Annotated in this window: 52 protein-coding genes and 2 tRNA genes; 23 read left to right on the top strand and 31 right to left on the bottom strand. The window is 61.2% G+C overall.

Annotated features, from left to right (window positions below; translation table 11 throughout):
• Positions 1-126 precede the first annotated feature (126 nt).
• Both QMX97_RS12490 and QMX97_RS12495 read right to left on the bottom strand, forming a co-directional pair.
• Complete coding sequence (locus tag QMX97_RS12490; RefSeq protein ID WP_083221491.1) at positions 127-405, bottom strand: hypothetical protein; 279 nt, start codon at positions 403-405, stop codon at positions 127-129.
• A 71-nt stretch (positions 406-476) separates the two neighbouring features.
• The gene (locus QMX97_RS12495; protein ID WP_213553331.1) at positions 477-818 is read right to left on the bottom strand and encodes an antibiotic biosynthesis monooxygenase family protein; all 342 of its coding nucleotides are present in this window, start codon (positions 816-818) and stop codon (positions 477-479) included.
• A 327-nt stretch (positions 819-1,145) separates the two neighbouring features.
• Here QMX97_RS12495 and QMX97_RS12500 point away from each other — a divergent pair, with 327 nt between their 5' ends.
• Positions 1,146-2,075 carry an AraC family transcriptional regulator gene (locus tag QMX97_RS12500; protein WP_282397026.1) on the top strand — a complete coding sequence of 310 codons (930 nt, stop codon included), beginning with the start codon at positions 1,146-1,148 and terminating at the stop codon, positions 2,073-2,075.
• A gap of 88 nt (positions 2,076-2,163) precedes the next feature.
• On the opposite strand, the gene QMX97_RS12505 is transcribed toward QMX97_RS12500, so the two are convergent.
• The 4 genes from QMX97_RS12505 to edd all read right to left on the bottom strand — a co-directional run bounded on the left by QMX97_RS12505 (position 2,164) and on the right by edd (position 7,289).
• Positions 2,164-3,633, bottom strand: a complete 1,470-nt coding sequence (locus tag QMX97_RS12505; RefSeq protein WP_065908763.1) for an ATP-binding protein — start codon at positions 3,631-3,633, stop codon at positions 2,164-2,166.
• Complete coding sequence (locus QMX97_RS12510; RefSeq protein WP_024077192.1) at positions 3,623-4,357, bottom strand: response regulator transcription factor; 735 nt, start codon at positions 4,355-4,357, stop codon at positions 3,623-3,625. The genes QMX97_RS12505 and QMX97_RS12510 overlap by 11 nt, the downstream gene beginning before the upstream one ends.
• A gap of 152 nt (positions 4,358-4,509) precedes the next feature.
• Complete coding sequence (locus QMX97_RS12515) at positions 4,510-5,466, bottom strand: glucokinase (protein WP_065908761.1); 957 nt, start codon at positions 5,464-5,466, stop codon at positions 4,510-4,512.
• Positions 5,463-7,289, bottom strand: coding sequence for a phosphogluconate dehydratase (gene edd, locus QMX97_RS12520; RefSeq protein ID WP_282397027.1), 1,827 nt, complete (start codon positions 7,287-7,289; stop codon positions 5,463-5,465). Before edd ends, QMX97_RS12515 begins: the two co-directional genes overlap by 4 nt.
• A gap of 221 nt (positions 7,290-7,510) precedes the next feature.
• Here edd and gap point away from each other — a divergent pair, with 221 nt between their 5' ends.
• The 7 genes from gap (at position 7,511) to QMX97_RS12555 (ending at position 16,552) form a co-directional block, all read left to right on the top strand.
• A complete protein-coding gene (gap, locus tag QMX97_RS12525) occupies positions 7,511-8,512 on the top strand; it encodes a type I glyceraldehyde-3-phosphate dehydrogenase (protein WP_106802722.1) in 1,002 nt (333 codons plus the stop codon).
• A 257-nt stretch (positions 8,513-8,769) separates the two neighbouring features.
• The gene (locus tag QMX97_RS12530; RefSeq protein ID WP_065908756.1) at positions 8,770-9,288 is read left to right on the top strand and encodes a sigma-70 family RNA polymerase sigma factor; all 519 of its coding nucleotides are present in this window, start codon (positions 8,770-8,772) and stop codon (positions 9,286-9,288) included.
• A 74-nt stretch (positions 9,289-9,362) separates the two neighbouring features.
• Positions 9,363-10,331 carry a FecR domain-containing protein gene (locus QMX97_RS12535; protein WP_065908754.1) on the top strand — a complete coding sequence of 323 codons (969 nt, stop codon included), beginning with the start codon at positions 9,363-9,365 and terminating at the stop codon, positions 10,329-10,331.
• 117 nt (positions 10,332-10,448) lie between these two features.
• The gene (locus QMX97_RS12540) at positions 10,449-13,013 is read left to right on the top strand and encodes a TonB-dependent receptor (protein ID WP_282397028.1); all 2,565 of its coding nucleotides are present in this window, start codon (positions 10,449-10,451) and stop codon (positions 13,011-13,013) included.
• Between the two features lie 135 nt (positions 13,014-13,148).
• The gene (locus tag QMX97_RS12545; protein WP_065908750.1) at positions 13,149-13,757 is read left to right on the top strand and encodes a biliverdin-producing heme oxygenase; all 609 of its coding nucleotides are present in this window, start codon (positions 13,149-13,151) and stop codon (positions 13,755-13,757) included.
• A gap of 115 nt (positions 13,758-13,872) precedes the next feature.
• The gene (locus tag QMX97_RS12550; protein ID WP_065908749.1) at positions 13,873-14,274 is read left to right on the top strand and encodes a YbaN family protein; all 402 of its coding nucleotides are present in this window, start codon (positions 13,873-13,875) and stop codon (positions 14,272-14,274) included.
• Positions 14,275-14,413: 139 nt separating this feature from the next.
• Positions 14,414-16,552: a methyl-accepting chemotaxis protein gene (locus QMX97_RS12555; RefSeq protein ID WP_282397029.1), complete on the top strand. Its 2,139-nt coding sequence runs from the start codon at positions 14,414-14,416 to the stop codon at positions 16,550-16,552.
• Between the two features lie 135 nt (positions 16,553-16,687).
• Here the strand turns inward: QMX97_RS12555 and QMX97_RS12560 are convergent, their stop codons facing one another.
• Positions 16,688-17,251, bottom strand: a complete 564-nt coding sequence (locus QMX97_RS12560; RefSeq protein ID WP_201145812.1) for an NAD(P)H nitroreductase — start codon at positions 17,249-17,251, stop codon at positions 16,688-16,690.
• 139 nt (positions 17,252-17,390) lie between these two features.
• On the opposite strand from QMX97_RS12560, the gene QMX97_RS12565 reads away from it, so the two are divergent.
• Genes QMX97_RS12565 through QMX97_RS12575 form a run of 3 tightly spaced genes read left to right on the top strand, consistent with a single transcriptional unit; the run spans position 17,391 to position 21,026 of the window.
• Positions 17,391-18,830 carry a di-heme oxidoredictase family protein gene (locus tag QMX97_RS12565; RefSeq protein WP_282397030.1) on the top strand — a complete coding sequence of 480 codons (1,440 nt, stop codon included), beginning with the start codon at positions 17,391-17,393 and terminating at the stop codon, positions 18,828-18,830.
• 31 nt (positions 18,831-18,861) lie between these two features.
• Positions 18,862-19,926, top strand: coding sequence for an imelysin family protein (locus tag QMX97_RS12570; protein WP_065908742.1), 1,065 nt, complete (start codon positions 18,862-18,864; stop codon positions 19,924-19,926).
• Between the two features lie 2 nt (positions 19,927-19,928).
• Entirely contained in the window at positions 19,929-21,026 is a 1,098-nt protein-coding gene (locus QMX97_RS12575) for a DUF1513 domain-containing protein (protein ID WP_282397035.1), read from the top strand.
• Between the two features lie 54 nt (positions 21,027-21,080).
• On the opposite strand, the gene QMX97_RS12580 is transcribed toward QMX97_RS12575, so the two are convergent.
• From QMX97_RS12580 to colR, 5 genes are all read right to left on the bottom strand, one after another.
• On the bottom strand, positions 21,081-21,308 hold the full coding sequence (locus tag QMX97_RS12580) for a hypothetical protein (RefSeq protein WP_065908738.1): 228 nt from the start codon (positions 21,306-21,308) through the stop codon (positions 21,081-21,083).
• Entirely contained in the window at positions 21,305-22,024 is a 720-nt protein-coding gene (locus tag QMX97_RS12585) for a lipopolysaccharide kinase InaA family protein (RefSeq protein WP_282397031.1), read from the bottom strand. The genes QMX97_RS12580 and QMX97_RS12585 overlap by 4 nt, the downstream gene beginning before the upstream one ends.
• A gap of 4 nt (positions 22,025-22,028) precedes the next feature.
• Positions 22,029-22,709, bottom strand: coding sequence for a class I SAM-dependent methyltransferase (locus QMX97_RS12590; protein WP_282397032.1), 681 nt, complete (start codon positions 22,707-22,709; stop codon positions 22,029-22,031).
• A gap of 188 nt (positions 22,710-22,897) precedes the next feature.
• The gene (locus tag QMX97_RS12595) at positions 22,898-24,178 is read right to left on the bottom strand and encodes a HAMP domain-containing sensor histidine kinase (RefSeq protein ID WP_065908733.1); all 1,281 of its coding nucleotides are present in this window, start codon (positions 24,176-24,178) and stop codon (positions 22,898-22,900) included.
• A complete protein-coding gene (gene colR / locus QMX97_RS12600) occupies positions 24,168-24,851 on the bottom strand; it encodes a two-component system response regulator ColR (protein ID WP_003175870.1) in 684 nt (227 codons plus the stop codon). The genes QMX97_RS12595 and colR overlap by 11 nt, the downstream gene beginning before the upstream one ends.
• A gap of 201 nt (positions 24,852-25,052) precedes the next feature.
• On the opposite strand from colR, the gene QMX97_RS12605 reads away from it, so the two are divergent.
• Complete coding sequence (locus QMX97_RS12605; protein WP_282397033.1) at positions 25,053-27,002, top strand: LTA synthase family protein; 1,950 nt, start codon at positions 25,053-25,055, stop codon at positions 27,000-27,002.
• Between the two features lie 168 nt (positions 27,003-27,170).
• Here QMX97_RS12605 and groL read toward each other — a convergent pair whose 3' ends face one another.
• The 5 genes from groL to QMX97_RS12630 form a co-directional block, all read right to left on the bottom strand.
• A complete protein-coding gene (gene groL, locus QMX97_RS12610; protein WP_034109202.1) occupies positions 27,171-28,817 on the bottom strand; it encodes a chaperonin GroEL in 1,647 nt (548 codons plus the stop codon).
• Between the two features lie 50 nt (positions 28,818-28,867).
• Entirely contained in the window at positions 28,868-29,164 is a 297-nt protein-coding gene (locus tag QMX97_RS12615) for a co-chaperone GroES (protein ID WP_003175874.1), read from the bottom strand.
• Positions 29,165-29,412: 248 nt separating this feature from the next.
• Positions 29,413-29,889, bottom strand: a complete 477-nt coding sequence (locus QMX97_RS12620; protein WP_016971150.1) for an FxsA family protein — start codon at positions 29,887-29,889, stop codon at positions 29,413-29,415.
• Positions 29,890-29,955: 66 nt separating this feature from the next.
• Entirely contained in the window at positions 29,956-30,687 is a 732-nt protein-coding gene (locus QMX97_RS12625) for a HugZ family protein (RefSeq protein WP_065908730.1), read from the bottom strand.
• Positions 30,688-30,791: 104 nt separating this feature from the next.
• Positions 30,792-31,799, bottom strand: coding sequence for a DUF481 domain-containing protein (locus QMX97_RS12630; RefSeq protein WP_065908728.1), 1,008 nt, complete (start codon positions 31,797-31,799; stop codon positions 30,792-30,794).
• A 153-nt stretch (positions 31,800-31,952) separates the two neighbouring features.
• Between QMX97_RS12630 and QMX97_RS12635 the strand changes: the two genes are divergently transcribed.
• The 4 genes from QMX97_RS12635 (at position 31,953) to QMX97_RS12650 (ending at position 36,780) form a co-directional block, all read left to right on the top strand.
• A complete protein-coding gene (locus tag QMX97_RS12635; RefSeq protein WP_065908727.1) occupies positions 31,953-32,306 on the top strand; it encodes an MGMT family protein in 354 nt (117 codons plus the stop codon).
• A gap of 43 nt (positions 32,307-32,349) precedes the next feature.
• A complete protein-coding gene (locus tag QMX97_RS12640) occupies positions 32,350-33,882 on the top strand; it encodes an AmpG family muropeptide MFS transporter (RefSeq protein ID WP_065908726.1) in 1,533 nt (510 codons plus the stop codon).
• Between the two features lie 208 nt (positions 33,883-34,090).
• Complete coding sequence (locus QMX97_RS12645) at positions 34,091-35,806, top strand: proline--tRNA ligase (RefSeq protein WP_106802712.1); 1,716 nt, start codon at positions 34,091-34,093, stop codon at positions 35,804-35,806.
• 20 nt (positions 35,807-35,826) lie between these two features.
• Complete coding sequence (locus tag QMX97_RS12650) at positions 35,827-36,780, top strand: hypothetical protein (protein ID WP_065908724.1); 954 nt, start codon at positions 35,827-35,829, stop codon at positions 36,778-36,780.
• Positions 36,781-36,822: 42 nt separating this feature from the next.
• Here the strand turns inward: QMX97_RS12650 and dinB are convergent, their stop codons facing one another.
• Positions 36,823-37,884 carry a DNA polymerase IV gene (gene dinB / locus QMX97_RS12655; RefSeq protein ID WP_065908723.1) on the bottom strand — a complete coding sequence of 354 codons (1,062 nt, stop codon included), beginning with the start codon at positions 37,882-37,884 and terminating at the stop codon, positions 36,823-36,825.
• A gap of 279 nt (positions 37,885-38,163) precedes the next feature.
• On the opposite strand from dinB, the gene QMX97_RS12660 reads away from it, so the two are divergent.
• The 4 genes from QMX97_RS12660 (at position 38,164) to QMX97_RS12675 (ending at position 42,767) form a co-directional block, all read left to right on the top strand.
• Positions 38,164-38,240: transfer RNA gene (locus QMX97_RS12660), tRNA-Met, on the top strand.
• Between the two features lie 243 nt (positions 38,241-38,483).
• Positions 38,484-38,560, top strand: a tRNA-Met gene (locus QMX97_RS12665).
• Positions 38,561-38,838: 278 nt separating this feature from the next.
• Positions 38,839-41,481 (top strand): bifunctional lysylphosphatidylglycerol flippase/synthetase MprF, encoded by a 2,643-nt coding sequence (mprF, locus tag QMX97_RS12670; protein ID WP_065908721.1) that lies wholly within the window; start codon positions 38,839-38,841, stop codon positions 41,479-41,481.
• Positions 41,481-42,767, top strand: a complete 1,287-nt coding sequence (locus tag QMX97_RS12675; protein ID WP_120449768.1) for an AcvB/VirJ family lysyl-phosphatidylglycerol hydrolase — start codon at positions 41,481-41,483, stop codon at positions 42,765-42,767. The genes mprF and QMX97_RS12675 overlap by 1 nt, the downstream gene beginning before the upstream one ends.
• Before the next feature lie 149 nt (positions 42,768-42,916).
• Here the strand turns inward: QMX97_RS12675 and recJ are convergent, their stop codons facing one another.
• Positions 42,917-44,626, bottom strand: a complete 1,710-nt coding sequence (recJ, locus tag QMX97_RS12680) for a single-stranded-DNA-specific exonuclease RecJ (RefSeq protein WP_065908717.1) — start codon at positions 44,624-44,626, stop codon at positions 42,917-42,919.
• A 221-nt stretch (positions 44,627-44,847) separates the two neighbouring features.
• Entirely contained in the window at positions 44,848-45,390 is a 543-nt protein-coding gene (locus QMX97_RS12685; protein ID WP_065908711.1) for a YaeQ family protein, read from the bottom strand.
• A gap of 148 nt (positions 45,391-45,538) precedes the next feature.
• On the opposite strand from QMX97_RS12685, the gene QMX97_RS12690 reads away from it, so the two are divergent.
• Both QMX97_RS12690 and QMX97_RS12695 read left to right on the top strand, forming a co-directional pair.
• On the top strand, positions 45,539-46,738 hold the full coding sequence (locus QMX97_RS12690) for a CaiB/BaiF CoA-transferase family protein (protein ID WP_065908710.1): 1,200 nt from the start codon (positions 45,539-45,541) through the stop codon (positions 46,736-46,738).
• Positions 46,738-47,622: a TIGR02285 family protein gene (locus QMX97_RS12695; protein WP_282397034.1), complete on the top strand. Its 885-nt coding sequence runs from the start codon at positions 46,738-46,740 to the stop codon at positions 47,620-47,622. The genes QMX97_RS12690 and QMX97_RS12695 overlap by 1 nt, the downstream gene beginning before the upstream one ends.
• A gap of 171 nt (positions 47,623-47,793) precedes the next feature.
• Here the strand turns inward: QMX97_RS12695 and QMX97_RS12700 are convergent, their stop codons facing one another.
• On the bottom strand, positions 47,794-48,078 hold the full coding sequence (locus QMX97_RS12700; RefSeq protein WP_065908708.1) for a DUF3509 domain-containing protein: 285 nt from the start codon (positions 48,076-48,078) through the stop codon (positions 47,794-47,796).
• 312 nt (positions 48,079-48,390) lie between these two features.
• On the opposite strand from QMX97_RS12700, the gene QMX97_RS12705 reads away from it, so the two are divergent.
• Entirely contained in the window at positions 48,391-48,612 is a 222-nt protein-coding gene (locus QMX97_RS12705; RefSeq protein ID WP_106802707.1) for a hypothetical protein, read from the top strand.
• A gap of 81 nt (positions 48,613-48,693) precedes the next feature.
• On the opposite strand, the gene thrC is transcribed toward QMX97_RS12705, so the two are convergent.
• From thrC to ffh, 10 genes are all read right to left on the bottom strand, one after another.
• On the bottom strand, positions 48,694-50,103 hold the full coding sequence (gene thrC / locus QMX97_RS12710) for a threonine synthase (RefSeq protein ID WP_213553350.1): 1,410 nt from the start codon (positions 50,101-50,103) through the stop codon (positions 48,694-48,696).
• Positions 50,104-50,206: 103 nt separating this feature from the next.
• Positions 50,207-51,511 carry a homoserine dehydrogenase gene (locus tag QMX97_RS12715; RefSeq protein WP_106802705.1) on the bottom strand — a complete coding sequence of 435 codons (1,305 nt, stop codon included), beginning with the start codon at positions 51,509-51,511 and terminating at the stop codon, positions 50,207-50,209.
• 129 nt (positions 51,512-51,640) lie between these two features.
• On the bottom strand, positions 51,641-52,372 hold the full coding sequence (locus tag QMX97_RS12720; RefSeq protein WP_064053737.1) for a thioredoxin fold domain-containing protein: 732 nt from the start codon (positions 52,370-52,372) through the stop codon (positions 51,641-51,643).
• 141 nt (positions 52,373-52,513) lie between these two features.
• Positions 52,514-53,410 carry a site-specific tyrosine recombinase XerD gene (gene xerD / locus QMX97_RS12725; RefSeq protein ID WP_065908700.1) on the bottom strand — a complete coding sequence of 299 codons (897 nt, stop codon included), beginning with the start codon at positions 53,408-53,410 and terminating at the stop codon, positions 52,514-52,516.
• 144 nt (positions 53,411-53,554) lie between these two features.
• Entirely contained in the window at positions 53,555-53,968 is a 414-nt protein-coding gene (locus QMX97_RS12730) for an acyl-CoA thioesterase (RefSeq protein WP_003193963.1), read from the bottom strand.
• Positions 53,969-54,049: 81 nt separating this feature from the next.
• Positions 54,050-54,400, bottom strand: coding sequence for a 50S ribosomal protein L19 (rplS, locus tag QMX97_RS12735; protein ID WP_003175895.1), 351 nt, complete (start codon positions 54,398-54,400; stop codon positions 54,050-54,052).
• A 45-nt stretch (positions 54,401-54,445) separates the two neighbouring features.
• Entirely contained in the window at positions 54,446-55,219 is a 774-nt protein-coding gene (gene trmD, locus QMX97_RS12740; protein ID WP_177343966.1) for a tRNA (guanosine(37)-N1)-methyltransferase TrmD, read from the bottom strand.
• Positions 55,201-55,737: a ribosome maturation factor RimM gene (rimM, locus tag QMX97_RS12745; RefSeq protein WP_003175898.1), complete on the bottom strand. Its 537-nt coding sequence runs from the start codon at positions 55,735-55,737 to the stop codon at positions 55,201-55,203. Before rimM ends, trmD begins: the two co-directional genes overlap by 19 nt.
• Positions 55,738-55,742: 5 nt before the next feature.
• Positions 55,743-55,994: a 30S ribosomal protein S16 gene (gene rpsP, locus QMX97_RS12750; protein ID WP_016971935.1), complete on the bottom strand. Its 252-nt coding sequence runs from the start codon at positions 55,992-55,994 to the stop codon at positions 55,743-55,745.
• Between the two features lie 251 nt (positions 55,995-56,245).
• Positions 56,246-57,622, bottom strand: coding sequence for a signal recognition particle protein (gene ffh, locus QMX97_RS12755; RefSeq protein WP_003193965.1), 1,377 nt, complete (start codon positions 57,620-57,622; stop codon positions 56,246-56,248).
• Positions 57,623-57,671 lie beyond the last annotated feature (49 nt).

Genomic DNA, 57,671 nt, shown 5'->3' on the forward strand with positions numbered 1-57,671 from the left:
GTGGGAGCTGGCTTGCCTGCGATAGCAGCACCTCGATACAACTGGAAAACCGAGGTGCCAGCATCGCGGGCAAGCCCAGCTCCCACACAAGCCCGCTCCCACATGTGGATCAGCAGCGTGCTTGAGTCAGTTGGCAGCAGAGGCCCAGCTCAGTTGACCGTCTTCGTCCACATCGACCAGGCATTCCAGTTGCAGCGTCGCTGCATCGTCGGCGTCAGAGGCGGTCTTGAACTTCTGTCCATCCAGGATCTTGTGAAACTGCGGTGCGCCCATGCCATCCAGTGCCTTGACGGCGACGGCGGCGCTGTAGCCCCCTTCGCCCGGTACTACGGCGGAAACGGCTTCGTGATGGGCAAATTGTCTACGTGCCATGTTGCAGGTCCTGGCCAATGGAAAGTTGGCCATTCTAAACCAGTGCAGTGCCTCGCCAATACGATACTTCTTGAGGAGTGCTGTTGCCGTCAGGCACGGGACGTTTAACCGGCGAGTTGCAGGTACTCGCCGTAGGCGTTGGCGGCAGAAGCGTCGGTGAAGGTCTGGAAGTCCATGCTGCGGACCACCATGTCGTTCAACAGCTCGGTAAAGATCACCAGCGCCGCAGAGTTGAAGTAGGCGCTCATCGCCTGCTCGCTGCTCCAGAAACCGGAGATCAACCACACATCGGGATCGACCTGGGAATGCTGCAACGAGAATTGCAGGCAACCCTGAGCCTGACGGCCCGGTTCGATCAAACTGCTCAAGCGTGCACCGAGTTCGGTGCTGCACCCGGTACGGGCACGGATAAAGGCCATATGGCTCGCGGGAATGGGGGTGGACATGTTCGACTCTCCCGTTGAGAAGTGATGCTCGGCAAGCACTGTGAGGGCGTGTTGCCACAGGATCAAAGATAACGGCGCGAGTGTGGGCGCGGTTAGTCAATTCCTGCAGGCTTATTGCACAATCCTGCGAGAAGCGTAGACAGGACGTTTGGCTGGCGGGTTTATTCCACGGGTGAGCGCCTTGTTTCATTGAGATGACAGCCCCGCTGCTTGCCTGATTCACGATGTGTCGCAGGATCAGGCAAGGATTGTGCAGAATCGACGTAACACTTATTCAAAGGCCACCGCTAAGCTGAGCCCATCAAAAAAGCATGCAGAGGACGCCTCATGTCGTCGCCCGAACATCAGCCCATGCCCCTCGATGCCGAGATGGAAAAACAACGCGCGGAGTTGGCCAGCATCGTCCACCGCCATACCTGGGAGGACGGCTCCTACGGCACGTCGATCACCTCGCTGTACCTGAACCGCCACAACACACCGCGCGACTTCACGCCGGTGCTGGTGGAACCGGCGCTGTGCATCCTTGCCAGTGGTAGCAAGGAAGTACGCCTGGCCGATGAAATCTTCGCCTACGACCCGCTCAACTACCTGGTGTTCTCGGTCGCGATGCCGGTGGCCGGCCGGATCATCGAAGCCACCCCGGAAGACCCCAACCTGTCGGTGCGCATCAATATCGACCCGGCGCAGCTCACCGCGCTGATTGCCGAGGCGGGCCCGATGGGCGTGCCTTCGCGGCCGACATCCCGTGGGATGTACGTCGACCGTATCGACACGCAACTGCTGGATGCCGTGTTGCGCCTGGCGCGTCTACTGGACACGCCGAAGGACATCGCGATGCTCGCGCCGTTGATCAATCGCGAAATTCTGTACCGATTGCTGCGTGGGCCGCAGGGCTATCGCCTGTACGAAATTGCCGTGGCCAACAGTCAGAGCCATCGCGTCAGCCAGGCGATCACGTGGCTGAACGGCAACTACGAGCAACCGCTGCGCATCGATGACCTGGCCAAGGAAGTGAACCTAAGCGTCTCGACGCTGCACCACCGTTTCAAGGCGATCACGGCGATGAGCCCGTTGCAGTACCAGAAGCAACTGCGCCTGCAGGAAGCACGCAGATTGATGATCGCCGAAGGCCTGGAAGCCTCGGCGGCGGGGTATCGCGTGGGGTATGAAAGCCCGTCGCAGTTCAGCCGCGAATACAGCCGGTTATTCGGTGCTCCGCCGCTGAGAGACCTGGCCCGGTTGCGCCAAAGCATCTGACCCCCTCTGTAGGAGCCCGGCTTGCCGGCGATGGCGATCTAACGGCCGCCAGGATTCGACAAACCGGATTCCTACAAAGGAATCGTGTTCAATCCAGGGTTCGCGGCAGCTGCAAGGTCACCCGCAACCCGCCTTCGCGCAAATTCTGCAGACTCACTTCACCACCATGGCTATGCGCAATGTTGCGCGCAATGCCCAACCCCAGGCCGTAACCCTGCTGCTGCCCAGCGAGCCTGAAGTGCGGTTCGAAGACTTGCTCCAGGCGCTGTTCCGGCACGCCGGGGCCTTCATCGTCGACGTGCAGGATGAACTCCGCGCCGTCGTCCTCGATATGCAAGTGGGCGTTCTGCCCATACTTCAACGCGTTGTCGATCAGGTTGCCGATGCAGCGCTTGAGCGCCAGCGGCTTGCCCGGATAAGTCGTCAGCGCGCGCCCATGCTGGGTGACCCGGCCGTTGCCGTTGGGCGCCAGGTACGGTTCCACCAGGCAGTCGAGCACGTGGTTCAGGTCCACCGGCTCGATGTTTTCGTGGATATCCGTGTCTTTCACACATTGCAGCGCGCCCTTCACCAGCAACTCCAGCTCATCCAGGTCGCGGCCGAATTTGGTTTGCAGGTTCTCGTCTTCCAGCAGTTCCACACGCAGGCGCAAGCGGGTAATGGGGGTGCGCAAGTCGTGGGAAATCGCACTGAACAGCTGGCTGCGTTCGGTCAGGTATCGGCTGATGCGCTCACGCATTGCATTGAACGCGCGCCCCACTTCCACCACTTCACTGCCGCCGCCTTCGGCCACCGGCTCCACGTCCGCGCCCAGCGACATATCCCGCGCGGCCCGCGCCAGGCGCTTGAGCGGCCGGCTCTGCCAGTGCACCAGCAGGCCGATGAACAGCAGCAGAAAACCGCTGGTCAGCACGATAAACCACACCTGCTGCGAGGGCAGGCCTTGCTCTTCGAGGCTGGTGTAGGGTTCGGGCAACAAGGAGGCGATGTACAACCACTCGCCGGGGGCCAGTTGAATCTGTGTGACCAGCACCGGCGGGTTTACCGGCTCCAGGGTCAACGCGTAATGCGCCCAGGAGCGCGGCAGTTCATCGAGCTTCAGGCCGGCATTGAAAATGCGCAGGTCTTCGGCGCTGACAAACTCCACCGAGATATGCACGTCGGCGCCCAAAGTCTGGCGCAGCACCTCATCCACCGCTTGCAGTACCGCCTGCTTGCGCGGGGTCTGCGGCAGTATCGCCATGTCCAGCGGACGGTCATTGAGGGTCACCACGAAACGCGTGCCGCCCATGCTGCGCAATTGGTCGAGGACCAACGGCCGGTAGGCCACCGGCAATGAACGGAAATAACTCACGCTGGCGGTCATCGAATGCGCCAGGCTGCGGGCACTGGTGACCAGGCCTTCGAGCTGGGTGGCACGCAATTGCGAGACCCAGATCACGCTGGACAGCGCTTGGGCGAACAGCACCGCCAGCAACGTCAGCAGCAGCATGCGCCCCAGCAGCGAGCGCGGCACCGGGAAGCGGCGTCGGCGCTCGATCAGGTGTTCAGTGGGCATTGCCGGCAACCACGCTGGCTGCCAGTTGATAACCGCTGCCGCGCACGGTGCGGATCAGCCTCGGAGGTTTTTCGGTGTCGCGCAGGCGTTGGCGCAGGCGGCTGACGGCCATGTCGACAATCCGGTCCAGCGGCATCAGGTCACGGCCACGGGTGGCATTGCCGATGGTGTCGCGGTCGAGGATCTGTTGGGGATGGTCGAGAAACAACTTGAGCAGTGCGAAGTCGGCACCGGACAGGATCACCTCTTCACCGTCAACGTGGAACAGCCGGTGGCTGATCATGTCCAGGCGCCATTCATCGAACACCAGCACGTCGCCATTGCCGCTGCGCTCCTGGCCGAATTGGCAGCGCCGCAACAGCGCCTTGATCCGCGCCTGCAGCTCGCGGGGGCTGAAGGGTTTGCCGATGTAGTCGTCGGCGCCCAGCTCCAGGCCGATCACGCGGTCGGCTTCGTCGGAACTGGCGGTGAGCATGATGATCGGCACCTGCGCCTGGCGCGGGTGCTGGCGGATCCAGCGGCAAAGGCTGAAACCGTCTTCGTCCGGCAACATCACATCAAGGATGACCAGGTCGCAGGGCGCCTCGTTCATCGCCTGGCGGAACCCGGCGCCATCCGGCACGCCACGCACCTGGAAACCGGCGCGACTGAGGTAGGTTTGCAGCAATTCGCGGATTTCCTGGTCGTCATCGACGAGGAGAATCGATTTACTGATTACGCTCACGGGGTCCTCCTTGTTGTTATGGCCAAGCTTATGTCATTTGTTGCCCTTGAGGCCCCCTTCGCGAGCAAGCCCGCTGCCACATTTGCCGGCATTCCAACGTTGGAACTCGGTCAAAGTGGGAGCGGGCTCGCTCGCGAAGGGGCCATCAGCGCCTACGCAAAAGCCTGTTCCAATGCGACTCCAGCCCCAGTCAACCCGGAATACGGCGCGGTCACCAGCCACACAGGGATGCCTTTGAAGTAGTCGCTCATGCAGCCCTTGTCGCTGAAACTCTTGGCAAAACCACTGTTGATGAAGAAGTCGGCAAACCGTGGAATCACCCCACCCACGATATACACACCACCGCGTCCACCGGTGGTCAGCACGTTGTTACCGGCGACGCGGCCCAGCCAGATACTGAACTGGTTCAACACTTCCATCGCCACTGGATCGCCCGCCAGGCCCGCCGCCGTAATGGCTTCTGGGGTATCCAGCACCGGGGTATGCCCGTCGACCGCACAGATGGCGCGGTAGACACGCGGCAAACCGCCCCCGCTCAACGCCGTCTCGGCGCTGACGTGGCCGATCTCAGTGTAGATGTGCTGCCACAGCTGGGTTTCACGCGGACTGCTCAGGGGCAGGTCAACGTGTCCACCCTCCCCCGGCAATGCCGCGTAACGACCGGCACCGAGGTCCAGCAACGTGCCGACGCCCAGGCCGGTGCCCGGCCCGATCACCACCGCCGGGCGCAACGGTTCCGGCGTGCCTTCGCAGACCACGCGGAATTCGTCGGGCTTGAGGCGGGTCATGCCCAGGGCCATGGCGGTGAAGTCATTCACCAGCAGCAGCTCATCCACCTGCAACGCCTGGCAAAACGCAGTCTTGCTCAGGCGCCAGTGGTTGTTGGTGAATTTGAATTCATCGCCACTCACCGGCCCGGCAACCGACAGGCAGACGGCACCGATGTCACCGATTTCCAGGCCTTCTTCCTTGAGGTAGGCCTTGATCGCGTCCTCAGGACTCTGGTGATCCGCCGTGGCATGCACGCGGATCGAATGCAGAGCCTGATCCCGCCACAACGCAAAACGGGCGTTGGTACCCCCGATGTCACCGACCAGCGCAAGCTTCACTTAAGCGTCTCCAAGGCAGAGGTAAAGGCGCTGGCGCCCTGCTCTGCGGAGCTTGCGGCCAAGCGCATAAATGCAAACAGCTCGCGACCGGCCCCCACGTTGTTGCCCAACAGGCCCGTGGCAGGCGCGCGCGCTGCAAATTCTTCGGCGTCCACCTTAAGCTCCAAGGTGCCCTTCACGCCATCCACGCGAATGATATCGCCATCGCGCACGCGTGCCAGTGGCCCGCCGCTCTGGGCTTCGGGGTTCACGTGGATCGCGGCGGGGATCTTACCCGACGCGCCGGACATGCGCCCGTCTGTCACCAATGCGACCTTGAAGCCACGGTCCTGCAAGACGCCGAGGAACGGCGTCATCTTGTGCAATTCCGGCATGCCGTTGGAGCGTGGGCCCTGGAAGCGCATCACCGCGACAAAGTCTTTTTCCAGCTGGCCAGCCTTGAATGCATCGGCCAGGTCCTGCTGGTCCTGGAACACCACCGCCGGTGCTTCGACGATCTGGTGCTCAAGGGCCACGGCCGAGACTTTCATCACGCCACGGCCGAGGTTGCCTTCCATCACGCGCAAGCCGCCTTCCGGGGAGAACGCACGGGCCACGGGGCGCAGGATGGTTTCGTCGAGGCTTTCGATGGGGCCTTCGCGCCAGATCAGCTCGCCGTCGACCAGGAACGGTTCCTGGGTGTAGCGGCTCAGGCCCTTGCCGGCCACGGTGTTGACGTCTTCGTGGAGCAAGCCGGCTTCGAGCAGTTCGCGGATCAGTAACGACATCCCGCCCGCCGCCTGGAAGTGGTTGATGTCGGCCTTGCCGTTCGGATACACGTGGGACAGGGTCGGCACCACCTCGGAGAGGTCGGCCATGTCCTGCCAGGTGAGGATGATGCCCGCCGACATGGCGATGGCCGGCATGTGCAGGGTGTGGTTGGTCGATCCGCCGGTGGCGTTCAGTGCGACGATGGAGTTGACGATGGATTTTTCGTCGACGATCTCGCCGATGGGCGTGAAGTTGCCGTTGGCCTTGGTCAGGCGCGTGACCTGGTGCGCGGCTTCGCGGGTCAGCGCGTCACGCAGCGGCGTGTACGGGTTGACGAACGAGGCGCCCGGCAGGTGCAGGCCCATGACTTCCATCAGCAACTGGTTGGTGTTGGCGGTGCCGTAGAAGGTGCAGGTACCGGGGCTGTGGTAGGACTTCATCTCCGATTCCAGCAGCTCCTCGCGGGTGGCCTTGCCTTCGGCGTAGCGCTGGCGCACATCGGCCTTCTGCTTGTTGGAGATGCCCGACGGCATCGGGCCGCCCGGCACGAAGACCATCGGCAGGTGGCCGTAGCGCAGCGCGCCCATCATCAGGCCCGGGACGATCTTGTCGCAGATGCCCAGCATCAGCGCGGCATCGAACATGTTGTGGGACAGCGCTACCGCCGTGGACATGGCGATGACTTCGCGGCTGAGCAGGCTCAGCTCCATGCCGGGTTCGCCCTGGGTGACGCCGTCGCACATGGCCGGGGTGCCGCCGGCGAACTGACCGACCGAGCCGACTTCGCGCAGGGCTTTCTTGATTTGCTCGGGGAAATGTTCGTACGGCTGGTGCGCCGAGAGCATGTCGTTATATGACGAAACAATTGCCACGTTGGCGGCATTCATCATTCGCAGACTATTTTTATCTTCAGTGCCGCATCCGGCCACGCCGTGGGCAAAGTTGGCGCATTGCAGCTTACCGCGCATCGGGCCGTCGCTGGCAGCGCCGCGAATGAGTGCAAGGTAAGCCTCGCGGGTTGCACGACTGCGGGCGATAAGCCGTTCGGTGACCTCAATAACGCGGGGATGCATGTATAGAACTCCAGGCTAACGGATGTGGCGACCCTCGTTCCTATGCTGGTCAAACGCCCGCCGCGAAAAGGTTGGCAGGGTGTTACTTGACCACTCGGACCAGTTGATTCAGGTCACTCGTTGTAGATTGAACAAAATATTGCCACTAAAAAGGCTTGTTTTCTATTTTTATGCGAATAATCTTGTAATTCTTACAACAAATCGACGACAGGCACTTTCCAATGACTCTTCGTATCGCAATCAATGGTTTTGGCCGTATCGGCCGTAATGTCCTGCGCGCACTGTATACCCAAGGCTACCGCCAGGATTTGCAGATCGTCGCCATCAACGATCTCGGCGACAGTTCGATCAATGCCCACCTGCTCAAATACGACACCGTACATGGCACTTTCGACGCAGAGGTCGCCCACGATCAGGAAAGCCTGACCGTCAATGGCGACCGGATTGCCGTCAGTGCCATTCGCAACCCCGCCGACCTGCCGTGGGCTGCACACAAGATCGACGTAGTGTTCGAATGCACCGGCCTGTTCACCGACCGTGACAAGGCTGCCGCCCATATTACCGCCGGCGCGCGCAAGGTGATCATTTCGGCCCCCGCCAAGGGCGCAGACGCCACCGTGGTCTACGGGGTAAACCATGACATTTTGCGTCAATCCCACCAGATCATCTCCAATGCCTCCTGCACCACCAACTGCCTGGCGCCGGTCGCCCAGGTGCTGCACCGCGAGCTGGGCATCGAGAGCGGCCTGATGACCACTATCCACGCCTACACCAACGACCAGAACCTGACCGACGTCTACCACACCGACCCGTACCGCGCGCGTTCGGCCACCCAGAACATGATCCCGAGCAAGACCGGCGCCGCCGAAGCGGTCGGCCTGGTACTGCCGGAACTGGCGGGCAAGCTGACCGGCATGGCCGTGCGGGTGCCGGTGATCAACGTGTCGCTGGTCGATCTCACCGTGACGCTGAAAAAAGACGCCACCGCCGACGAGGTCAACGCACTGCTCAAGGAAGCCAGCCAGCACTCGAAAATCCTCGGCTACAACACCCTGCCGCTGGTTTCGAGCGACTTCAACCATAACCCGCTGTCGTCGATTTTCGACGCCAACCACACCAAGGTCAGTGGCAAGTTGCTGAAAGTGCTGGCCTGGTATGACAACGAGTGGGGCTTCTCCAACCGTATGCTGGATAACTGCCTGGCGCTCTGCAACGCCGAATAACCCGTTTGGCAGCTCGCCTGTATGGAAGCTCGCCTGTGTGATAGCTGGCTTATGTGGGAGCTGGCTTGTGTGGGAGCTGGCTTGCCTGCGATAGCATCACCTCGGTGCAACTGGAAAACCGAGGTGCCTGCATCGCGGGCAAGCCCGGCTCCCACACAAGCCCACACACCGGTATCCAGGCGACACACCCAAGTGCCACTTGCCATTTGCGTTGATGATAAGCATTATCATTAACTGCAAATCGATCTGGTAGCACTGTGAGCCAATCTCGCTTCAACCACGTCTTCCTCACCCAACGGGTGATTCTGCTTCGCACGTTGCAGCGGATGGTGAATAACCACAGCACCGCCGAGGACCTCTTGCAGGAAACCTACCTGCGCGTGACCCGGGCCCTCAGCGAGCGGCCGATCGATCATCTTGAACCTTTCGTCTACCAGACCGCGCGCAACCTCGCACTCGACCACTTGCGCGCGCGTCGGATCCAGGCGCGCACGCTGCAGGAAGATGTCCCGCTGGACGTCCTGCAAAGCGTCGCCGCCCCCATCAGCACCCCCGAAGACGCGACCCAGGCCGAGCAACTGCTGGAGCACCTGAGTGTCAGCCTCGGTCAACTGAGCGCCCGCCAACAGCAGATTTTCATCCTCAGCCGCCTGCACGGCTGCAGCTATCAGGAGATTGCCGACCAATTGGAAGTGTCCTTGAGCACCGTACAAAAGGAACTGAAATTGATCATGGCCATCTGCGTAGGTGTGGCCCAAAGGCTGGATCGGCCTTAAGCTTCACCCGACAGAAATGTCACCCAAGGCTGTAGGACATTTGAATAAAACGTGGCGAAGACCCGAGGAACACCGTGACGGACCCGAATAAACTGCGCCCCCATGAGCTGGCTCATGAGGTGTTGCAAGACATGGCTATGGACCAAGCCCTCGACTGGCTGATCGCCCTGCAGTGCCCGCAGCCCGGGCAACAAGCCGAATTTGAAGCGTGGCTGGCGCAGGACCCTGCGCATGTTCATGCGTTTGGCAAAGCCCAGGCCGCCTGGGGCGCCGCGCCCGTGCACAGCGCCGCCGTCGCCCTCGCCGCGCCGCGCAAGCCCAGTGCCTGGCGTCGTATCCGGCCGCACTGGAAACCACTGGCCACCGCCGCCGTGCTGCTGATCGGCCTGTTCAGCTTCAGCAACCTGCCGGTGCGCCTGCAGGCCGACCACCTCACCGTGGTCGGTGAACGCCAGCGCCTGCAACTGGACGACGGCTCGAAAGTGTTGCTCAACACCAACTCGGCGTTTTCCAGCAGCATCAAGGATCATCAGCGCATCGCCCGCCTCTATCAGGGCGAAGCGTTCTTCGAAATCGTGCCCAACCATGGCCTGCCGCTGGAAATCGACGCCGGCCCCGTGCGCGCCAGCGTGCGTGATACCGCTTTCGCCGTGCGCTACCTCAACGGCGAAGCCCAGGTGCAGGTGCAGCGCGGCGACGTGGACCTGAGCAACACCTTCGACGATGCCCGCGTGCGCTTGAGCGCCGGCGAAAGCATCCGCATCGGGCCCAAGGGTTTCGGTCCACCGGCCAAGCTGGATGCCAACAAAGACCTGGCCTGGGTGCAGGGCCGGCTGATTTTCGAAAACTGCCCGATGAGCGAAGTGCTCGCCGAGTTGCGTCGCTATTACCCCGGCTGGATCGTCAACACCAACGACAAGCTCGCCAGCGTTGCCGTCACCGGCAACTACCGCCTCGACCAGCCCCTGGACGTGGTGCGCTCCCTGGCCCACATCACCTCGGCCAAACTGTCGGAATACCCGGCGCTGGTGATCCTCAACTAAATGAGAATTATTTTTACTCGATAGCCTCCGGCGGTACGTCTCGTCTTAGCCAATGCAACTGATTCCTATTTGATTCGGTTCGCAACTATAAGATTCGTACCTTCCGGAGCGCTCTCGATGTCCTCTCGTTTCAACCGCCGGCCCTCTTCGCCCGTCCTGTCCCTGCTGACTGCGGCCATCCTGCTGGCCGGCACGCCGGTCATGGCGGCCACCGCCGCTGAACCGGTGCAGCGCAGCCACGGCAATTACACCTTCAGCATCGAGCAACAGCCGCTGGTCTCGGCGCTCAACGCCTTCACCGCGGTGACCGGCTGGCAAGTCGGCCTGCCGGCAGAACTCGGCCAGGGTGTGTCGTCCCCGGGCGTGCGCGGCCCGTTGTCAGCGGAGAAAGCCCTGGACCGGCTGTTGGTGGGGACCAACCTGAGCTACCGCAAACTGGGCAGCAACAACATCGTGCTGGAAAAGCGCGCGGCGGGCGGCGCCCTCAACCTGCAACAGGTCACCATCAGCGCCACCCGGAATGAGCAGAACATCAGCAGCGTGCCGAGCACCGTGACCGTGCAGGAACGCGAAGAGCTGGACCGCCAGAACGTGAATACCATTCGTGAACTGGTGCGTTACGAACCCAACGTCTCGGTGGGCGGTGCCGGTGGCCGCTCGAGCAATTCGGGCTACAACATTCGCGGCATCGACGGCGACCGCATCCTCACCCAGGTCGACGGCGTGGAAGTGCCGGACAACTTCTTCAACGGCCCCTACGCCAAGACCCGCCGCAACTACGTCGACCCCGAAATCGTCAAGCGCGTGGAGATCCTGCGCGGCCCGGCCTCGGCCCTGTACGGCAGCAGCGCGATTGGTGGCGCGGTGAGCTACTTCACCCTCGATCCCGATGACATTATCAAGCCCGGCCAGGACGTCGGCGCCCGCCTGAAGACCGGCTACAGCTCCGCCGACGACAGCTGGCTGACTTCCGGCACCGTCGCCGGCCGCGTGCAGGACGTCGACGGTTTGCTGCACCTGAGCCAGCGCAATGGCCACGAGATGGAGTCCTACGACGGCAACAATGCCACCGGCCTGGCCCGCACCGGCGCCAACCCGGAAGACGCGCGCACGACCAACGTGCTGGCCAAGCTGGGCTGGAACTATGGTGATGACAATCGCCTCGGCCTGACGTACGAGAAGTACAAGGACGATCGCGACGTCAACCTCATGAATGCTGTGGGCGGCCCGTTCACCGGCGGACGCGGCTTCAATTTCTACCGGGCTCGTTCGGGCAACGACACCATCACCCGCGAGCGTTTTGGCATCGAAAACCGCTTCGCCCTGGACTCACCGATAGCCGATCAGATCAAGACCAGCCTCAACTACCAGATCGCCAAGACGGACCAGTCCACCGCCGAGATCTACCAGCCGTCCCGCCGAGTCCTGCGCACCCGCGAGACCCTCTACGAAGAAAAGCAATGGGTCTTCGATGCCCAGCTGGACAAGGCTTTCAGCATCGGCGAAACCGATCACCAAGTGACCTACGGCACCACCCTCAAGCAGCAGAAGGTCACCGGCTCCCGCGAAGGCGCCGCGACCTGCCTGGCTGTCGGCGGCGGTTGCACGGCCATCGGCGCCCCCAGCCCGATCGCCAGCGACAGCGTGAAGAAGGCCAGTGATTTCCCGGACCCGACCATCAACACGTATTCGCTGTTCGCACAGGACCAGATCACCTGGGACAAGTGGACCTTCCTGCCCGCCGTGCGCTACGACTACACCCAACTCAAGCCCAAGTTGACTGATGAGTTCCTCAACACCGTCGACCCGACGCGGATCTACGCCCACAGTGACAAGGAGAAAACCTGGCACCGCGTCACGCCGAAATTCGGCCTGACCTATGCGCTGACCGACCAGTACACCTGGTTCGGCCAATACGCTGAAGGCTTCCGCACCCCGTCGGCCAAAGCCTTGTACGGCCGCTTTGAAAACCTGCAGCAGGGCTACACCGTCGAGCCCAACCCGAATCTCAAGCCAGAAAGCAGCAAGGGCGTGGAAACCGGGATTCGCGGCAACTTCGATTCCGGCTCGTTTGATATCGCAGTGTTCTACAACAAATACCGCGACTTCATCGACGAGGACGCCTCCGTCGCCGGCGGCACCGCACAGCAATTCGAAGCCAACAATATCAAGCACGCGACCATCAAGGGGATCGAAGCCAAAGGGCGCCTGGACCTGGACGCCTTCGGCGCACCGCAAGGCCTGTACACCCAGGGCTCGGTTGGCTACACCTATGGCCGCAACGACGACAATGGCGAGCCGCTCAACAGCGTCAACCCGCTCAAGGGCGTCTTAGGCCTGGGCTATGAGCAAGAGCAATACGGGGCGCTGGTCAGCTGGACCCTGGTGAAGAAGCAGGATCGCGTCGACAGCACCACCTTCCATGCGCCCGACGGCAGCACTGGCGCGCCCTTCAAGACGCCCGGCTTTGGCATCGTCGACCTGACCGGCTTCTACAAGGTCACCAACGACGTGACCATCAACGGCGGCCTGTACAACCTGACCGACAAGAAATACTGGAACTGGGATGACGTGCGCAGCTACGACGGCGTCGGCGAAGCCGGTGTGACCGCGCCCGCCAACCTTGACCGCCTGACCCAGCCCGGTCGCAACTTTGCGATCAACGTGATCTGGGACATCTGATAACGCCCACCCTCACCTCGTCGATTTTCAGCGCCGGGGTGAGGATTTTTTACTGTGCCGCGTCTTCTTGTTCGTCTAGTTGATAACAGCTCTCTTTCAGAGCACCAAGGCGCTCCTCTTCTCAAGGACTTTTTCATGACCGCTTCCTCTACCGCAGAACGCCCGAGCCTGCGCTCCCAGCGCCTGAACCAGATCACCAACGAGCCACACACCAAGCTGGACGCACTGGTCAAGGCACACGCCCCGTTTGAAACCCAAGCCAACTTCGCCCGCTTCGTGGTCGCGCAGTACCTGTTCCAGTCGGAACTGGTGAGCCTCTACAACGATGCCGAACTGATCAAGATCGTGCCGGACCTGGCCGAGCGCTGCCGCGCCGAAGCCGCCAAGCTGGACCTGGGCGACCTGGACACCGACGTACCGGCGCCGGTCGCCGGTGCGGTGAAGAACCCGAGCAAGGCCGAAGCCCTGGGCTGGCTGTTCGTGTCCGAAGGCTCCAAGCTGGGCGCTGCGTTCCTGATCAAGCGCGCCGTGGGCCTGGGACTGAGCGAAACCTTCGGTGCACGCCACCTGGGTGAGCCGGCCGGCGGTCGTGCCGAAGGCTGGAAAAGCTTTACTCGTACCCTGGACGGCCTGGAATTCAGCGCCGAAGAGGAAGCCGCAGTGGAAAAAGGTGCGATCGACGCGTTTGTGCGCTTCACCGTGTTGTTGGAACAGGCGTACGCTAGCGCCCCTGAACTGGCCTGACTCGAACCCCCTCGGCAGGAACAGGCTTGCCGGCGATAGCAACTTCACGGACGCCATCGCCAGCAAGCCAGTTCCTACAGAGTAAGCAACCCTTTCCTTCTGCAAATTGCTTCCCATGACCGGCAAAACCCAATCCACCTCGAAAATCGCACAGATCCTTTTCGGCCTGCTGGCCTACGTCAGCCTGGGCATCGGATTGGTGGCGATTGTCATACCGGGCTTGCCGACCACCGAGTTCATCCTGCTGGCCGCGTGGGCCGCGACCAAAAGCTCGCCGCGCCTGAGCGCCTGGCTGGAAAACCACCGCCTGTTCGGCCCGATCCTGTTCAACTGGCGCAACGGCAAGATCATCGCGCGCCGGGCCAAGGTCAGCGCCACGGTGAGCATGCTGCTGTGCGCCATCCTGATGCTGGTGATGCTCGATCATGGCTGGCCGATCTACCTGGCCATTGCCGGCATGAGCCTGGGTAACCTGTGGATCTGGTCACGCCCTGAACGGCTTGCGGAGCCCGCGTAACACTGGCTGTAGCCGTTTTCCTACCGCTCATCGCCTGCTTCTCATGAAATGATTTGTTACGCCGATGTTCCAGACATAGCGCTGAATGGACTTGGCCTGCACTGCGTGCCTTCCAACAAGTCCATTCGCGAGTGAGCCTATGTTCAACACCCTCTCCATCCGCCTGAAAATCGTGCTGTTGTCCGGCCTTTGCCTGTTGGGGGTGATTGCGCTGGTCGTCAGCATCAACCTCTACAACACCGCTCAGAATGATCAGTTGGTCAGCGATTCCAGCTCGCACATGCTCACCGCCAGTGTCGAACAACTGTTGCAGGCCAAGGCCGCCGAGCAAGCCGTGCAATTGCAGAAAACCTTCGGCGACAGCCTGGTCGCCGTGGTCGCCCTCGGCGACCAGGTCAAAGACCTGCGCACTCTGGCAGCCAAGCGCGACCTCGCGCCCGGCGCCTTGCGCGAAGAACTCAACCAGAGCCTGAAAACCGCCTTCGAACGCAATGACAAGGTGCTGGGTATCTGGCTGTCGTTCGAACCCAACGGGCTGGATGGCAAGGACAGCGAATTCGTCGACGACAAAGCACGCGCCTCCAACGAAAAAGGCCGTTTCTCCAGTTACTGGAGCCGCGCCGGTGGCGAAGGCTTGAACACCATCATGGTCGAGGACGACCTGACCAAGACCACCCTCAACCTCAGCGGCACGCCCTACAACATCTGGTACACCTGCCCACGCGATACCCGCCGTATTTGCCTGCTCGACCCGTACGAAGATACGGTGGCCGGCAAACCGGTGCTGATGACCACCCTTTCCCTGCCACTGCTGGTGGACGGCAAAGTCATCGGCGTGGTCGGCATCGACATCGCCCTCACCGCCCTGCAAGCGGCCACCGATGCGGCACAGAAAGACTTGTTCAACAGTGCCGCGCACCTGGAAATTCTCGCCAGCAGCGGCTTGATCGCGGCCTACAGCGGTGAACCGGCCAAAGTCGGGAAAAACCTGATCGATACCCTCGGTGCCGAGGGCAAGGAAATCGTGCAACTGCTGGCCAGTGACACCCGCATGATCCGCGCGCAGGACGACACGATTCGCGCGGTCTATCCGGTCAAGCCGATTGCCGATGCCAAGTCCTGGGGCGTCGTGATCAAGCTGCCCAAGGACGTGATGCTGGCCGACACCGTGAAGCTGCAGGCGCTGCTCGACGAGGCCCAGGCCTCCGGCACCTTGAAGGCGCTGCTGGTAGGTGCCGCCGCCGGCTTGCTGGGCCTGCTGCTGATCTGGCTGACGGCCACCGGTGTGACCCGGCCGATCAACAGCGTGGCCGCGATGCTCAAGGACATTGCCAGTGGTGACGGCGACCTCACCCAGCGGCTGGCCTACGCCAAGCACGATGAACTGGGCGAATTGGTGAACTGGTTCAACCGCTTCCTCGACAAGTTGCAACCGACCATTGCGCAGATCAAGCAAAGCATCACCGAGGCGCGTGGTACCGCCGACCAGTCCTCGGCCATCGCGCGCCAGACCAGCGAAGGCATGCAGGTGCAATTTCGCGAAATCGACCAGGTCGCCACGGCCTCCAACGAGATGAGCGCCACCGCCCATGACGTTGCCAACAGTGCATCGAATGCCGCAAGCGCGGCACGCGGCGCCGATCAGTCGGCGCGTGAAGGCATGTCGATCATCGAGCAGAGCACCCGCGACATCACCACCCTCGCCGAGGAAGTCAGCAAGGCCGTGGGTGAAGTCGAAGCCCTGGCCGTCAACAGCGAGCAGATCGGTTCAGTGCTGGAAGTGATCCGCAGCATCGCCGAACAGACCAACCTGCTGGCCCTCAATGCGGCTATCGAAGCGGCCCGGGCCGGCGAAAGCGGGCGCGGCTTTGCGGTCGTCGCCGACGAAGTGCGCAACCTGGCCAAGCGTACCCAGGACTCCGTGGAGGAAATCCGCCTGGTGATCGAACGGATCCAGAGCGGCACCCGCGGCGTGGTGGCGACCATGCACTCCAGCCAACACCAGGCCCAGAGCAATGCCGGGCAGATTCATCAGGCAGTGCAAGCCCTGGGCAAGATCAGCGATGCCGTGACGGTGATCAGCGACATGAACCTGCAGATCGCCAGCGCCGCCGAGCAACAGAGCGCCGTGGCCGAAGAGGTCAATCGCAACGTCTCGGCGATTCGCGGCGTGACCGAAACCCTCACCGGCCAGGCCACCGAGTCGGCGGCGATCAGCAGCCAACTCAATGCATTGGCCAGCCAGCAGATGAAGCTGATGGATCAGTTCAAGGTCTGACTCGGTGGCAAAACCACTGAGAGTCATGTGGGCGCCGGGCTTGTCCGCGATGCGGGCAAGCCGGTCTCCCTGACAGAACCGAGTCGATGCTATCGCAGGCAAGCCAGCTCCCACAGAGCGCAGGTCGGCGGTGATTCAGAGACCGGTCCAGGCGCTGACAAACTGTGTCAGGTCTTCTTTAGCGGCCGTACGCGGCGGGTTCTGCGGCGTGCCCAGGTAGAGGAAACCAATCACTTCCTCCTCCGCCGTCAGCCCCAGGCCTTTGGCCACGTGGGCCGAGTAGGACAATTCGCCAGTGCGCCATACCGCGCCAATCCCCTGTGCGTACGCCGCCAGCAAGATGCCGTGGGCCGCGCAGGCGGCAGCGAGCAGCTGTTCGGACTTGGGCACCTTGAAGTGTTCCTGCAGGCGGGCAATCACCACCACCACCAGCGGCGCGCGCAACGGGCCGTTCTGGGCCTTGTCGATGACCGCTTGCGCAGCGTCGGGGTCTTGCAGGCGCGCGGCTTCGGCCAGCAGAGTGCCCATCTGCTCACGGGCGGCACCCTCTACGGTGAGGAACCGCCAAGGGCGCAGTTGACCATGGTCGGGCGCGCGCATGGCCGCGGCGAACAGCACATCACGCTGCTCCTGGGTCGGTGCCGGTTCCAGCAAACGCGGCACGGAAACACGGTTGAGCAAAGCGTCGAGAGCCTGCATTGGCCACCTCCAGAAAAAAATGTGCGGTCATTCTAGCGGGAATGAATCGGATTCGAGCAAACGATAATTGCTCTTATTCATTGAGCCCTGCCCTGTTAGACTTTGCGCCCATATTTTCAGCCTTCGTTCAGGAAACCTGATGTTCGGTTCGCTTTTTCGCCTGTCCGCAGCAGTGATGGCTTTAAGCCTGACTGCCTGCGATGACGCCCCACGTTTCACCCAGGCAGAGCCTGGTGAAGCGCGTGCCGGCGGCGCGACGACGGTGAACAAGCGCGACCAGAACGCGTTCTCCCTGCCATCGGCCAACCTGTCGCCCACGCGCCGCCTGGACTTCAGCGTCGGCAACAGCTTCTTTCGCAGCCCGTGGGTCATCGCGCCGTCCACCACCACCGCACGCGATGGCCTGGGCCCGCTGTTCAATACCAACGCCTGCCAGAACTGCCATATCAAGGACGGCCGTGGCCACCCGCCGCTGCCCGACGCGGCCAACGCGGTGTCGATGCTGGTGCGCCTGTCGATCCCCCTGTCTATCCAGGAGCAGCCGTCCTACGCCAAGCTCATCGAGCAGGTCGGCGTGGTGCCTGAGCCGGTGTATGGCGGGCAGCTGCAGGACATGGCCGTGCCGGGTGTCGCACCGGAAGGCAAGGTGCGCGTCGACTACACGCCGGTCAAGGTGACCTTCAAGGACGGCAGCGTGGTCGAGTTGCGCAAACCCGACCTGCAGATCACCCAGCTCGGCTATGGCCCGATGCATCCGGACACACTTTTCTCCGCGCGCATCGCCCCGCCGATGATTGGCCTAGGCCTGCTCGAAGCCATCACCGACGCCGATATCCTGCGCAACACCGACCCGAAGACCGCCGACAAAGAAGCCATCGTCGGCCGCGCCAATTGGGTCTGGGACGACGCCGAACAAAAAACCGTACTCGGGCGCTTTGGCTGGAAAGCCGGGCAACCCAACCTCAATCAACAAAATGTTCACGCGTTTTCTGGTGATATGGGCCTCACCACGTCTTTGAGACCCTTTGATGACTGCACCGACGCGCAAGTCGCCTGCAAACAGGCGCCCAACGGCAATGGCGCCGATGGCGAGCAGGAAGTCAGCGACAACATCCTGCGCCTGGTGCTGTTCTACACGCGCAACCTTGCCGTGCCGGCACGCCGCGACGTCAACACGCCGCAGGTGCTGGCCGGGAAAAACCTGTTCTACCAGGCCGGCTGCCAGGGCTGTCACAAGCCATCATTCACCACGCCAGCCACGGCGGCCGAACCTGAGTTGGCCAACCAGGTGATCCGCCCCTACAGCGACCTGCTGTTGCACGACATGGGCGAAGGCCTGGCCGACAACCGCACCGAATTCAAGGCCGGTGGCCGCGACTGGCGCACCGCGCCGTTGTGGGGCATCGGCCTGACGCAGACCGTCAGTGGCCACACCCAGTTCTTGCATGACGGCCGCGCCCGCAACCTGCTCGAGGCCGTGCTGTGGCACGGCGGTGAAGCGCAAGCGGCGCAGCAGCATGTGTTGTCCTTCAATGCCGAGCAGCGCGCTGCGTTGCTGGCGTTCCTGAATTCTTTATAAGCTTCGCCCCAATTACAGAAGGGAGCTCGACATGTTTCGTCCCAAGTTGTTGTTCACCAGCCTGGCCGCCCTAGCCCTCGGCGCCTGCTCGCCCCAGGACCCACAAGCCGTGACCTCGGCGGCGATCGCCAAGCAAGTGATCCTGCCGACCTACAGCCGCTGGGTGGAAGCCGACCGCCAACTGGCCGTCAGCGCCCTGGCCTACTGCCAGGGCAAGGAAAGCCTGGAGACCGCCCGCGCCGACTTCCTCCATGCGCAAAAAGCCTGGGCCGAATTGCAACCGCTGCTGATCGGCCCACTGGCCGAAGGCAACCGCGCCTGGCAGATCCAGTTCTGGCCGGACAAGAAGAACCTGGTGGGTCGCCAGGTCGAGCAACTGGTCATCGCCCAACCGCAGATCGACGCCGCCGCCCTGGCCAAGTCCAGTGTCGTGGTGCAAGGCCTGTCGGCTTACGAATACATCCTCTATGACGCCAAGACCGACGTGGCCGACGAAGCCCAGAAAGCCCGCTACTGCCCGCTGCTGGTGGCCATTGGCGAACGCCAGAAAGCCCTCGCCGAAGAGATCCTGGCCAGTTGGAACAGCACCGACGGCATGCTCGCGCAGATGACCAAGTTTCCCAACCAGCGCTACGCCGATTCCCACGAAGCGATTGCCGATCTGCTGCGCGTCCAGGTGACCGCCCTGGACACCCTGAAGAAAAAACTCGGCACGCCGATGGGCCGCCAGACCAAGGGCATCCCGCAGCCGTTCCAGGCCGATGCATGGCGCAGCCAGTCGTCCCTGCAAAGCCTCGAAGCCAGCCTCGCCGCCGCCCAGACCGTATGGGTTGGCGTCGACAACAAGGGCCTGCGTGGCCTGCTGCCGTCCGAACAGAAGCCGTTGGCCGACAAGATCGACGCCGCCTATGCGGCCTCGCTGAAACTGTTCGCCAGCAACCAGCGCAGCCTCAACGAACTGTTGAACGATGACGCCGGGCGCCAGCAGCTCAACGATATCTACGACAGCCTCAACGTCGTCCACCGCCTGCACGAAGGCGAACTGGCCAAGGCGCTGGGCATCCAACTGGGCTTTAACGCCAACGACGGTGACTGATGATGCTCAGGCGACAGGCTTTGGCGGTTGGCAGCGTGCTGCTCAGTGCTCTCACGCTGGGTGGCTGGACGCTGTTCAAGCAGAAAGACAAGGGCCCGCTGCTGCTGTCGGCGCGCGATGATGCGGACGGCAACCACTATGCCGTGGGCTATCGGCTGGATGGCAAGCCGGTATTTGCCACCCAGGTCGGCCAGCGCTGCCACGACATCATCAACCACCCGACACTGCCGATTGCACTGTTTGTCGCCCGTCGCCCGGGCACCGAGAGCTACCTGATCGACCTGCGTGATGGCACGCTGCTGCAGACCATCACCTCGCATGCCAATCGCCACTTCTATGGCCACGCGGTGATTCACAAGAGCGGCGACTGGCTGTATGCCACCGAGAACGACACCTCCGACCCGGGCCGTGGCCTGCTCGGGGTGTACGCGTTCGAAGGTGAGCGGCTGGTGCACAGCGGCGAAATCTCGACGCACGGTATCGGCCCGCATCAGGTGTCGTGGATGCCCGACGGCGAGACCCTGGTGGTGGCCAACGGCGGCATTCGTACCGAAGCCGAAAGCCGCGTGGAGATGAACCTCAATGCGATGGAGCCAAGCCTGGTGCTGATGCACCGCGATGGCAGCCTGATCAGCAAGGAAACCCTCGGCCAACAGATGAACAGCGTGCGCCATATGGGGATCGCCAGCGATGGCACGATCCTCACCGGCCAGCAGTTCATGGGCGCGTCCCAGGAGCGTTCCGAGCTGCTGGCGATCAAGCGTCCGGGGCAGCCGTTCGTGGCGTTCCCGGTGGCCGATGAGCAGTTGCAGGCGATGGGGCATTACACCGCCAGTGTCGCGGTGCACAGCGAATTGCGCCTGGTGGCGTTGACCGCACCACGGGGCAACCGCTTCTTCATCTGGGACATGGACAGCGCCGAGCTGCGCCTGGATGGGCCGTTGCCCGACTGCGCCGGGGTCGGCGCGGTGGCGGATGGGTTTGTCGTCACCTCAGGCCAGGGCCGTTGCCGTTTCTACGATTGCCGGCAGAAACAGCTGGTTGCCAAACCGCTGGAATTGCCGGCGGGGCTTTGGGATAACCATCTGCACCTGATTTGAAGCAAAAAAAAGGGCCTCGCATCGCAAGGCCCTGTTTCGGGGGTTTGAATCGTTTCAACTCTGCGGCCTCATCCCTTGAGACATCCCAAACATGAACAACAGCAACTCATGATCAGGCTTGACCGCCACACTCGCCTTGGCGACGCGCGGCAACAGGCATTGCCCGCCACCTTGCACCGCGCTGAGTACTTGTGTGCGAGGCTGTTCCCACGCTGCCAGGGCCAGGGCTGCAACGCCCATCGCCCCAACCAGGAACAGACCTCGTGCTATTTCTAGCTTCATCTGGTTAAACCCTTGATAGCGCTGCCAAACGCCGTCTCATAAAAGTAGCTGAGTTTTTCCCAGTCTGTACTGTTCCACGACGAATGGCGGCGCAGTTGCAGCATGTCATGGGAAGCCGCGCGATAAGCGGTCAGGCGCTGGCGGCATTTCTCGAAATCCAGCAGTGCCACTTCCACATTGGCCGAGTCGCCTTCACCCGTCACGCGTACAAAAATGTGCTTGATGTACAGGCAACCGTGTTGCCAGCGCCCTTTGTGCATACGCGCCAGGGTGCCAGCCAATTCCTTGAGCAGGCGCTCGTGGACCAACTCGCCATACTGTTCGCGACCACCGGCGGCGTACCAGTTTTCAATCTCGTCGAAGCCCTCCAGGGCGGCCGTGACCAGCAATGCCTTCCAACGGTGCTCGGGGTCGCGACGTGCTTCGCAAAAGACCATTTCCGGCACGCGTACATCCAGCATGCGCAGGCCCTTGAGTGCATCCCGCTCGCGAAGCACGGTGGGGCGTCCGAAGGGGTGCAGCCAGCTGCGGTAGATGTGTCCGGTCTGGCGCTTGCTGTAGAGCAAACGGCCATTGGCACTCGTCACTCGCTGCACACCACTTTCACCACCACGCCGACGATTGGGTTCCTCGACCCACTCGCCCTGCTGGCGCCAGAAATAATCGAAGCGTTCTTCGGGCGCTACATGACTGCCTGCTACGCACTCAACTGCCATCCTGTTACCTCTTGCGCAATACATACACTCGCCACATGGCGTAGAGCGGTATGAAGTCCAGGGATTCCTGAACACGAAAACCGGCCTGCTCAAACTCTGCTTCAACAGTAGCAGCCGGTAACACAAATCTGTTTTGGTAACCTTCCTGCTCACCTTTTTCGCGACGCTGTCCTTCGAGACGCTTGCGTTTCCACGCTTTGAAATTGCCATCGACCCACAGCGAAATAATCACGCTGTCGCGGGTAACGCGTTGAAACTCCCGCAGTATCGCCAGTCGATGCGCCGGCTCACCAATGTGGTGCAGCAGGCGCATACAGAAAATGCTGTCGACCGAGTTGTCCGGCAAATCAATGTCAAAAGCAGAGGTCTGCAAGGGCCGTACCCGTTTCACCACATCCGCCGGCTGGGCGACCGTCGCCACCTTCAACATCGAGGCCGAATTGTCGGCACCGATGATCACGCGGTTGGGTTTTTCAGCCAGCAGCGGCCAGAAACGTCCGGCACCGCACGGCAGGTCCAGCACCAGGCCAGGCTCACCGGCCATCGCCAGCGCGCCACGGGCCAATTGCTCGTCGCGTTTGTGGGACAACCGGCGAGCCAAATTGTCCTGATGCTTGAGCAAATATTCGTGGGCGTGCTGATCGTCGTACTTTTCGGAAAATTCGAGCTTGATCGGGGTAGACATCAACGGATCTCCAGTTGCTGATGCCTACAACCTTATGCAGCGAGCTGTGATCAACAGGTCAACCCGTTGTGAAAAACTTGTCCTGTCCAATCTCATACATTTCAAGACTTTACAGACACAAGCAATAGCATGGGGCCACCTTCGCCGAAGTACGGCGTACTTCGGCAGGATAGCGGCAGGGGATGGGATCAGGGTTTGACCTGACTCAATTCGACATGAAAGCGGCAGCCATTCGGCTCCATGGTACTCAGGCTGACGCTCCAGCCCTGGTTCTCGCAGATGCGCTGGACCAGCGACAGACCCAGGCCCAGGCCATCGCCGCGCTTTTCGTTGCCGCGCACAAAAGGCTCGAACATGGCTTCGCGCTTGTCTTCAGGGATGCCCACGCCGGTGTCCTCGACCACGAAGCCACTCGGCTCCAGGGTCAGGCGGATGAACCCCTGCTCAGTGTAGTGCAAGGCATTGCGCAGCAGGTTGCCCATCACCGCATGCAGAAAGGTGGCGTTGTAGCGCGTGTCCAGCGGGTTGCCGCGCTGATAGATCAACTCCAGGCCCTTGCGCTCGATGGGTTCGCGCCAGATACCGAGCAAGTCGTCGGCGACCTGCTCCAGGCTGACCTGCGGCGACATGGTGCCATCGTCATGCTCGGCACGGGCCAGCATCAGGAAGGTCTGCACCAGTTCGCGCATTTCCTCACAAGCCCGGGCGATGCGCTCAACCTGATTGCGCCCGCGCTGATCGATGGCCGGGTTTTCCAGCAACAATTCGCAAGAACTGGCCAGCACCATCAAGGGCGTGCGCAATTCGTGACTGACATCGCTGGTAAACAACTGCTCGCGGGACAACGCCTGGCGCAGACGCCCCAAGGTGGCATCGAAGGCCACGGCCAACTCACCGACTTCATCGGCCGCGTAGTCCGGCGCCAGCGGCGGCGCCAGACCGAGTAACTGATCGCGATGTCGCACCTGGCGGGCCAGGCGCACCACCGGCGCCATCACCTTGCGGGCCAGCACCCAGCCGAGGAATACCGCCAGCGCCAGGCTGAGCACGAAGCCCACCAGCACCACCGCAAACAATACGCGCTCACGCTCTTCGAAATCGCTCTGATCCTGCAGCAACACATAGCGGCGGCCATCGACCACTTCGACCATGGCGTGGTACGACAGCGCCTCGCGGAACACCTCATGAAAGCCCGGTTCCAGATGCCGCAGGTCCTTGGGCAATTCGAAATCGCCCGGCCCGCCGCTGAAGTAAAACAGCTGGTCCGGTTCGGGTCGGTGCCGCCAATCTTCGACAGTGTCCATCAGCAACAGACGTTGCAAGTCACCGCCGAGGCCTGCCGAAATCAACTTCTCTTCTACCAGGTGCACCGTGGCGACGATGCCCATGGCGAAGGCTCCCGCCACCAACGCGCTCATCAAGGCAAAGGCGATGATGATCCGCTGGGCAAGGCTTTGCTTAAACTCCATCTCGGCCCTCGGCCAGGCGATAGCCCACACCATGCACCGTCTGCAGCAACGGCTTGGCGAACGGCTTATCGATCACTTGGCGCAACTGGTGCACGTGGCTGCGCAGGCTGTCGCTGTCCGGGCAGTCATCGCCCCACAGCGCCTCTTCGAGGATCTCCCGGCGCAGTACATGCGGGCTCTTCTGCATCAGCACCGCGAGCAGTTTCAGGCCCACCGGGTTGAGCTTGAGCAGGCGCCCTTCGCGCGTCACTTCGAGGGTGTCGAGGTCGTAGCTCAGGTCACCCACTTGCAGGGCACGGCGACCGCCACCCTGGGCACGGCGCAGCACGGCTTCGATGCGCGCGGCCAATTCCGACAGGGCAAACGGTTTGAGCAGGTAGTCATCGGCGCCGGACTTGAAGCCCTGCAGCCGGTCATCCAACTGATCGCGGGCAGTGAGCATGATCACCGGCGTGTCGCGACGCGCGTCTTCGCGCAGGCGTTTGCACAAGGTGTAGCCATCAATGCCGGGCAGCATGATGTCGAGCACGATCAAGTCGTAATGTTCGGTGGCGGCCAGGTGCAGGCCCGACAGACCGTCCTGCGCGCAGTCGACGGTATAGCCTTTCAGCCCCAGGTAATCCGCCAGGTTGGCCAGAATATCGCGGTTGTCTTCAACCAATAAAATTCGCATGGGCAGTGTCTCCGTACGCGGTAACGGCCGTGTTGGCTCGCGCAGCTTAAGGCCAAGTGTGGCTCAGGGATAGAGCTGAAAGGCCCGTCGATAAAGGTTTTCAACTGATTGATCGGCTGAACGAGTTTTTCACTATAGCTTCACAAACTGACCACAGTGTCAGGGCGAAGATCGCCCCCCATTGATATAAGGAACATGGATATGGGTTTTGTCAAAACAGCGCCAATGCGCTATTTGCTGTTGATAACCGGTGCCTGGTTAGTGGTATTCCTGCTCACGCGCAGCGTGCTGCTCATCGCTCACCTGGATGAAGTCGGCGGCAATCTGCTGCCGGTGTTTGGCGTGGGCCTGCTCTACGACCTGGGGTTCCTGGCCTATGCGGCACTGCCGTTGGGGCTGTATCTGCTGCTGTGCCCACCGGCCCTGTGGCGCCGCCGCGGCCACCGCTGGTTCCTGCAGGCGGTGCTTACCGTCAGCCTGTTTGCCATGCTGTTCACGTCGGCGGCCGAGTGGCTGTTCTGGGATGAGTTCGGCGTGCGCTTCAACTTCATTGCCGTCGATTACCTGGTGTATTCCGATGAGGTGTTGAACAACCTGTTGGAATCCTATCCGATCGGCAAACTGCTGAGCCTGCTGGCGATGCTTGCGATTGTCTTCAGCGTGGTGTTGCGCAAGCCGTTCAATGCCGCGATGAGCGCGCCGCTGCCTGCGCTGCGTAGCCGTGTGGTGAATGCCTTGGCGCTGCTGGTTGTCGCCGGCCTCAGCCTGCAACTGATCAGCCAGGACAGCCCACGCACCCAGGGCGGCAACGCGTACAACAACGAGCTGGCGAGCAATGGCCCGTACCAATTTTTCGCCGCCTTTCGCAACAACGAGCTGGACTATTCACAGTTCTACCAAAGCCTGCCCACCGAGGTGGTCGCCAAACAGTTGCGCGCGGAACTGAGTGAGCCCAACGCGCGCTTCATCGACCAGGACCCGCTGGATATCCGGCGCGCGATCACCAACCCTGGAACACCGCGCAAACCCAACATCGTGTTGGTGACCATCGAAAGCTTCAGCGCCAAATACATGGGCAGCAATGGCGATGGGCGCAACCTCACGCCCAACCTCGATGCGTTGCGTAAACAGAGCCTGTATTTCAGTAACTTCTATGCCACCGGCACCCGTACCGACCGTGGCCTGGAGGCGATCACCCTGGCGATTCCCCCCACGCCGGGCCGCTCGATCGTCAAGCGCATCGGCCGGGAAAGCGGCTTTGCCAGCCTGGGGCAACAACTCAGTGTGATTGGCTATGACAGTGTGTTTGTCTACGGCGGGCGGGGTTACTTCGACAACATGAACGCGTTTTTCAGCGGCAACGGTTATCGGGTGGTCGACCAGAGCAGCGTGCCCGAAGCGGAAATTTCGTTTAAAAATGCCTGGGGCATGGCCGACGAAGACCTTTATCGCCAAACCCTGAAACTGGCCGATGCCGATTACGCCAAGCAGCAACCGTTTTTGCTGCAACTGATGACCACCTCAAACCATCGCCCCTACACCTACCCGGATGGGCGCATCGATATCAAATCCGGCAATGGTCGTGACGGCGCGGTGAAGTACACCGACCATGCCATTGGCGAATTCCTCGAGGCGGCCCGGCAGAAGCCCTGGTTCGATAACACGATCTTTGTGTTCGTCGCCGACCATACGGCCGGCAGCGCCGGCAAGGAAGACCTGCCGATCAGCAACTACCAGATTCCGCTGTTTATCTATGCACCGAAGCTGATCGACGCCCGCGAAACCGCACAACTGGCCAGCCAGATCGACTTGGCGCCGACGCTGCTGGGGCTGATCAACCTGAGCTACGAATCAACCTTCTTTGGCCGCAACCTGTTGCAGGACAATCCGCTGCCACCGCGCGTGGTGGTCGGCAACTACCAGCACCTGGGGCTGTTTGATGGCCAGGACCTGGCGATTCTCAGTCCCCGGCTGGGTTTGCGTCGTCACTATCAAGCCTTGGCGGCGAGCCAGGAAGTCCGGGTCGGCAGTGATGATCCATTGATCCAACGGGCGATCACCTACTATCAGGCCGCCAGTTATGGGTTCAAGCAGCAATTGCTGAGCTGGAAGCCGCCGAAGCCAGCGGCGCCACAGTTGAGCGCACGCTGACCCCGTAGAAGCGGGCTTGCCCGCGATAGCAGTGTGACTGGCACACCTCTTGTCGCGGTCAAGCCCTCTGTCACCAGCAAGCATGAATCCAGACACCCCAGCCCTCATAAAAAAGCCCCGCCTGCATCACTGCAGGCGGGGTTTTTTCAGTACGGGGGTAAGGCTGGCTTACATCATGCCGCCCATGCCACCCATGCCGCCCATGTCTGGCATACCGCCGCCAGCCGAGCCTTCAGCCTTCGGCTTGTCAGCAATCGCAACTTCGGTGGTCAGCAGCAGACCAGCGATCGAAGCGGCTGCCTGCAACGCGGAACGGGTCACTTTGGTTGGGTCCAGGATGCCCATTTCAACCATGTCGCCGTATTCGCTGGTTGCAGCGTTGTAACCGTAGTTACCTTTGCCGTTCTTCACTTCGTTGACCACAACACTTGGCTCGTCGCCGCTGTTGGAAGCGATCTGACGCAGTGGGGATTCAACGGCGCGACGCAGAACAGCGATACCGACGTTCTGGTCAGCATTGTCGCCTTTGAGGTCAACCAGCGCTTCCAGAGCACGGATCAGCGCAACGCCACCGCCAGGTACCACGCCTTCTTCGACGGCTGCGCGGGTTGCGTGCAGGGCGTCTTCAACGCGGGCTTTCTTCTCTTTCATTTCAACTTCGGAACCAGCGCCAACCTTGATCACTGCAACGCCGCCGGACAGCTTGGCCAGACGCTCTTGCAGTTTTTCGCGGTCGTAGTCCGAGGAAGTTTCGGCAACTTGGGCGCGGATCTGGTTGATACGCGACTGGATGTCGCCGTCAACGCCAGCACCGTCAACGATGATGGTGTTTTCCTTGGAGATGGTCACGCGCTTGGCGCTACCCAGGTTTTCCAGGGTGGCGCTTTCCAGGCTCAGGCCGATCTCTTCGGAGATAACGGTACCGCCGGTCAATACGGCGATGTCCTGCAGCATGGCCTTGCGACGGTCGCCGAAGCCTGGAGCCTTGACGGCTGCGACTTTAACGATGCCACGCATGTTGTTCACAACCAGCGTTGCCAGGGCTTCGCCTTCAACGTCTTCGGAAACGATCAGCAGTGGGCGGCCGGCTTTGGCAACGGCTTCCAGTACTGGCAGCATTTCGCGGATGTTGGAGATCTTTTTGTCGACCAGCAGGATCAGCGGGCTTTCCAGCTCGGCAACCATGGTTTCTGGCTTGTTGACGAAGTACGGGGACAGGTAGCCACGGTCGAACTGCATGCCTTCTACAACCGACAGTTCGTTTTCCAGGCCAGTGCCTTCTTCAACGGTGATCACGCCTTCTTTACCGACTTTTTCCATGGCTTCGGCAATGATGTCGCCGATGGAGCTGTCGGAGTTGGCGGAGATGGTGCCTACCTGAGCGATAGCCTTGGTGTCAGCGCATGGCTTGGACAGGTTTTTCAGCTCGGCAACAACGGCGATGGTGGCCTTGTCGATACCGCGCTTGAGGTCCATCGGGTTCATGCCGGCAGCGACGGCTTTCAGGCCTTCGTTGACGATCGACTGAGCCAGGACGGTAGCGGTGGTGGTGCCGTCGCCTGCGTCATCGTTGGCACGGGAGGCAACGTCTTTGACCAGCTGCGCGCCCATGTTTTCGAAACGGTCTTCGAGTTCGATTTCTTTAGCGACGGAAACGCCGTCCTTGGTGATGGTCGGAGCGCCGAAGCTCTTCTCGATGATCACGTTACGGCCTTTCGGGCCCAGGGTCGCTTTTACTGCGTCAGCCAGGATGTTGACACCGGTGAGCATTTTCTTACGGGCGGAATCGCCGAATTTAACTTCTTTAGCAGCCATGATCGATATTCCTTAAATACTTTGTAGTAACGGGAAAATGAGCGGGAAAATCAGTCTTCCAGAACAGCGAGAATCTCATTCTCAGCCATTACCAGCAGGTCTTCGCCGTCGACTTTCACAGTGTTGCTGCCGGAGTAAGGACCAAATACAACCTTGTCACCGACTTTAACGGCCAGCGCACGTACATCACCGTTTTCCAGAGTCTTGCCTGGGCCTGCAGCGACGATCACACCGTGGTTGGCTTTTTCAGCAGCCGAACCTGGCAGAACGATACCGCCAGCGGTTTTCTTTTCTTCTTCGCTGCGACGGATAACGACGCGGTCGTGCAGAGGACGAAGCTTGCTCATTGTCGATCTCTCCTAATTGTGTTTTTCATCGGCCGGTATCGGTACCGGCGGGTTGTATTCCGGCTGTGCCGGTCGCGCCTCGCCAAGCAAGACGCGGAAGTCTGTCTGGTGTCGCCACCAGAAACCTTGCGGTGACCGTTACATAAGGGCGCATAAGCTTATTACAAGGGGCCGGGCAGGAAATTTTTTTGCATCTGCCCGCCTATAAATGCAACACGGCACCCGAAGGTGCCGTGGCAATGGAGCGGTTATTTACTGTCGCGGTGCTCGAACTCGCCTTCGATCACATCACCTTCGCGTCCCAGGGGTTGGCGCGGAGCCGGGCCACCACGGGGTTGCAGGTCATCGGCGAATGCGCGCTGGCGAATCGCAGCTTCTTCGGCACGCTGGCGCATCTTGCCGGCCAGCAGCTTGCGGGTGACCGGCAACAGCATGACCAGGCCGACCACGTCGCTGATAAAGCCCGGCAGGATCAACAGACCGCCCGCCAAAGCCATCATCAGGCCTTCGAGCATGGTCTGGGCCGGCAACTCACCGCGGTTCAGGCTTTCACGCGCACGCAGTGCCGTGGCCAGGCCGGCGACACGCAGCACCAGAACGCCGAGCATCGAGCCGAGAATGATCAGCAGCAGCGCCGGGAAAAAGCCGATTGCACTGCTGACTTGTACGAATACGAACAGCTCCAACACCGGGAACAGCAGAAAGAGCAACAAAAAAGGGCGCATCAAATGGTTCCTCAACGCAAGAATGCCTTGCCAGTCCACCTTAGATGACGTCGCCATTTCGTGAATTCAAGCGTCAGCGCTGGCTTTTTTCGGCCAGACTTCGGCATGGGCCAATGAAACCAGGGCTTCGCGTACTTGTGTCGGCGTGTTGCAAGACGTTGCGAAAGGCAACCAGTGCAGCGATTGGCCAATACGCAGGTGCATGCCTTCGCTGTCGATACCGGCCAATTGCGCAGGCTCGAAGGTGGGCAAGCCGGTCAGGGCGACGTAGTGGGCGATGGCCTTGGTGTGATCGCTGTTCATGTGTTCAATCATGCTGCGCTCGGCCTTGCCCGCGAACGGATTGGCCAGGGTCAGCTGGTCGACCCAATGAATCGCGCCAAAGCCACCTATATAACGGTGGCGCACCGGCTTGAGCACCCAGAAGTCGAAATCGTGGGCCTTGTGATAGTTGGCCGAATCGGGGAAGTAGCGGTAATAACGCTCGGCGGCCGCCTCGATGGCAGCGCCGTCTTCGAGTTTCTCGGCTTCGGCCAGGTAAGTCAGGCGCCCCACTGCCTGCACATCGTCCGCTTCGCGCTCGCCGACCAGCAGCGAGCACTTGGGGTCTTTTTGCAGGTTATGGGTGTGCTGGGCGATGCGGCTGATCAGGATCAGCGGGCGGCCCTGCTCGTCCAGGCAATAGGGCACGACCGAACCGAAGGGAAAGCCGGGCATGGCCTTGGACAATGTGGAGAGAGCCCCACGGTATTCCTTGAGCAACAGCTCTCGGGCGTTCTTGGCAACGTGCGTGCTCAACGTATGACTCCTCGGGTATGCGGCCGCCCATAGCATATGGGAATGGATCTCAACACAAGGTAATCAATATCAGCAAAGGTTGCCAAGCGGGTTTTACGGCCGGATTACCAGGCCACGCCGAAGCCTGCGGTGTAGCGGGTCTTGCTCAGGCTGCTTTCCGAGTCGCCGCTGATAATGTCGCGCTCGGCCTTGAGGTTGAGCGAGGCCCACTCGGTGACTTTGTAGCGCAGGCCTATTTCCGAATCCAGGGAATAGGCGGCCGGCCCGGACAGCGGCTTGCCCACCTCGCCGCTGGTGAAGAACTCGACCGTCTTGCCTACCAGGTAGCGGTTGTAGTTCCACTTCATGGCCAGGGAATAGAAGTTGTCCTTGCCGCCATCGGCGTATTCATAGTCGGTGCGGTTGACCAGCGAACCGAGGGAGAACGCGCCCAATTCGTCGTCCCAGAACTGATAGCCCGGGCCGGTACCGACAGTGCGTTGACGGGACAGGTCTTCAACCTTGTCGCGCTTGTAGGTCAGGCGGCCCTGCCAGAACCAGTGCTCGGTGATGAACCGGTCGAGGTCGTATTCCAGCGCCCAGTTGTCGGTGGTGGTCACGTCGTCCTGGAACTCGCGGTTGTATTCGCCCTGCCCGGTATGGCGCCATTGGCCATGCCGTGCGGTGGTCTTGAAGTCGACGTCGTAGTCGTTGGTGTCCTTGTCGGCACGCTTGTAGTCCAGCGCCAGGTCGACATTGCCCTTCCACACCAGGTCTTCGATCACAGGCTTGGGCTTGATGATCTGCTGGATGCTCGCCAACTCGACAGTCTTGGGCGCTTCGCCATTGGCCAGGACCACCTTGCCATCGTCCGCCGCTTTCAGCGACTTGGCCTTCTCGCCGGTGTAGGCATCCTGCTTGACCAGCAGCTCCTGATCGCTTTCCAGGGTTTTCACCTGCTTCCAGTCGACCGGAATGGCGCCTGCGTAATCGGTCTGGATCAGCAATTTGCCACCGTCGAAGACCTTGATCTTGCCGGTCAGGCGGTCACCGTTCTTCAACCAGACGGTATCGGCCAGCAAGGGCGAGGAGGCGCTGAAAACAGCGAGGCACAGCAGGGTTCTGGACAACATAAGCAAGTAAGAGGCTCAAGGTTGGCGAAAAGGGGCACTTATCGTGTTAGATAGCTAGGACTGACTCAAGGATTCAGATTGAGTTCCATGCTCATTGCCATGTTCTCAGACGTTTCTTACAGATAGACCGCCATTCCCTACGGATAGACCCCAGTGAATCCAACCGCCGAAACGCCGCAAAGCCCCGCCGAAATGCGCCGCACCGCGCTGTACCTGACATTGGCGCAGGTCCCGCCAGGTTGCGTGGTGAGTTACGGCGAGTTGGCGCACTTGGCCGGCCTGGGGCGCGCGGCGCGCTGGGTGGGGCGCACCCTGAGCCAGCTTCCCGAGGACACCAAACTGCCCTGGCATCGTGTGCTGGGTGCCGGTGGTCGGATAAGTCTGCCCGTGGGCAGTGCCTCGGGCGACGAACAACGCGCGCGTTTGCGCGATGAAGGCATCACAGTCCGCAACAATCGCGTGGATATTCAGCGCCATGGCTGGCGCCCGGTAGAGCACAGCGGTTAGAGTGCGCGCTTTGTTTCCGTGAATCTGAGGCAGACTCCAGCCCATGCCCCGTAAAACCTGGCGCGCCGCGCTCGCCGCCTATGCCAGCCCCTCGACGTTAGTCCTGTTGTTGCTCGGCTTTGCCGCCGGCTTGCCTTACATGTTGGTGTTCTCGACGCTTTCGGTGTGGTTGCGTGAGGCCGGTGTGGCCCGCGAGACCATCGGCTATGCGAGCCTGATCGGCCTGGCATACGCCTTCAAATGGGTGTGGTCGCCGCTGCTCGACCAATGGCGCCTGCCGCTGCTCGGTAAACTCGGACGTCGTCGTTCCTGGCTGGTGCTGGCCCAGTCGCTGGTGATCCTCGGATTGATCGGCATGGGGTTCTGCGACCCGCAGAAACACCTGTCCTGGCTGATCGCCATTGCGGTAATCGTGGCCTTTGCCTCGGCGACCCAAGACATCGCAGTCGACGCCTACCGCCTGGAAATCGCCGACGACAGCCGCCAGGCCGCCCTCGCTGCCAGCTATATGTCCGGCTACCGGATCGCCGCCCTGCTGGCCACGGCCGGCGCGCTGTTTTTTGCCGAAGGCTTCGGTTCCACCGGTTTCAACTATAAGCACTCGGCATGGACCGGCACCTATGTGCTGTTCGGCGTGCTGATGATCCCGGCACTGCTGACCACCCTGTTCATGCGCGAACCCAATGTGCCATTGCGCACCCAATTGCAGGCCGGGCGCTACAGCTTCGTGCATCAACTGGTGTCGGTGTTCGTACTGATCGTGCTGCTGGTGTCGGTGCCCGCGATGTTTACCCAGCTGTACAACACCGACTTTGCCAGCGTGCTGTTCCACGGCATGAGCCTGTGGGAACTGCTGATGGAAGATCGCGCCTTCCTGCGCGCCATCCTCTATATCACCCTCACCGCCCTGTGCCTCTCGGCCATGGGTCGACGTGGCCTGGCGCCGGTGCTGACGCCGGTCAACGACTTTATCCTGCGTTACCGCTGGCAGGCCTTGCTGCTGCTGGGGCTGATTGCCACCTACCGGATGTCAGACACGGTGATGGGCGTGATGGCCAACGTGTTCTACATCGACCAGGGCTTCACCAAGGACCAGATCGCCGGGGTCAGCAAGATCTTCGGCCTGATCATGACCCTGCTCGGCGCCGGCATGGGCGGCCTGCTGATTGTGCGCTTCGGCATCCTGCCGATCCTGTTCATCGGCGGCGTGGCGTCGGCCGGTACCAACCTGTTGTTCGTCGCACTCGCGGACATGGGCCCGGACCTGCAGATGTTGATTTTCACCATCTCCCTGGACAACTTCAGTTCAGGGCTGGCGACGTCGGCCTTCGTCGCGTACCTGTCGAGCCTGACGAACCTGAAGTTCTCCGCCACGCAGTACGCGCTGCTCAGCTCGATCATGCTGTTGCTGCCGCGCCTGATCGGTGGGTACTCGGGAGTGATGGTGGAGAAGTTCGGGTATCACAATTTCTTCTTGATCACCTGCCTGCTCGGTGTGCCGACGCTGTTCCTGATTGCGCTGCACTGGTTTCAGGAGAATCGGCGGATTCGGTTGAATCCTCCGGCCGAGGACTGACACGACCGGTCACTGCAGGGGCTGGCTTGCCTGCGATGCGCACACCTTGGTCTACAGTGACAACGAGGTGATGCCAGCGCAGGCAAGCCAGCGCCTGCACAAAGGCTTTCGACAGAAGCCTCACCACGACCTGATGCCTGTACTCCAGCAGCAAGCGCCCGTACAATCCCAAGTCATTTCAAGTCCAAGCAACCGACAACGGCCTACCATGCGTACCAGTCAATATTTGCTCGCCACACAGAAAGAAACGCCTTCCGACGCGGTCGTGATCAGCCATCAGCTGATGCTGCGCGCCGGCATGATCCGCAAACTGGCCTCTGGCCTGTACACCTGGCTGCCCATGGGCTTGAAGGTGATGCGCAAGGTCGAAGCCATCGTTCGTGAAGAAATGAACGCCGCCGGCTCTCTGGAAGTGTTGATGCCGAGCACCCAACCGGCTGAGTTGTGGCAGGAATCCGGGCGCTGGGAAGAGTACGGTCCTGAGTTGCTGCGCTTCAAGGACCGTCATGGCCGCGACTTCTGCGCCGGCCCGACCCACGAAGAAGTGATCACCGACCTGATGCGCAACGAGCTGAGCAGCTACAAGCAGCTGCCGCTGAACCTGTATCAGATCCAGACCAAATTCCGTGACGAAATCCGCCCACGCTTCGGTTTGATGCGCGGCCGCGAATTCATCATGAAGGACGCCTATTCGTTCCACGCAGACCAGGCGTCCCTGCAGGTCACCTACGACCGCATGCACCAGGCCTACTGCAACGTGTTCACGCGCCTGGGCCTGAAGTTCCGCCCGGTTGAAGCGGACAACGGCTCCATCGGCGGCGCCGGCTCCCACGAATTCCACGTGCTGGCCGAGTCGGGCGAAGACGATATCGTCTTCAGCAATGGCTCCGACTACGCGGCGAACATCGAGAAAGCCGAAGCCGTGCCACGCGAAACTTCGCGTCCTGCGCCGGCGCAAGAGCTGCGCCTGGTCGACACGCCGGACACCAAGACCATCGCGGCGCTGGTGGAAAAATTCAATCTGCCGATTGAAAAGACCATCAAGACCCTGATCGTGCGTGCCGAGGAAGAAGGCAAGCTGATCGCCCTGGTGATCCGTGGCGACCACGAACTCAACGAAATCAAGGCAGCCCAGCAACCTGGCGTAGCCAGCCCGCTGGTCATGGCCACCGATGCCGAACTGCGCGACGCAATTGGCGCCGGCGCCGGCTCCCTGGGCCCGCTGAACCTACCATTGCCGATCATCATCGACCGCTCGGTCGAGCTGATGAGCGACTTCGGTATCGGCGCGAACATCGACGACAAGCACTACTTCGGCGTGAACTGGGAGCGTGACCTGCCGGTTCCGACCGTGGCCGACCTGCGTAACGTGGTCGCCGGTGACCCAAGCCCGGACGGCAAGGGCACCCTGGAAATCAAGCGCGGCATCGAAGTCGGGCACATCTTCCAGCTGGGCAACAAGTACAGCAAGGCGATGAAGTGCGAAGTGCTGGGCGAGAACGGCAAGCCGATCACCCTGGACATGGGCTGCTACGGCATTGGCGTATCGCGCGTGGTTGCCGCTGCCATCGAGCAGAACAACGACGAGAAAGGCATCATCTGGAGCGACGCCCTGGCGCCTTTCCAGATCGCCCTGGTACCGCTGCGCTACGAAACCGAGCAGGTACGCGAGGCTACCGACAAACTGTATGCCGAACTGACCGCCGCCGGTTTCGAAGTACTGCTGGATGACCGCGACAAGAAAACCAGCCCGGGCATCAAGTTCGCCGACATGGAACTGATTGGCATCCCACACCGGATCGTGGTCAGTGACCGCGGCCTGGCCGATGGCAATCTGGAATACAAAAGCCGGACCGAAGCCGAAGCCCAACCGTTGCCGGTGGCTGACGTGCTGTCTTTCCTCCAGGCGCGTATTCGTCGCTGAAAACCAGATCAAGAGAAGTCATGTTCAAGCGAAACACCAGAGCCCTGGGGGGCGCCGCCTTGTGCGGCGCCCTGCTGGTCAGCGGCTGCGCCAACCAGATGTCGCAACGCAGTGAGCACGAGGAGCGGGTCGAGCGTAAATTGCTCGACCATAGCTTGCAGATCGATGTCGGCGAACCCAAAGTGCTGGAGCTGCCGCAACGCCGGGTCCGCATTCACGAGCAGAAGACCTTCGAGGTCACCGAGTTCGAAGTCACCCGTCGTTACGACCGCTACACCCCCTACCAGCCCTGGCGCAAACTCTACGAGATGCCCCTGGGCGCGGTTGCCCTGGTCGCCGGCGCGGGCGCCAACGTGGTGAATATCTTCGCCCTCGGCAACCTGCCGACCAGCATGACCCACGACTGGCTGACCTACGGCGTGGACGGCCTCAACCCGTTCATGAACGTGCAATCCCATGGCCGTGCGCAACAGAACCTTGCAGGCATCGATGAAGTCCAGCGCGACAAGCGCGTGGAGTATTCGAGCCTGCCCTGGAGCGAACGCCCGGTACAGGTGACTGCCGGCAAGCAGATCCATGAGCTGACCACCGACCGTAACGGCGTGCTGCGCCTGAACCTGTTGGACAGCCCGTTTGCCGAGCAGGACCTGAACCGTGTCACGACCTTGAAGATCAGCGTGGAAGATGGCCAGGACGACGTGCATTCCGACTCGACCCTGGCGATCAGCAACACCCTGCGCGGCAAGTTGCTCGAAGCCCACGGCCTGATCTACGACGACCTGGAAGATGACGAAGTGAGCCAGTGGGTGCACCGCGTCAAACGCCTGTCGGAGCTGGGCCTGGAAGAAGAAGCCAGCGAACTGGAACAAAGCCTGATCGAACTGACACGCAATGATCCGGAGTTGCAGCAGGAGTTTCTGCAGGCGCTGACCAAGGATGCGGGGCGACTCGTCGCAGATCCGGGCGCACGCTGAACACCGCCCTGTAGGAGAACGGCTTGCCGGTCTCCTGCAGGATTAACGGGTAAACAGTTCGAGCTGTTCGTTGCCGCCGCTCAGGTCCAGCAACCGCACGCCAATCCCCAGCAACCGCACCGGCTTTGCACCGCGATTGAACGCCTGGGTCAACAGCTGTTGATAACTTTCCAGGTCCCGCCCTGCCCCGGCCTGCTCCAGGGTCGTCTGGGTAAAGTCATGAAACTTCACCTTCACAAATGGCTTGCCCGCCCGGTAGCTGCTGTCGATGCGCGCCATACGCCCGGTCAGGGTTTCCATCAGTTCGGGCAATTTGGCCAGGCAGCTTGAAAGGTCCGGTAGATCCACATCGTAGGTGTTTTCGACACTGATCGATTGCCGTCGGCTGTCATTCTGCACCGCGCGATCATCAATCCCACGGGCCAGGCTCCACAGTCGCTCGCCAAAACTGCCGAATTCGCGTACCAACGCCAGCTTGTTCCAGTCACGCAACTGCAGACAGTCTTCGATACCCAGGCGCGCCAGCTTGTCGGCGGTGACCTTGCCCACGCCATGCAGCTTGCTCACCGGCAATTGCGAGACAAAATCTTCGACCTGGTCCGGGGTAATCACAAACAGGCCGTTGGGCTTTTTCCAATCGCTGGCAATCTTCGCCAGGAACTTGTTCGGTGCCACGCCGGCAGACACGGTGATGTGCAATTGGTTGGACACCCGCCGACGAATATCCTGGGCGATACGCGTGGCGCTGCCGCCAAAGTGGGGGCATTCGGAAACATCCAGGTAGGCCTCGTCCAGCGACAACGGCTCGATCAGGTCGGTGTAGTCACGAAAGATCGTCTGGATTTCCTTCGAGGCTTCTTTATAGGCCTCCATGCGCGGCTTGACGATGGTCAGGTCCGGGCAGAGCTTCAAGGCATGGCGGGACGACATGGCCGAGCGCACGCCGTAGGCCCGCGCCTCGTAGTTGCAGGTAGCGATCACCCCACGCCGGTCTGCCGAGCCGCCGACGGCCAGGGGCTTTTGCGCCAGGCTCGGGTCATCGCGCATCTCGATGGCGGCGTAGAAGCAATCACAGTCGACGTGGATGATTTTGCGTTGCGTCATATAAACAGAGGGTTGATTCAACGGATGGCCAGTATCGCACTCACCCCTGTATATAGCACCAGTAGTTTGAATCTTCCGCTTAAGCGGTAGGAAATTTCCCAGATGAATTTATTTTCTCAATCGAATTTCGCCTGCCGATAGAGCTGAAACCCTCGGCCAGACTGGCCCGGAGCGGCCCTGCCGGCTTGAATGGAGAGCTAACCGATTGAACCACAAGCGCTTTTCTTCGATTCACAGGTTGACACACTGGCGTTCCTCTGTAGAATGCCGACACACAGACGCGGGATGGAGCAGTCTGGTAGCTCGTCGGGCTCATAACCCGAAGGTCGTCGGTTCAAATCCGGCTCCCGCAACCAAACATCAAGAAAGGCTACTCGAAAGAGTGGCCTTTTTTGTGCGCGTCAGTTTTTCATGCCTGCGATCGCATGCGCTTCACCACGAACGGCTTGGCAGTCCGACGCAGGTCAAGCCTGCTCGCCATAAAATTCGTTTTCTATCGCGAACTTAGGTGGCTTGAGCGGCTGATTCACACTTATTTGACCCGTCGGCCCATTAACGGTTGACACCTCGCCGTTGGGCTGTAGAATGCCGCCCACAGACGCGGGATGGAGCAGTCTGGTAGCTCGTCGGGCTCATAACCCGAAGGTCGTCGGTTCAAATCCGGCTCCCGCAACCAAACATCAAAAAAGGCTACTCGAAAGAGTGGCCTTTTTTGTATCCGGTGAAAAAGTTCTTCTGAAACAATGGCATGGCATCTTTCATGAAACCGTACACGGTTTGTAGAGTCCATCTCATTGCAAGCTATGCTAAGACGCAGGTACTACCCTCTACGACCAATGGCCGCAGTCGCCCCACCCGGTGATACGCGTTAATATTTGTAATTATTTTGTCCATAGGGATTGGTAACTTGGCTGGATACCTCCATCCTGTCGCGCACAATCCACGAGGTGATTGATGCGCGCCAACTCGTCTGAACCACAAGACACCGTCACAGCAGAACAACCGATCGCTCCCACCCGTTTGCGCTGGCTGGATCTGTTGAGCAAATACCGGCAACCCATCGGGTTGGCTGTCACCCTGTTGCTGTTCGCAATTGCCTTGATCGCCTGCCGACACTTGCTGCTGGAGCTGGACCTCTATGCCCTCCACGATTCGATCCTGGAAGTGCCCAGGCCCGCATTGCTCGGCGCATTTGCAGCGGCCGTCGTGGGTTTCATCATTCTGTTGGGCTATGAGTTTTCCGGCGCGCGCTACGCCGGGGTGAAACTGCCCGCCAAGACCCTGGCCCTGGGCGGCTTCACTGCGTTTGCCATCGGCAACGCCATCGGCCTGTCGATGCTCTCGGGCGGTTCGGTGCGCTACCGTTTATATGCACGTCATGGCATCGGCGCGTCGGAAGTCGCCCACATGACCGTGTTCGCCAGCCTGGCGCTGGGCTGCGCCCTGCCACCGTTGGCGGCATTGGCCACCTTGAGTAACCTGCCGGCCGCGTCGACCTATCTGCACCTGCCGCAAACCCTGCTCGGCGGCATTGCCGGCGCCGTGCTGCTGCTGTCGGCCGTGCTGTGCATCGGCATTTATCGCCGCCGCCTGCCGGAACAGCCCTACCCCGACAACCTGCTGGTGAAAGCCGGCCGTCGCACCCTGCGCCTGCCTGGCCGGCGCCTGACCTTCCTGCAACTGATCATTACCGCACTGGATGTGGCCGCTGCTGCCACCGTCCTTTATATGCTGCTGCCGGAAGCGCCGCCCTTCGGGCCCTTCCTGCTGGTGTACCTGCTGGCCCTGGCTGCCGGCGTGCTCAGCCATGTACCGGGTGGCGTGGGAGTGTTCGAAGCAATCCTGCTCGCGGCCTTTGCCGACAAGCTGGGCGCCGCGCCATTGGCTGCCGCACTGCTGCTGTATCGCATGATCTATGTGGTGCTGCCGCTGCTGATCGCCTGCGTGTTCCTGCTGGTCAATGAAGCGCAGCGCCTGTTCCAGACGCAACAAAGCCTGCGGGTGGCCTCCGGCCTGGCGGCACCGGTACTGGCCGTACTGGTTTTTTTGTCCGGCGTGGTCCTGCTGTTTTCCGGCGCCACGCCGGAAATCGACTCACGCCTGGAAAACATCGGCTTCCTGATTCCTCATCGCCTGATTGATGCCTCGCACTTTGGTGCCAGCCTGATCGGCGTGCTGTGCCTGCTGCTCGCCCAAGGCTTGCGTCGTCGCTTGTCGGCCGCCTGGATGCTGACCATGGTGCTGCTGCTGACGGGCGCCCTGCTCTCGCTGCTCAAAGGCTTCGACTGGGAAGAAGCCAGCTTGATGATCATGACGGCGGTGCTGCTGGCGATCTTCCGGCGCTCGTTCTACCGCGCCAGCCGCCTGACCGAACTGCCGTTCTCGCCGCTGTACCTGGTGGCCAGCGTCTGCGTGCTGGGGGCCTCGATCTGGCTGCTGCTGTTTGCCTATCAGGATGTGCCTTACAGCCATCAACTGTGGTGGCAGTTCACTCTGGATGCCAACGCCCCGCGCGGCCTGCGTTCGCTGCTCGGCGCCGCAGTCCTGCTGGTGATCGTATCGCTGACCTGGCTGCTGCGCACCGCGCGCCCGGTGATCCACCTGCCGACTCCTGACGAGCTGGAGCGTGCCACCAAGATCCTGATGGCCTCCTCGCAACCCGACGGCGGCCTGGCACTGACCGGTGACAAGGCGCTGCTGTTTCACCCCAACGACGAGGCTTTCCTGATGTATGCCCGTCGCGGGCGTAGCCTGGTAGCCCTGTACGACCCGATCGGCCCGACCCAGCCGCGCGCCGAAATGATCTGGCAGTTCCGCGACCTGTGCGACATCCACCACGCGCGCCCGGTGTTCTACCAGGTCCGCGCCGAGAACCTGCCGTACTACATGGACATCGGCCTGACCGCGATCAAGCTGGGTGAAGAGGCGCGTGTCGACCTCAAGCGCTTTGACCTGGAAGCCAAGGGCAAAGAGATGAAGGACCTGCGCTACACCTGGAACCGTGGCAGCCGTGACGGCCTGTCCCTGGAGATCCATGAACCCGGCACGGCCCCCATGGATGAACTCAAGGTCATCTCCGATGCCTGGCTGACCGGCAAGAACGTGCGGGAAAAAGGCTTTTCCCTGGGACGCTTCAGCGACGACTATCTCAAGCACTTTCGCATCGCGATCATTCGCTTCGAAGGGCGCCCGGTAGCCTTCGCCAACCTGCTCGAGACCTACAACCACGACCTGGCCAGTCTCGACCTGATGCGCGCCCACCCGGACGCGCCCAAGCTGACCATGGAGTTCATGATGGTCGGCCTGATTCAACATTATAAGAGTCACGGCTACGCCCGCTTCAGCCTCGGCATGGTGCCGTTGTCGGGCCTGCAACCGCGCCGGGGCGCCCCGCTGACCCAACGATTGGGCTCGATGGTGTTCCGCCGCGGCGAGCAACTGTATAACTTCCAAGGCTTGCGCCGCTTCAAAGACAAGTTCCAGCCTGACTGGGAACCCCGTTATATGGCCGTGCCCGCAGGACTCGATCCGCTGGTGGCACTGGCCGATACCGCCGCCCTGATCGCGGGCGGCTTGACTGGATTGGTGAAACGCTGATGATTCGACGCTCCTGGCGGTATGTATTGGCCTTTGTTGTGCTGCTCGCCCTGATCCTGGGTGGTGGCTATTGGTACTGGAACCGCCCTGCCCCACAGCCGACCCTGGAGCAACTGCCCCAGGCCGACGGTTCGGTCATGACCCGCGTAACCCCCGCCGGCACGGCAAAGGCCCGTGTGGCCGTGGCGGTGCTGGCCGATTCAACCCTGACCGACAGCCAACTGATCGCCCTGAGCCAGGGCGGCAAGGCGCAGATCGTCCAGGTAATCCTGCCCAAGGATGACTGCACGCTGCAGGAACAAGCGCTGCAAGGCGCCCTGGCCCAGCTCAAGGGCCCGGCGACCCTGGTCAGCGGTATCGGCCCGGGTGCCAGCCTGGCCTGGCGCTGGCTGGCGGCACAGAACGACGACAAGGCCAACGCCATCTCCGTCGGCTTCGCCATGACCCAGGAAGGCTGCAAGGACCCGCTGCCGAAAACGTCCGCACACGGCAGTTGGCTGGTGGCCTGGAACGACAACCCTGACGACGATGCGGCCAGTTTCGTACGCGACACACCGCGCGCCACTACCAGCATCAGCGACTACGACATCCATTACCCGCAAGTGCTGAACAACGAGTTGCGCAAGCAGTTGGTGGGTTCGGACAACGGCGGCCTGGCGATTCCCGTGGTGGAAGTACCCGCGGGCCAGGCCAAGGACACGGTGACGCTGTTCCTCTCCGGTGACGGCGGCTGGCGTGACCTGGACCGCGATGTGGCCGGCGAAATGGCCAAGATCGGCTACCCGGTGGTGGGCATCGACACCCTGCGCTACTACTGGCAGCACAAGACCCCGGAACAAAGCGCCAAGGACCTCACCGAGCTGATGCAGCACTACCGTCAGAAGTGGGGCACCAAGCGCTTCGTGCTGACCGGTTACTCGTTCGGCGCCGACGTGCTGCCGGCGATCTACAACCGCCTGCCGGAAAACGAGCAGCAGCGTGTGGACGCAATCATCCTGCTGGCGTTCGCCCGTACGGGCAGCTTTGAAATCGAAGTGGAAGGCTGGCTGGGCAATGCCGGCAAAGAAGCCGCGACCGGCCCGGAAATGGCCAAGCTGCCGGCGGATAAAGTGGTGTGCATCTACGGCGCCGAAGAAGTCGACGAGAGCGGCTGCACCGACAAGACTGCGGTGGGCGAGGCAGTGAAACTGCCGGGTGGGCATCACTTCGATGAGAACTACCCGGCGCTGGCTCAGCGCTTGGTGGACATCATTGTGAAGCACCAGGCCAAGGAAAAAACCGAGTAGCTTCAGGCTGTACTCAGGCCCCAATGTCGGCGGGGTTATGTGGGAGCTGGCTTGCCTGCGATAGGGGCGCCGCGATGTGACGGACACATCAGGGTGATGCTATCGCAGGCACGCCAGCTCCCATATTTGCTTTGCAGTGTGGGCGACCGCTAGCGCGGCTCGATATGCGCGATCATCAACTGCACGGTTTCCTGCCCACGGAACTCGTTCACGTCCAGCTTGTAGGCCAATTCCACCCAACGCACTGTCGGGTTGGGCCAGACCTCACGGTCCACCCCAAACGCAATGCCATCGAGCTTCACCGAGCCGCATTCGCTCTTGAGCACCACCTTCAGGTGCCGCTCCCCCACTACGCGCTGTTCTACCAGCTGAAACACCCCATGAAACAACGGCTCGGGAAAGTGCTGCCCCCACGGCCCGGCATGCCGCAAGGCGCGCGCCAGTTCGAGGTGAAACTCTTCAACCGCCAGGGTGCCGTCGGACAGCAGGCGCCCGGTAAGGTCTTCTTCGCGCAGTTGCCGACGCACTTCAGCATCAAAGGCTTCGGCAAACAGTGGGAAATTCGCCTCGGGCAATGTCAGACCCGCCGCCATGGCGTGACCGCCGTATTTGGCGATCAGGTTGGGATGCTGGCTTGCGACCACCGCCAGGGCATCACGGATGTGGAAACCCGGCACCGAGCGCCCAGAGCCCTTGAGCAGGCCATCACCGGCGTCGGCGAAGGCGATGGTCGGGCGGAAGTAACGTTCCTTCATGCGCGACGCCAGAATCCCGATCACGCCCTGGTGCCACTCCGGGTCGAACAGGCACAACCCATAGGGCATCGACTCCACCGGCAGGTCCTTGAGCTGGGCCAGGGCCTCGCGCTGCATGCCTTGTTCGATGGATTTGCGGTCCTGGTTCATGCCGTCCAATTGCGCAGCCATTTCCCGCGCCGCCGCGAAATCAGTGGTGAGCAGGCATTCGATGCCCAGGCTCATGTCATCCAGGCGTCCGGCGGCGTTCAGGCGTGGCCCGAGGATAAAGCCGAGGTCGGTGGAGGTAATCCGCGCGGCATCGCGCTTGGCCACTTCGAGGATCGCCTTGATCCCCGGCCGCGCGCGACCGGCGCGAATACGCTCCAGGCCCTGATGCACGAGGATGCGGTTATTGGCATCCAGGGGCACTACGTCGGCCACGCTGCCCAGGGCCACCAGGTCGAGCAGTTCGCCGATGTTCGGCTGGGGCTTGTTGTCGTACCAGCCCAGGCTGCGCAAACGCGCGCGCAGGGCCATCAGCACATAGAAGATCACGCCCACGCCGGCCAATGCCTTGCTCGGGAACTCACAGCCCGGCTGGTTCGGGTTGACGATGGCGTCCGCCGCCGGCAATTCATCCCCCGGCAAGTGGTGGTCGGTGACCAGTACCTGCAACCCCGCCGCCTTCGCCGCCGCCACGCCTTCGACGCTGGAGATGCCGTTGTCCACGGTGATCAGCAACTGCGGCTCCCGCTGCAGGGCCACCGCGACGATTTCCGGGGTCAGGCCATAGCCATATTCAAACCGGTTGGGCACCAGGTAGTCGACATGCGCCGCCCCGAGCAGACGCAAGCCAAGGGTGCCCACGGTGCTGGCGGTGGCGCCATCGGCGTCGAAGTCGCCCACGATCAGGATGCGCTGGCGCTGCTCCAATGCGGTCACCAGCAGGTCCACTGCCGCGTCGATGCCCTTGAGTTGCTGGTAGGGAATCAACCGCGCCAGGCTTTTGTCCAGTTCAGCCTCGGACTGCACCCCGCGCGCGGCGTAGAGACGCGTCAACAGCGGTGGCAATTCACCGAGAAACGGCAGGACAGCAGGCAACGGGCGAGGATCGATACGCATGGGGTGACGGAAGCTTCTCTTCTAGTACAACGGTTAAACAACAATGCTGAAAGCAACATGGATCAACTGTAGGAGCCGGCTTCTGTGGGAGCGGGCATATGTGGGAGCGGGCATATGTGGGAGCTGGCTTGCCTGCGATGCAGGCACCTCGGTCTTTCAGCTATACCGAGGTGATGCATTCGCGAGCAAGCCCGCTCCCACACAACCCAGCGCCCACAGGTTCAGCCGCGCTCGCCGACCAGCCACTGCAGCTGCACTTCATGCTGGCCGCGATCATCGGTCACGAAGATCGTGCCTTCGCTGATCATCACGTCCCACTTGATCACGCGCGGCATGTCCTTGGCCAGGGTCTCGAGGACGTCCTGCGGCACCGCAGCGATGTGCACGTTCTTGAGGTTGTTGGCCACGGGCACCACTTTGCCTTCCCACACACGCAAGCTGCCGTAGGCCAGCAGGCTGGTGCGCTCGGTGCGACGCGAGCACCAGGTCAGGCGGTCGGCATCCGGCTGGCCGACTTCGATCCAGTGCAGGACCCGGTCATCCAGGCTTTTTTCCCACAGGGCTGGCTCGTCTACATCTGACAGGCCACGCCCGAACGACAACTGCTCGTTGTACCAGAGGGCGTAGGCCAGCAGACGCACGGTCATGCGCTCTTCGGTTTCCGAAGGGTGGCGGGCGATGGTCTGCTTGACGCTCTCGTACACCGAGCGGTCGAGGTCGGTGAGGTTGAGTTCGAATTTGTAGGTCGTGGACGGCTGGGCCATGAACGGACTTCTAGAGACAGGAAAAGGCAGCCAGTCTAACCGATGGCGAGGCCATTCAACGAATCCTGCGCAGCATCATCCTTATCCCTGGGCCGCTCGCCTATGTTAAAAGGCTTCACACCACCGCCCCGCGCAGAAAAGGATCCTCATGTCGTTTAATGCCAAACCGCTTGCCGGCCTGAAAGTCATCGAACTCGGCACCCTGATCGCCGGCCCGTTCGCCTCACGCATCTGCGCCGAATTCGGTGCCGAGGTGATCAAGGTGGAATCGCCGGATGGCGGCGACCCGCTGCGCAAGTGGCGCAAGCTGTATGAAGGCACGTCGCTGTGGTGGTTTGTGCAGGCGCGCAACAAGAAGTCGCTGACGCTGAACCTCAAGCACCCGGACGGCCTGGCGATCCTTAAGCAGCTGCTGGCCGATGCCGACATCCTGATCGAGAATTTTCGCCCCGGCGTGCTGGAAAAACTCGGCCTGGGCTGGGAAACCCTGCATGCGCTCAACCCCAAGCTGGTCATGGTGCGTCTCTCGGGCTTTGGCCAGACCGGACCGATGAAGGACCAGCCGGGTTTCGGCGCGGTGGGCGAATCCATGGGCGGGCTGCGCTACATCACCGGTTTCGAGGACCGCCCACCGGTGCGCACCGGGATCTCCATCGGCGACTCCATCGCTGCGCTGTGGGCCGTGATCGGAGCGCTGATGGCGCTGCGTCATCGCGAAGTCAACGGCGGCCTGGGCCAGGTGGTCGACGTGGCGCTGTACGAAGCCATCTTCGCGATGATGGAAAGCATGATCCCCGAGTTCGATGTGTTCGGCTTTATTCGCGAACGTACCGGCAACATCATGCCCGGCATCACCCCATCGTCGATCCACACCAGCGCGGACGGCAAGCACGTGCAGATTGGCGCCAACGGCGATGCGATCTTCAAGCGCTTCATGTCGGCCATCGGTCGCGAAGACCTGGCCAACGATCCTGCACTTGCCAGCAACGACGGGCGGGACAGCCGCCGCGACGAGCTGTATGGCGTGATCGACCGCTGGGTCAACGCGCTGCCCCTGGAGCAGGTGGTGGAGCAGTTGAATCAGGCCGAGGTACCCGCCAGCCGTATCTACAGTGCCGAAGACATGCTCGGCGACCCGCAATTCCTGGCCCGGGAGATGTTCCTCAAGGCCCAGCTCCCGGGCGGCAAGGACTTCAAGATGCCCGGGATCGTGCCCAAGCTGTCGGACACGCCGGGTAGTTGCGAATGGGTAGGGCCACAGTTGGGCGAACACAACGGCGTAGTGCTGGGTGAGTTGGGATACGACGCCGCTGCCATCGTCCGCTTGCGTGAGGAAGGCGCAATCTAATGGCGTCCCGGTGCAAACGCTGGCTCTTGAAACTGGGCGTCGCCACCCTGATGGCCGGCGGCTGGCTCTCGTCAGCGCGGGCCGAAGACACGCTGATCTGGCTGCTGCGCGATTTGCCGCCGCTGACCATTTTCGAAGGACCGAGCAAAGGCCAGGGCGCATTGGACCAGTTGCTGCCAATCCTGGCCGTGCGTCTGCCGGAGTATCGTCACCAGGTGCTGCACGTCAACCGCGCGCGCGGCACGCAAATGTTGCGCGAACCCTCGTTCACCTGTGACCCCTCGTTGCTGTGGACGCCGGAGCGGGCCAAGTACGTGGTGTTTTCTCGCCAGGCGTTTGCAGTGCCCAGCAACGGCGTGACGATCCGGCGCAGCCAGCAGGACGCCATGGCGTCGTTTATCGTAGACGGCCAGTTCGACCTGCAAGCATTTCTCGATGCTCACAGGACGCGGGTGGGCGCCACGGCGGAGCGCAGCTACGGGCCAGTCATCGATGAGCAACTCAAACACGTCGACGCGCACAAACTCGCCCTCCACTACGGCAACGACGCCCTCGGCAGCTTGTTGCAAATGCAGCGCCTCGGACGGTTGGAGGCGGTATTGGGTTATTGGCCGGAAATCCGCTATCACGCACTGCAACAGGGGATTGCGTCCAACGACCTGAGTTTCTATCCGATCAAAGGCACAGCGCCCTACCAACGTACGCATATCGCGTGCTCGGATACGCCCCTGGGGCGCCAGGCCATCGAACGGATCGACCAGGTGCTGCTCGACATCCCTCAGGAACGCGTGCAGCAGTCCTACGCCGCGTGGCTGGATCCGCTCATGCGCGAGCAGTACCTGCGCGACAACCCACGGTTTTTCCAGGATTCACCCGTGCCGTGACAAATCGCGGGCAAAAAGAAACCCCGAAGAGTGGGGAGACACTTCGGGGTTAAACGTGGCCTTACAAAGACCAGTACAACAAGGCACAAACACCGGAGCACAATGTTTGCTCTTGCTGTTACAAAATCTGACAGGCCCTGCAGTCGGAAGTTTCCGCGTATAAACAATTCTTCATGCGACAGCAGCGCTGCGGGTCTGGGCAGCATTGCGCAAGGCCGCGATAACCGAGGGCTCCAGTCGCCCTTCGGCGATCTTGAGGTCGCGCAGCAGGCAATCCACAACATCCACCAGCACGCGTTTATCCATCAATTGCGCCTGGTCGACTTCACGCTCGACCACAATCGCGCCAGCAGGGTTTTTCACCGTCACCAGGCATTCGCCCTGCACGCCAGAGGTGGTCAGCGTAACCAGATAAGGGCTCAGTGCTTCTTCGAGCAATAGGCTGATACTTTCCATCTCGATCACCACTCAATAGTTCGGGAACAATCGTTTCAACGGGAGCTGCATCTATCCTAAGTGACTGGTTGTGACGTAGGAAAGTTCGCTTTTTCGTCTTTATGGGGCCGTCAGGGAGTGACGAGGACCAGCATGCGCCAGCAACATGACAACGAAAAAACGGCGGCACATAAGTGCTTACGCAATGGGCTGCTGTTTTGGGGTTCGCCGGGCGCGCAGGTCGGGGGTGAATCCTATACTCGGTGAGCGCTGGTCACTCTGCCACGCGGGTAAAAGCGCATGTAAAGGCCCTTATTGCGAAGGATGAAGACGATGATGGAAAACAATGAACAGCAGGCAGCAATGGAGAGAATGCATGCCGATGTCCGGCGCATCTATGCCGAAATATCACGCATGCAGGCTGAGCAAGACAAGCTCAAATCAGAATCCCTGAAGATAAACTGCGAGACTTTCTGGTACCCAATGGGTGTCGCCATGGCAGTCGTTGCGACGATCGCGTCGATCACCGGAGCGGCGATTAAATTACTTATATAGCCAGCACGCTGTCGGGCCTGCCATAAAAAACGCCGCTGACCCAAGGATGGGAAAGCGGCGTTTTTGTCTGCGCAGTTCGCCTTACAAAGGCTTGCCGCGATTGCCATGCTGGCTGACAAACGCCTGCACAGCCTTCAGGTCATTGGCCAATACGGTGCAACGCTCTTCACGCTCGAACAGGTTAGCCAAGTGCTCCGGCAGCTCCAGCGCCTTGCCGACACCCGCCTTCTCCACCGCTTCGGGGAATTTGACCGGGTGCGCAGTGCCGAGGATCACCATCGGGATGTCCAGGCTGCGACGGCATTCGCGGGCGGCCTTCACGCCGATGGCGGTGTGCGGGTCAAGCACCTCGCCGGTCTGGGCGTAGACTTCGGCGATGGTCTCGCAGGTTTGTTCATCATCCACGGCCAGGGAGTCGAACAGCTTGCGGGTTTCGGTCCAGCGCTCTTGCTCGACGCTGAAACCGCCACCTTGCTTGAAGCTGTTCATCAACTCGGCCAGGGCCGCGCCATTGCGACCGTGCATATCGAACAGCAAGCGTTCGAAGTTCGACGAAACCATGATGTCCATGGACGGCGACAGAGTCGCGTGCAGGGTTTCCTTGACGTACTGGTTGCCGCTCATGAAGCGGTGCAGGATGTCGTTGCGGTTGGTGGCGACGATCAATTGGTTGATCGGCAGGCCCATGTTGCGGGCCAGGTAGCCGGCGAAGATATCGCCGAAGTTGCCGGTCGGCACCGAGAACGACACCGAGCGCGCCGGGCCACCGAGCTGCAGGGCAGCGTGGAAGTAGTAGACGATCTGGGCCATGATCCGCGCCCAGTTGATCGAGTTCACCGCCACCAGGCGCGTGCCCTTGAGAAAGCTCTGGTCGGCGAAGCTGTTCTTGACCATTTCCTGGCAGTCATCGAAGTTGCCTTCGATGGCGATGTTGTGGATGTTCTCACCGAAGATGGTGGTCATCTGCCGGCGCTGTACTTCCGACACACGCTTGTGCGGGTGCAGGATGAAGATGTCGACGTTTTCGCAGTGCTTGCAACCTTCGATGGCGGCCGAGCCGGTATCACCAGAGGTGGCGCCGATGATCACCACGCGCTCGCCACGCTTCTCCAGCACGTAGTCCAGCAGGCGACCGAGCAGCTGCAGGGCGAAGTCCTTGAACGCCAGGGTCGGGCCGTGGAACAGCTCCAGCACCCACTCGTTGCCGTTCAGTTGACGCAACGGCGCGATGGCGCTGTGGGAAAACACCCCGTAGGTCTCTTCCAGGATCTTCTTGAAATCGGCATCCGGAATGCTGCCGGTGACGAACGGGCGCATCACCCGGAACGCCAGCTCGTGGTACGGCAGGCCGGCCCACGAAGCGATTTCTTCCTGGGTGAAGCGTGGCAGGTTTTCCGGCACGTACAGGCCGCCGTCGGTGGCAAGGCCTGCCAGCAGGACGTCTTCGAAATTCAGGGCCGGTGCCTGGCCGCGGGTGCTGATGTAACGCATAGGGGCAAACCTTCGGTTTGGGCTGCAAGCTTCAAGTGACAAGCTGCAAGTAACAGCAGATCTGCTTTTACTTGCAGCTTGCAGCTTGGCGCTTGCAGCTGAATTAATTTAGATGTTCGACGCGAATACGAACGACCGGCCCAACCACGCCCTGAAGAGCTTCGAGAGCCCGGATGGCATCGTTGATGTGCTGCTCGAGCACGCGGTGGGTCAGCAGGATCATCGGCACCAGGCCATCCTGTTCCTCGACTTCCTTCTGCATGATCGACTCGATGTTGATACCACGCTCCGACAGGATGCTGGCCACCTGGGCCAACACACCCGGATGATCCTTGGCCTGGATCCGCAGGTAGTAGGCGCTTTCGCACGCCTCGATCGGCAGGATCGGATGGGCCGACAGCGAATCCGGCTGGAAGGCCAGGTGCGGCACGCGGTTTTCCGGGTCGCTGGTCATGGCGCGAACCACGTCCACCAGGTCGGCGATCACCGACGAAGCGGTTGGCTCCATGCCGGCACCGGCACCGTAGAACAGCGTCGAACCGGCGGCGTCGCCGTTGACCATCACGGCGTTCATCACGCCATTGACGTTGGCGATCAGGCGGTCAGCCGGGATCAGCGTCGGGTGCACACGCAGCTCGATACCGGCCGGAGTGCTGCGCGCCACGCCCAGGTGCTTGATGCGATAGCCCAGGGCTTCGGCGTAGTTCACGTCGGCAGTCGTCAGCTGGGTGATGCCTTCGGTGTAGGCCTTGTCGAACTGCAGCGGGATACCAAAGGCGATGGACGCCAGGATGGTCAGCTTGTGCGCCGCGTCGATACCTTCCACGTCAAAGGTCGGGTCGGCTTCGGCATAACCCAGGGCCTGGGCCTCGGCCAGCACGTCTTCGAAGGTACGGCCCTTCTCGCGCATCTCGGTCAGGATGAAGTTGCCAGTGCCATTGATGATGCCGGCCACCCAGTTGATGCGGTTGGCGGACAGGCCTTCACGGATCGCCTTGATCACCGGGATACCACCGGCCACGGCGGCTTCGAACGCCACGATCACGCCCTTCTCGCGCGCCTTGGCGAAGATCTCGTTGCCGTGCACGGCGATCAGCGCCTTGTTGGCGGTGACCACATGCTTGCCGTTCTCGATGGCCTTGAGCACCAGCTCGCGGGCCACGGTGTAGCCGCCTACCAGCTCGATGACGATATCGATTTCAGGGTTGGTGGCCACGGCGAAGACATCGTTGGTAATCGCAATACCGGTCGTTTGGAACTGAGGCTTTGGCGAACGCGTGGCAATTTGCGCCACTTCAATCCCGCGACCTGCACGGCGGGAAATTTCCTCAGCGTTACGCTGAAGTACGTTAAAGGTGCCGCCACCGACGGTCCCTAACCCACAGATGCCTACTTTGACCGGTTTCACTGAAGAACTCCCCATGAAACGGCCGACGCTAGGTCGGCCGTGGAAAACAGCCGCACAACTGCGGCTTTCAATTAACGACCCGTCGACTGGTCGAAGGGCCTTGCTCGTCAAAGGTTCGACGATGCAGGTTTATTTGGCACTCAGCGCCAGTTTGGCAACTTGTGGCGCCGGCTGGTAGCCCGGAATTACCTGGCCGTCTGCCAAAACGATGGCCGGTGTACCGTTCACGCCAATGGACTGGCCAAGAGCGAACTGCTTGGAAACCGGGTTGGCGCATTTGGCCGCCTTGATTTCCTTGCCATCGACCATCTTGTCCATGGCCGCTTTCTTGTCGGCCGAGCACCACACGGCTTGCAGCTGCTCGTCACCCGGCGAGCCGAGGCCCTGGCGCGGGAACGCTACATAGCGCACTTCCACACCGAGCTTGTTCAGCGCCGGCACTTCGGCGTGCAGCTTGTGGCAGTAAGGGCACGTGGTGTCGGTGAACACGGTGATGTGGGTCTTGGTCTCGCCGATGGCCGGGTAAACCACGGTTTCAGCCACCGGAATGCCGTTGATCAGCTTGGACACGCCCAGGCGCTCGGCCTTCTCGGTCAGATTGACCGGCTTGCCGTCCTTCAACTGGAACAGGTAGCCCTGGACGATGTACTGGCCGTCGGCGCTGGCGTACAGCACACGGCTGCCCTTGAGCTTGACCTCGTACAGGCCGGCCATCGGGCTGGCGCTGATGCTTTCGATCGGGGTGTCGAGCTGCAGGTTGGCCAGGCTCTTGCGAATCGTTTGCTCGGCAGCGTCATCGGCGACAACAAAAGTGGAAACCAACGCAATGGCTGCGGCGGCAATAATCTGGGTCAAGCGCATGGGAACTCCTGAAGGCAGATGCAGGGACGGGAGCAGAACACCGATATGGAAACTCGGGCTGTGGCCGTCCCCTTTGCTAACCGGCAAAGCCTACCACAGTTGGGCCGCAGGGCAGCCCGTGGCAGGATAAATTGGCGGTTTTCAACCGCGCGGATGGTGCTTGGCGTGCATATCCTGCAAGCGTGCACGCGCCACGTGGGTGTAGATCTGGGTGGTGGACAGGTCACTGTGCCCGAGCAACATTTGCACCACGCGCAAATCCGCGCCGTGATTGAGCAAATGCGTGGCGAACGCATGGCGCAGGGTGTGCGGCGAAAGCGCCTTGCCGATCCCGGCCACCTTGGCCTGGTGCTTGATGCGGTGCCAGAAGGTCTGGCGGGTCATCTGCTCGCCCCGCTGGCTGGGAAACAGCACATCGCTGGGGCGCCCGCCAAGCAGTTCACTGCGCCCATCGCGCATGTAGCGCTCGACCCACACGATCGCCTCTTCGCCCATCGGCACCAGCCGCTCCTTGCTGCCCTTGCCCATCACGCGCAGCACGCCCTGGCGCAGGTTGACCTGCTCCAGGGTCAGGCTGATCAACTCGGTCACCCGCAGGCCGCAGGCGTACAGCACCTCGAGCATGGCGCGGTCGCGCTGGCCGATGGCTTCGCTCAAGTCGGGGGCGGCGAGCAAGGCATCCACGTCCGCTTCCGACAGGGATTTGGGCAATGGCCTGCCGAGCTGTGGCATATCGATCTGCAGGGTCGGGTCGACGGCAATCAGTTTTTCCCGCAGCAAATAACGATAAAAGCCACGCACGCCGGAAAGAAATCGCGCGGTGGAGCGCGGCTTATAGTTCTGCTCAAGGCGCCAGGCCAGGTGATCGAGGATCAGCTCGCGGCCGGCGTTGATCAGTTCGAGGTTTTTGTCCTGCAGCCAGCCATTGAACAGCGCGAGATCGCTGCGATAAGCCTGGCGCGTGTTGTCGGACAGGCCTTTTTCCAGCCACAGGGCGTCGAGGAAGCGGTCGATGAGGGGGTGGTCAATGGCGGGCATGAGGGCTCGGACGCTGAAAAAGTAGGTAGATGCTACCCTAGCTGCGCGCTCTGCAGGAGCCGGCTTGCCGGCGATGAGGCCCGCAACGGCACCGCAGTCCTTGAGGCCGCCAGTGCTGGCAAGCCGGCTCCTACGGGGAGTGTTTCAGTCCACGAAACCTGGAAGTACCGGCACCGGGCGCTTGTCGGCGTCAATCGCCACAAAGCTGAACACGCCCTGGATCGCCTTCTCACGGCCATCGGCACTCATGCTCTCGACGAACACTTCGACTTCAACCTTGAGGCTGGTGTTGCCGACTTTGATCACGCGGCCGATCAGCTCAACGATGGAGCCGGCCGGGATGGCGTGATTGAAGTCGATGCGGTCGGTGGAAACCGTGACCAGCGGCAGGCGGCAGAAGCGCGTTGCGGTGATGAACGAGACTTCATCCATCCAGGCCAGGGCGGTGCCGCCGAACAGCGTGTTGTGGTGGTTGGTGGTCGGCGGGAACACGGCCTTGGTCACGTGGGTGACGGACAGGTCGGTGCGGCGCTGGATTTCTTCAAGGCGAGTGGTCATGGAAAGTACCGGCAGATGGACAAATTTCAGGCACAAAAAAGCAGCCCGTAGGCTGCTTTTTTCTGCATCGGGAAGCTGGACTTAAGCCAGTTTTTCCTTGATGCGAGCTGCTTTACCGGACAGGTCACGCAGGTAGTACAGCTTGGCTTTACGTACGTCACCGCGACGCTTGACGGCCATGCTGTCGATTTGCGGGCTGTAGGTCTGGAAAGTACGCTCTACGCCAACACCGTTGGAGATTTTACGAACAGTGAAAGCACTGTTCACACCACGGTTACGCTTGGCGATTACCACGCCTTCGAACGCTTGCAGACGCGAACGGTCGCCTTCCTTCACTTTCACCTGAACGACAATGGTGTCGCCCGGGGCAAAGGTAGGGATCTCTTTGGTCATCTGCTCTGCTTCGAGTGCAAGGATGATTTTGTTAGTCATGCTGTGCTCCTAAGGTAAGTCAATGGACCTACCATCGATACGTTGTTAACTATCGTCCCGCGCGAGGATGTATTCCTCGAGCAGCTTCTTCTCTTCTCCAGAAAGCGAGCGGCTTTCCAGAAGATCGGCGCGTCGTTCATAGGTCCGACCAAGGGACTGCTGTAAACGCCAACGCCGGATGTGTGCGTGATTGCCACTTAGCAATACGTCGGGAACACGCTGATCCGCATACACCTCCGGTCGGGTGTAGTGCGGGCAATCCAGCAAACCATCCGTGAAGGAATCTTCCTCCGCGGAGTCCGCATGCCCTAAAGCTCCAGGCAGCAGTCGTGTAACCGCATCTATCAGGACCATCGCCGGCAGCTCGCCGCCAGACAGGACATAGTCCCCAATCGACCACTCTTCATCGACATGAGCTTCAATAAACCGCTCGTCAATGCCTTCATAGCGACCGGCAATCAGGATCAGTGCTTCCTCATTCGCCAGTTCGCGTACCGCAGCCTGTTTCAGCTGGCGGCCTTGAGGGGACAGGTAAATTACCTTCGCCTTCTCCCCGGCAGCTGCCTTGGCCTCAACCAACGCGTCTTCCAGGGGCTTGATCTTCATCACCATGCCCGGGCCACCGCCAAATGGGCGATCGTCCACAGTGTGATGTCGATCCGTCGTGTAGTCTCGCGGGTTCCAACAGGTAAGCTGCAACAGCCCCTGTTTCACCGCCCGACTGGTGATGCCGTACTCGCTGATGGCGGAAAACATCTCGGGAAACAAACTGATCACTTCAATGCGCAAATTAGCCACGCTTAGAAGTCCGCGTCCCATTCCACCTTCATCTCGCCCGCTGCCAGGTCGACGGCCAACACGCATTGCTCGGTATACGGCAACAGGCGTTCGCGATCATCCAGGCTGCCAGCGCAAGGCTTGACCACCATTACATCATTGGCGCCGGTTTCCAGAAGATGATCGATTTTCCCGAGCAATTGCCCCAGTTGATCGATGACCTTCAGACCTTCCAGCTGGTACCAGTAGTACTCGCCGTCGGTCAATTCAGGGAACAGGTTGCGCGGCACGCAGATCTCATAACCAGCCAGAAGACGAGCTTCTTCACGATCATCAAGACCCTTGAGCTTTGCGACCAGGAACTTGTCGCTCCCGCGTCCACTGACCAGCTCGACCTGTTTCACACTCCCTTCGCGCTTGAGCGTCCAGGTTTTGTACTGAAGCAGGTTTTCAGTCGGATCAGTAAAGGAATACACCTTCACTTCGCCGCGAACGCCATGAACCGAATAAATCTTGCCGATAACGATCAAATCATCAGCAACAGCTGGCGTCGCGTTCATATTGCTCAGGCTGCGGCCTTAGCCGAGTCCTTCAACAACTTGGCAACACGCTCAGAAGGCTGTGCACCAACGCTCAGCCAGTAGGCTACGCGCTCTTGGTTCACGGACAGGCGGACTTCTTGACCACGAGCGATCGGGTTGTAGAAGCCAACTTGTTCCTTGTGAGAGCCGTCACGTGGGTTGCGGCTGTCAGTTACGGTCAAGTGGTAAAACGGGCGCTTTTTGGAGCCGCCAAGGGCAAGACGGATTGTTAGCATGTGAACATCGTTCCTGTAGTCGGTGCTGCAAATCTAAATGCACAGCGGGCATAGGTGCCCGAAAGGCCGCATATTCTAAGGAATATCCGGACTTTTGCAAATGTCTTTTTCTGGCGCCTATCAGCGTGCCACTCAGATCTGCTATAGAGCCGTCGGTTAAAACGGCGAGTCAGCATCCGCCAATGGCGGGTTTGCTGGAGATCCCACATCCCTGTGGGTCGGAGCAGGAGCTGGGCTCCCGCGCGAATTCTTTACATCTTTGGCATGCCGCCGCCGGGCAACATACCGCCCATGCCGCGCATCATCTTGGCCATTCCGCCTTTCGCGGAGAATTTCTTCATCATCTTCTGCATCTGCTTGTGCTGCTTGATCAAGCGACCGATGTCCTGCACCTGGGTGCCGGAGCCCATGGCGATCCGACGCTTGCGCGAACCGCTGATCAGCTCAGGGTCGCGGCGCTCGGCCGGGGTCATGGAGTTGATGATGGCTTCCATCTGCTTGAACTGCTTTTCTGCCGCACCCTGGGCATTGCCCATTTGCGCCAGGTTCACGCCGCCGATGTTCGGCAGTTTGTCCATCAGGCCGCCGAGGCCGCCCATGTTCTTCATTTGTTGCAGCTGGTCGCGGAAGTCTTCGAGGTCGAAGCCCTTGCCCTTCTTCAGCTTTTTGGCCAGTTTGTCGGCCTTGTCCTTGTCGAGCGTGGCTTCGGCCTGTTCGATCAGGCTGAGCACGTCACCCATGCCGAGGATGCGCGAGGCGATACGCTCAGGGTGGAACGGCTCGAGCGCTTCGCTCTTCTCGCCCATACCGATGAACTTGATCGGCTTGCCGGTGATGGCACGCACCGACAGCGCGGCACCGCCACGCGCGTCGCCGTCGACCTTGGTCAGGATCACGCCGGTCAGCGGCAGTGCGTCGCCAAAGGCCTTGGCGGTGTTGGCCGCGTCCTGGCCGGTCATGGCGTCGACCACGAACAGCGTCTCGACCGGGTTGATCGCGGCATGCAGCGCCTTGATCTCGCCCATCATCTCTTCATCGATGTGCAGGCGACCGGCGGTATCGACGATAACCACGTCGATAAACTTCAGCTTGGCTTCTTTAATTGCCGCATTGGCAATGTCGACCGGCTTCTGGCTCAGGTCGGACGGGAAGAAGGTCACGCCCACTTCGCCTGCGAGCATTTCCAGCTGCTTGATGGCCGCCGGACGGTACACGTCGGCCGATACCACCATCACCGACTTCTTCTTGCGCTCTTTAAGGAAGCGCGCCAGCTTGCCGGCGGTGGTGGTTTTACCCGCACCCTGCAGACCGGCCATCAATACGACGGCCGGCGGCACGGCGCTGAGGTTCAGGTCTTCGTTGGCCGCGCCCATCAGGCTTTCGAGTTCGGCCTGGACAATCTTCACGAAGGCCTGGCCCGGCGTCAGGCTGCGGGACACTTCGGTGCCGACCGCACGTTCCTTGACCGAGTTGACGAAGTCCTTCACCACCGGCAAGGCCACGTCGGCTTCCAGCAACGCCATGCGCACTTCACGCAGGGTGTCTTTAATATTGTCCTCGGTCAGCTTGGCCTTGCCGGTAACGTGGCGCAGCGTCTGCGAGAGACGGTCAGTCAGGTTTTCAAACATGCGCGATCCTTTCAGGCCCTATTCATCGAAATGCATTGGTAGACCGAGG

Origin of the sequence: Pseudomonas sp. PS01298, from assembly GCF_029959745.1 — a bacterium.
GTDB lineage: Bacteria > Pseudomonadota > Gammaproteobacteria > Pseudomonadales > Pseudomonadaceae > Aquipseudomonas > Aquipseudomonas aylmerensis.

Bases quoted from the DNA above. Each gene is read 5' to 3' on its own strand.
- QMX97_RS12490 (WP_083221491.1), bottom strand. From the start codon at position 405: ATGGCCAACTTTCCATTGGCCAGGACCTGCAACATGGCACGTAGACAA.
- QMX97_RS12495 (WP_213553331.1), bottom strand. From the start codon at position 818: ATGTCCACCCCCATTCCCGCGAGCCATATGGCCTTTATCCGTGCCCGT.
- QMX97_RS12500 (WP_282397026.1), top strand. From the start codon at position 1,146: ATGTCGTCGCCCGAACATCAGCCCATGCCCCTCGATGCCGAGATGGAA.
- QMX97_RS12505 (WP_065908763.1), bottom strand. From the start codon at position 3,633: ATGCCCACTGAACACCTGATCGAGCGCCGACGCCGCTTCCCGGTGCCG.
- edd (WP_282397027.1), bottom strand. From the start codon at position 7,289: ATGCATCCCCGCGTTATTGAGGTCACCGAACGGCTTATCGCCCGCAGT.
- gap (WP_106802722.1), top strand. From the start codon at position 7,511: ATGACTCTTCGTATCGCAATCAATGGTTTTGGCCGTATCGGCCGTAAT.
- QMX97_RS12540 (WP_282397028.1), top strand. From the start codon at position 10,449: ATGTCCTCTCGTTTCAACCGCCGGCCCTCTTCGCCCGTCCTGTCCCTG.
- QMX97_RS12545 (WP_065908750.1), top strand. From the start codon at position 13,149: ATGACCGCTTCCTCTACCGCAGAACGCCCGAGCCTGCGCTCCCAGCGC.
- QMX97_RS12550 (WP_065908749.1), top strand. From the start codon at position 13,873: ATGACCGGCAAAACCCAATCCACCTCGAAAATCGCACAGATCCTTTTC.
- QMX97_RS12555 (WP_282397029.1), top strand. From the start codon at position 14,414: ATGTTCAACACCCTCTCCATCCGCCTGAAAATCGTGCTGTTGTCCGGC.
- QMX97_RS12560 (WP_201145812.1), bottom strand. From the start codon at position 17,251: ATGCAGGCTCTCGACGCTTTGCTCAACCGTGTTTCCGTGCCGCGTTTG.
- QMX97_RS12565 (WP_282397030.1), top strand. From the start codon at position 17,391: ATGTTCGGTTCGCTTTTTCGCCTGTCCGCAGCAGTGATGGCTTTAAGC.
- QMX97_RS12570 (WP_065908742.1), top strand. From the start codon at position 18,862: ATGTTTCGTCCCAAGTTGTTGTTCACCAGCCTGGCCGCCCTAGCCCTC.
- QMX97_RS12575 (WP_282397035.1), top strand. From the start codon at position 19,929: ATGCTCAGGCGACAGGCTTTGGCGGTTGGCAGCGTGCTGCTCAGTGCT.
- QMX97_RS12580 (WP_065908738.1), bottom strand. From the start codon at position 21,308: ATGAAGCTAGAAATAGCACGAGGTCTGTTCCTGGTTGGGGCGATGGGC.
- QMX97_RS12585 (WP_282397031.1), bottom strand. From the start codon at position 22,024: ATGGCAGTTGAGTGCGTAGCAGGCAGTCATGTAGCGCCCGAAGAACGC.
- QMX97_RS12590 (WP_282397032.1), bottom strand. From the start codon at position 22,709: ATGTCTACCCCGATCAAGCTCGAATTTTCCGAAAAGTACGACGATCAG.
- QMX97_RS12595 (WP_065908733.1), bottom strand. From the start codon at position 24,178: ATGGAGTTTAAGCAAAGCCTTGCCCAGCGGATCATCATCGCCTTTGCC.
- colR (WP_003175870.1), bottom strand. From the start codon at position 24,851: ATGCGAATTTTATTGGTTGAAGACAACCGCGATATTCTGGCCAACCTG.
- QMX97_RS12605 (WP_282397033.1), top strand. From the start codon at position 25,053: ATGGGTTTTGTCAAAACAGCGCCAATGCGCTATTTGCTGTTGATAACC.
- groL (WP_034109202.1), bottom strand. From the start codon at position 28,817: ATGGCTGCTAAAGAAGTTAAATTCGGCGATTCCGCCCGTAAGAAAATG.
- QMX97_RS12615 (WP_003175874.1), bottom strand. From the start codon at position 29,164: ATGAGCAAGCTTCGTCCTCTGCACGACCGCGTCGTTATCCGTCGCAGC.
- QMX97_RS12620 (WP_016971150.1), bottom strand. From the start codon at position 29,889: ATGCGCCCTTTTTTGTTGCTCTTTCTGCTGTTCCCGGTGTTGGAGCTG.
- QMX97_RS12630 (WP_065908728.1), bottom strand. From the start codon at position 31,799: ATGTTGTCCAGAACCCTGCTGTGCCTCGCTGTTTTCAGCGCCTCCTCG.
- QMX97_RS12640 (WP_065908726.1), top strand. From the start codon at position 32,350: ATGCCCCGTAAAACCTGGCGCGCCGCGCTCGCCGCCTATGCCAGCCCC.
- QMX97_RS12645 (WP_106802712.1), top strand. From the start codon at position 34,091: ATGCGTACCAGTCAATATTTGCTCGCCACACAGAAAGAAACGCCTTCC.
- QMX97_RS12650 (WP_065908724.1), top strand. From the start codon at position 35,827: ATGTTCAAGCGAAACACCAGAGCCCTGGGGGGCGCCGCCTTGTGCGGC.
- dinB (WP_065908723.1), bottom strand. From the start codon at position 37,884: ATGACGCAACGCAAAATCATCCACGTCGACTGTGATTGCTTCTACGCC.
- mprF (WP_065908721.1), top strand. From the start codon at position 38,839: ATGCGCGCCAACTCGTCTGAACCACAAGACACCGTCACAGCAGAACAA.
- QMX97_RS12675 (WP_120449768.1), top strand. From the start codon at position 41,481: ATGATTCGACGCTCCTGGCGGTATGTATTGGCCTTTGTTGTGCTGCTC.
- recJ (WP_065908717.1), bottom strand. From the start codon at position 44,626: ATGCGTATCGATCCTCGCCCGTTGCCTGCTGTCCTGCCGTTTCTCGGT.
- QMX97_RS12685 (WP_065908711.1), bottom strand. From the start codon at position 45,390: ATGGCCCAGCCGTCCACGACCTACAAATTCGAACTCAACCTCACCGAC.
- QMX97_RS12690 (WP_065908710.1), top strand. From the start codon at position 45,539: ATGTCGTTTAATGCCAAACCGCTTGCCGGCCTGAAAGTCATCGAACTC.
- QMX97_RS12695 (WP_282397034.1), top strand. From the start codon at position 46,738: ATGGCGTCCCGGTGCAAACGCTGGCTCTTGAAACTGGGCGTCGCCACC.
- QMX97_RS12700 (WP_065908708.1), bottom strand. From the start codon at position 48,078: ATGGAAAGTATCAGCCTATTGCTCGAAGAAGCACTGAGCCCTTATCTG.
- QMX97_RS12705 (WP_106802707.1), top strand. From the start codon at position 48,391: ATGATGGAAAACAATGAACAGCAGGCAGCAATGGAGAGAATGCATGCC.
- thrC (WP_213553350.1), bottom strand. From the start codon at position 50,103: ATGCGTTACATCAGCACCCGCGGCCAGGCACCGGCCCTGAATTTCGAA.
- QMX97_RS12720 (WP_064053737.1), bottom strand. From the start codon at position 52,372: ATGCGCTTGACCCAGATTATTGCCGCCGCAGCCATTGCGTTGGTTTCC.
- xerD (WP_065908700.1), bottom strand. From the start codon at position 53,410: ATGCCCGCCATTGACCACCCCCTCATCGACCGCTTCCTCGACGCCCTG.
- QMX97_RS12730 (WP_003193963.1), bottom strand. From the start codon at position 53,968: ATGACCACTCGCCTTGAAGAAATCCAGCGCCGCACCGACCTGTCCGTC.
- rplS (WP_003175895.1), bottom strand. From the start codon at position 54,400: ATGACTAACAAAATCATCCTTGCACTCGAAGCAGAGCAGATGACCAAA.
- trmD (WP_177343966.1), bottom strand. From the start codon at position 55,219: ATGGGACGCGGACTTCTAAGCGTGGCTAATTTGCGCATTGAAGTGATC.
- rimM (WP_003175898.1), bottom strand. From the start codon at position 55,737: ATGAACGCGACGCCAGCTGTTGCTGATGATTTGATCGTTATCGGCAAG.
- rpsP (WP_016971935.1), bottom strand. From the start codon at position 55,994: ATGCTAACAATCCGTCTTGCCCTTGGCGGCTCCAAAAAGCGCCCGTTT.
- ffh (WP_003193965.1), bottom strand. From the start codon at position 57,622: ATGTTTGAAAACCTGACTGACCGTCTCTCGCAGACGCTGCGCCACGTT.